The organism is Desulfovibrio sp. ZJ200 (assembly GCF_011039095.1).
GTDB lineage: Bacteria > Desulfobacterota > Desulfovibrionia > Desulfovibrionales > Desulfovibrionaceae > Desulfovibrio.
Map to the genome: position 1 here is coordinate 1 of NZ_JAAKEH010000011.1, position 56,193 is coordinate 56,193.

The 56,193-nt window shown below is 61.4% G+C and carries 54 protein-coding genes and 1 other RNA gene (1 of these 55 only partly in view); 25 read left to right on the top strand and 30 right to left on the bottom strand.

Annotation, left to right across the window (positions count from 1 at the left end; all coding sequences use genetic code 11):
* The coding region (locus tag G7Y52_RS04865; protein ID WP_165067010.1) for a hypothetical protein at window positions 1-200 on the top strand (200 nt) is incomplete at its 5' end.
* Here G7Y52_RS04865 and thiD read toward each other — a convergent pair.
* The 3 genes from thiD to G7Y52_RS04880 form a co-directional block, all read right to left on the bottom strand.
* Window positions 172-972 (bottom strand): bifunctional hydroxymethylpyrimidine kinase/phosphomethylpyrimidine kinase, encoded by an 801-nt coding sequence (thiD, locus tag G7Y52_RS04870; protein WP_165067013.1) that lies wholly within the window; start codon window positions 970-972, stop codon window positions 172-174. The two genes, G7Y52_RS04865 and thiD, sit on opposite strands and share 29 nt — an antisense overlap.
* Before the next feature lie 600 nt (window positions 973-1,572).
* Window positions 1,573-3,009: a carbon starvation protein A gene (locus G7Y52_RS04875; protein WP_165067016.1), complete on the bottom strand. Its 1,437-nt coding sequence runs from the start codon at window positions 3,007-3,009 to the stop codon at window positions 1,573-1,575.
* 107 nt (window positions 3,010-3,116) lie between these two features.
* Complete coding sequence (locus G7Y52_RS04880; RefSeq protein ID WP_165067018.1) at window positions 3,117-3,305, bottom strand: hypothetical protein; 189 nt, start codon at window positions 3,303-3,305, stop codon at window positions 3,117-3,119.
* A gap of 228 nt (window positions 3,306-3,533) precedes the next feature.
* Between G7Y52_RS04880 and G7Y52_RS04885 the strand changes: the two genes are divergently transcribed.
* The 3 genes from G7Y52_RS04885 to G7Y52_RS04895 are packed head-to-tail and all read left to right on the top strand — an operon-like array spanning window position 3,534 to window position 6,177.
* Entirely contained in the window at window positions 3,534-4,913 is a 1,380-nt protein-coding gene (locus G7Y52_RS04885) for a hypothetical protein (RefSeq protein ID WP_165067021.1), read from the top strand.
* Window positions 4,910-5,479, top strand: coding sequence for a bifunctional adenosylcobinamide kinase/adenosylcobinamide-phosphate guanylyltransferase (locus tag G7Y52_RS04890; RefSeq protein WP_165067023.1), 570 nt, complete (start codon window positions 4,910-4,912; stop codon window positions 5,477-5,479). The genes G7Y52_RS04885 and G7Y52_RS04890 overlap by 4 nt, the downstream gene beginning before the upstream one ends.
* Window positions 5,473-6,177, top strand: coding sequence for a hypothetical protein (locus G7Y52_RS04895; protein WP_241159595.1), 705 nt, complete (start codon window positions 5,473-5,475; stop codon window positions 6,175-6,177). The genes G7Y52_RS04890 and G7Y52_RS04895 overlap by 7 nt, the downstream gene beginning before the upstream one ends.
* Before the next feature lie 89 nt (window positions 6,178-6,266).
* Here G7Y52_RS04895 and G7Y52_RS04900 read toward each other — a convergent pair whose 3' ends face one another.
* The 3 genes from G7Y52_RS04900 to G7Y52_RS04910 form a co-directional block, all read right to left on the bottom strand.
* Window positions 6,267-7,520: an MFS transporter gene (locus tag G7Y52_RS04900; RefSeq protein ID WP_165067026.1), complete on the bottom strand. Its 1,254-nt coding sequence runs from the start codon at window positions 7,518-7,520 to the stop codon at window positions 6,267-6,269.
* Between the two features lie 365 nt (window positions 7,521-7,885).
* Complete coding sequence (locus G7Y52_RS04905) at window positions 7,886-10,450, bottom strand: PEP/pyruvate-binding domain-containing protein (RefSeq protein WP_165067029.1); 2,565 nt, start codon at window positions 10,448-10,450, stop codon at window positions 7,886-7,888.
* Window positions 10,450-13,029: a sigma 54-interacting transcriptional regulator gene (locus G7Y52_RS04910; RefSeq protein ID WP_165067032.1), complete on the bottom strand. Its 2,580-nt coding sequence runs from the start codon at window positions 13,027-13,029 to the stop codon at window positions 10,450-10,452. Before G7Y52_RS04910 ends, G7Y52_RS04905 begins: the two co-directional genes overlap by 1 nt.
* 432 nt (window positions 13,030-13,461) lie before the next feature.
* Between G7Y52_RS04910 and G7Y52_RS04915 the strand changes: the two genes are divergently transcribed.
* The 10 genes from G7Y52_RS04915 to G7Y52_RS04960 all read left to right on the top strand — a co-directional run bounded on the left by G7Y52_RS04915 (window position 13,462) and on the right by G7Y52_RS04960 (window position 22,681).
* Entirely contained in the window at window positions 13,462-13,764 is a 303-nt protein-coding gene (locus G7Y52_RS04915) for a DVU0150 family protein (RefSeq protein ID WP_165067035.1), read from the top strand.
* Between the two features lie 18 nt (window positions 13,765-13,782).
* Window positions 13,783-14,847 (top strand): sulfite exporter TauE/SafE family protein, encoded by a 1,065-nt coding sequence (locus G7Y52_RS04920; RefSeq protein ID WP_165067038.1) that lies wholly within the window; start codon window positions 13,783-13,785, stop codon window positions 14,845-14,847.
* A 12-nt stretch (window positions 14,848-14,859) separates the two neighbouring features.
* Window positions 14,860-15,453: a DUF4881 domain-containing protein gene (locus G7Y52_RS04925; protein WP_165067042.1), complete on the top strand. Its 594-nt coding sequence runs from the start codon at window positions 14,860-14,862 to the stop codon at window positions 15,451-15,453.
* Window positions 15,454-15,701: 248 nt separating this feature from the next.
* Complete coding sequence (locus tag G7Y52_RS04930; RefSeq protein WP_165067045.1) at window positions 15,702-16,010, top strand: hypothetical protein; 309 nt, start codon at window positions 15,702-15,704, stop codon at window positions 16,008-16,010.
* A gap of 156 nt (window positions 16,011-16,166) precedes the next feature.
* Window positions 16,167-17,030: a hypothetical protein gene (locus G7Y52_RS04935; RefSeq protein ID WP_165067048.1), complete on the top strand. Its 864-nt coding sequence runs from the start codon at window positions 16,167-16,169 to the stop codon at window positions 17,028-17,030.
* A 124-nt stretch (window positions 17,031-17,154) separates the two neighbouring features.
* A complete protein-coding gene (locus tag G7Y52_RS04940) occupies window positions 17,155-17,667 on the top strand; it encodes a YchJ family metal-binding protein (RefSeq protein WP_165067051.1) in 513 nt (170 codons plus the stop codon).
* Window positions 17,668-17,669: 2 nt separating this feature from the next.
* The gene (locus G7Y52_RS04945) at window positions 17,670-18,026 is read left to right on the top strand and encodes a hypothetical protein (protein WP_165067055.1); all 357 of its coding nucleotides are present in this window, start codon (window positions 17,670-17,672) and stop codon (window positions 18,024-18,026) included.
* A 104-nt stretch (window positions 18,027-18,130) separates the two neighbouring features.
* Window positions 18,131-19,471: a glucose-6-phosphate isomerase gene (locus G7Y52_RS04950; protein WP_165067058.1), complete on the top strand. Its 1,341-nt coding sequence runs from the start codon at window positions 18,131-18,133 to the stop codon at window positions 19,469-19,471.
* A 293-nt stretch (window positions 19,472-19,764) separates the two neighbouring features.
* On the top strand, window positions 19,765-21,291 hold the full coding sequence (locus G7Y52_RS04955; protein ID WP_241159596.1) for an ATP-binding protein: 1,527 nt from the start codon (window positions 19,765-19,767) through the stop codon (window positions 21,289-21,291).
* A gap of 10 nt (window positions 21,292-21,301) precedes the next feature.
* Window positions 21,302-22,681: a sigma-54 dependent transcriptional regulator gene (locus tag G7Y52_RS04960; RefSeq protein WP_165067061.1), complete on the top strand. Its 1,380-nt coding sequence runs from the start codon at window positions 21,302-21,304 to the stop codon at window positions 22,679-22,681.
* A gap of 355 nt (window positions 22,682-23,036) precedes the next feature.
* Here the strand turns inward: G7Y52_RS04960 and citF are convergent, their stop codons facing one another.
* The 8 genes from citF to G7Y52_RS05000 all read right to left on the bottom strand — a co-directional run bounded on the left by citF (window position 23,037) and on the right by G7Y52_RS05000 (window position 31,449).
* Window positions 23,037-24,596, bottom strand: coding sequence for a citrate lyase subunit alpha (citF, locus tag G7Y52_RS04965; RefSeq protein ID WP_165067064.1), 1,560 nt, complete (start codon window positions 24,594-24,596; stop codon window positions 23,037-23,039).
* Between the two features lie 19 nt (window positions 24,597-24,615).
* On the bottom strand, window positions 24,616-24,903 hold the full coding sequence (locus G7Y52_RS04970) for a hypothetical protein (protein ID WP_165067067.1): 288 nt from the start codon (window positions 24,901-24,903) through the stop codon (window positions 24,616-24,618).
* Window positions 24,904-24,980: 77 nt separating this feature from the next.
* Window positions 24,981-25,673, bottom strand: a complete 693-nt coding sequence (locus G7Y52_RS04975) for an aldolase/citrate lyase family protein (protein WP_165067070.1) — start codon at window positions 25,671-25,673, stop codon at window positions 24,981-24,983.
* Between the two features lie 12 nt (window positions 25,674-25,685).
* On the bottom strand, window positions 25,686-25,955 hold the full coding sequence (gene citD / locus G7Y52_RS04980; protein ID WP_165067073.1) for a citrate lyase acyl carrier protein: 270 nt from the start codon (window positions 25,953-25,955) through the stop codon (window positions 25,686-25,688).
* A 380-nt stretch (window positions 25,956-26,335) separates the two neighbouring features.
* Window positions 26,336-27,628, bottom strand: a complete 1,293-nt coding sequence (locus G7Y52_RS04985; RefSeq protein ID WP_165067204.1) for a (Fe-S)-binding protein — start codon at window positions 27,626-27,628, stop codon at window positions 26,336-26,338.
* A 99-nt stretch (window positions 27,629-27,727) separates the two neighbouring features.
* The gene (locus G7Y52_RS04990; protein WP_165067076.1) at window positions 27,728-29,119 is read right to left on the bottom strand and encodes an FAD-linked oxidase C-terminal domain-containing protein; all 1,392 of its coding nucleotides are present in this window, start codon (window positions 29,117-29,119) and stop codon (window positions 27,728-27,730) included.
* A 43-nt stretch (window positions 29,120-29,162) separates the two neighbouring features.
* A complete protein-coding gene (locus tag G7Y52_RS04995) occupies window positions 29,163-30,413 on the bottom strand; it encodes a malic enzyme-like NAD(P)-binding protein (RefSeq protein ID WP_346773710.1) in 1,251 nt (416 codons plus the stop codon).
* Window positions 30,414-30,555: 142 nt separating this feature from the next.
* A complete protein-coding gene (locus tag G7Y52_RS05000) occupies window positions 30,556-31,449 on the bottom strand; it encodes a CoA ester lyase (protein WP_165067083.1) in 894 nt (297 codons plus the stop codon).
* A gap of 462 nt (window positions 31,450-31,911) precedes the next feature.
* On the opposite strand from G7Y52_RS05000, the gene G7Y52_RS05005 reads away from it, so the two are divergent.
* Window positions 31,912-32,712: an FCD domain-containing protein gene (locus tag G7Y52_RS05005; RefSeq protein WP_277424289.1), complete on the top strand. Its 801-nt coding sequence runs from the start codon at window positions 31,912-31,914 to the stop codon at window positions 32,710-32,712.
* A 169-nt stretch (window positions 32,713-32,881) separates the two neighbouring features.
* Here G7Y52_RS05005 and ffs read toward each other — a convergent pair.
* The 11 genes from ffs to G7Y52_RS15465 all read right to left on the bottom strand — a co-directional run bounded on the left by ffs (window position 32,882) and on the right by G7Y52_RS15465 (window position 40,799).
* Window positions 32,882-32,967, bottom strand: an RNA gene (ffs, locus tag G7Y52_RS05010) — signal recognition particle sRNA small type.
* Between the two features lie 113 nt (window positions 32,968-33,080).
* Complete coding sequence (locus tag G7Y52_RS05015; protein WP_165067089.1) at window positions 33,081-33,896, bottom strand: amidohydrolase family protein; 816 nt, start codon at window positions 33,894-33,896, stop codon at window positions 33,081-33,083.
* Window positions 33,897-33,898: 2 nt separating this feature from the next.
* Window positions 33,899-34,870, bottom strand: a complete 972-nt coding sequence (locus tag G7Y52_RS05020) for a D-2-hydroxyacid dehydrogenase (protein ID WP_165067093.1) — start codon at window positions 34,868-34,870, stop codon at window positions 33,899-33,901.
* A gap of 129 nt (window positions 34,871-34,999) precedes the next feature.
* Window positions 35,000-35,467: a peptidoglycan-associated lipoprotein Pal gene (gene pal / locus G7Y52_RS05025; RefSeq protein ID WP_165067098.1), complete on the bottom strand. Its 468-nt coding sequence runs from the start codon at window positions 35,465-35,467 to the stop codon at window positions 35,000-35,002.
* Between the two features lie 345 nt (window positions 35,468-35,812).
* On the bottom strand, window positions 35,813-37,132 hold the full coding sequence (locus G7Y52_RS05030; RefSeq protein ID WP_165067207.1) for a PD40 domain-containing protein: 1,320 nt from the start codon (window positions 37,130-37,132) through the stop codon (window positions 35,813-35,815).
* A gap of 33 nt (window positions 37,133-37,165) precedes the next feature.
* A complete protein-coding gene (locus G7Y52_RS05035; protein WP_165067101.1) occupies window positions 37,166-38,083 on the bottom strand; it encodes a TonB family protein in 918 nt (305 codons plus the stop codon).
* Between the two features lie 50 nt (window positions 38,084-38,133).
* Window positions 38,134-38,316, bottom strand: a complete 183-nt coding sequence (locus tag G7Y52_RS05040) for a hypothetical protein (protein ID WP_165067104.1) — start codon at window positions 38,314-38,316, stop codon at window positions 38,134-38,136.
* A gap of 14 nt (window positions 38,317-38,330) precedes the next feature.
* On the bottom strand, window positions 38,331-39,290 hold the full coding sequence (locus tag G7Y52_RS05045) for a cell envelope integrity protein TolA (RefSeq protein WP_165067107.1): 960 nt from the start codon (window positions 39,288-39,290) through the stop codon (window positions 38,331-38,333).
* Window positions 39,291-39,296: 6 nt separating this feature from the next.
* Window positions 39,297-39,749, bottom strand: a complete 453-nt coding sequence (gene tolR / locus G7Y52_RS05050; protein ID WP_165067110.1) for a protein TolR — start codon at window positions 39,747-39,749, stop codon at window positions 39,297-39,299.
* Between the two features lies 1 nt (window position 39,750).
* A complete protein-coding gene (gene tolQ, locus G7Y52_RS05055; RefSeq protein ID WP_165067113.1) occupies window positions 39,751-40,446 on the bottom strand; it encodes a protein TolQ in 696 nt (231 codons plus the stop codon).
* Window positions 40,447-40,664: 218 nt separating this feature from the next.
* Window positions 40,665-40,799, bottom strand: coding sequence for a hypothetical protein (locus G7Y52_RS15465; RefSeq protein ID WP_277424287.1), 135 nt, complete (start codon window positions 40,797-40,799; stop codon window positions 40,665-40,667).
* A gap of 139 nt (window positions 40,800-40,938) precedes the next feature.
* Between G7Y52_RS15465 and G7Y52_RS05060 the strand changes: the two genes are divergently transcribed.
* The 7 genes from G7Y52_RS05060 (at window position 40,939) to G7Y52_RS05090 (ending at window position 49,411) form a co-directional block, all read left to right on the top strand.
* The gene (locus tag G7Y52_RS05060; protein WP_241159597.1) at window positions 40,939-42,264 is read left to right on the top strand and encodes a TolC family protein; all 1,326 of its coding nucleotides are present in this window, start codon (window positions 40,939-40,941) and stop codon (window positions 42,262-42,264) included.
* 434 nt (window positions 42,265-42,698) lie between these two features.
* Window positions 42,699-44,357 carry a ribonuclease J gene (locus tag G7Y52_RS05065; protein WP_165067119.1) on the top strand — a complete coding sequence of 553 codons (1,659 nt, stop codon included), beginning with the start codon at window positions 42,699-42,701 and terminating at the stop codon, window positions 44,355-44,357.
* 258 nt (window positions 44,358-44,615) lie between these two features.
* Window positions 44,616-44,891 (top strand): hypothetical protein, encoded by a 276-nt coding sequence (locus G7Y52_RS05070; protein ID WP_165067122.1) that lies wholly within the window; start codon window positions 44,616-44,618, stop codon window positions 44,889-44,891.
* Window positions 44,892-45,481: 590 nt separating this feature from the next.
* A complete protein-coding gene (gene hflK, locus G7Y52_RS05075; RefSeq protein WP_165067125.1) occupies window positions 45,482-46,636 on the top strand; it encodes an FtsH protease activity modulator HflK in 1,155 nt (384 codons plus the stop codon).
* Window positions 46,636-47,484, top strand: coding sequence for a protease modulator HflC (locus tag G7Y52_RS05080; RefSeq protein ID WP_165067128.1), 849 nt, complete (start codon window positions 46,636-46,638; stop codon window positions 47,482-47,484). Before hflK ends, G7Y52_RS05080 begins: the two co-directional genes overlap by 1 nt.
* Window positions 47,485-47,519: 35 nt before the next feature.
* Window positions 47,520-48,212, top strand: a complete 693-nt coding sequence (locus tag G7Y52_RS05085) for a helix-turn-helix domain-containing protein (RefSeq protein WP_165067131.1) — start codon at window positions 47,520-47,522, stop codon at window positions 48,210-48,212.
* Between the two features lie 290 nt (window positions 48,213-48,502).
* Window positions 48,503-49,411, top strand: a complete 909-nt coding sequence (locus G7Y52_RS05090; protein ID WP_241159598.1) for a lytic murein transglycosylase — start codon at window positions 48,503-48,505, stop codon at window positions 49,409-49,411.
* 343 nt (window positions 49,412-49,754) lie between these two features.
* Here G7Y52_RS05090 and hflX read toward each other — a convergent pair whose 3' ends face one another.
* Window positions 49,755-51,281 (bottom strand): GTPase HflX, encoded by a 1,527-nt coding sequence (gene hflX, locus G7Y52_RS05095; protein ID WP_241159599.1) that lies wholly within the window; start codon window positions 51,279-51,281, stop codon window positions 49,755-49,757.
* A gap of 213 nt (window positions 51,282-51,494) precedes the next feature.
* Window positions 51,495-52,085, bottom strand: coding sequence for an IMP cyclohydrolase (locus G7Y52_RS05100; RefSeq protein ID WP_165067136.1), 591 nt, complete (start codon window positions 52,083-52,085; stop codon window positions 51,495-51,497).
* Between the two features lie 215 nt (window positions 52,086-52,300).
* On the opposite strand from G7Y52_RS05100, the gene G7Y52_RS05105 reads away from it, so the two are divergent.
* The 3 genes from G7Y52_RS05105 to panD all read left to right on the top strand — a co-directional run bounded on the left by G7Y52_RS05105 (window position 52,301) and on the right by panD (window position 54,620).
* The gene (locus G7Y52_RS05105; protein WP_165067139.1) at window positions 52,301-53,107 is read left to right on the top strand and encodes an exodeoxyribonuclease III; all 807 of its coding nucleotides are present in this window, start codon (window positions 52,301-52,303) and stop codon (window positions 53,105-53,107) included.
* A 559-nt stretch (window positions 53,108-53,666) separates the two neighbouring features.
* Window positions 53,667-54,089, top strand: coding sequence for a hypothetical protein (locus G7Y52_RS05110; protein WP_165067142.1), 423 nt, complete (start codon window positions 53,667-53,669; stop codon window positions 54,087-54,089).
* Window positions 54,090-54,197: 108 nt separating this feature from the next.
* Entirely contained in the window at window positions 54,198-54,620 is a 423-nt protein-coding gene (panD, locus tag G7Y52_RS05115) for an aspartate 1-decarboxylase (RefSeq protein WP_165067145.1), read from the top strand.
* Window positions 54,621-54,691: 71 nt separating this feature from the next.
* Here the strand turns inward: panD and G7Y52_RS05120 are convergent, their stop codons facing one another.
* The 3 genes in view from G7Y52_RS05120 to G7Y52_RS05130 are tightly spaced (at most 20 nt apart) and all read right to left on the bottom strand, a layout consistent with a single transcriptional unit that may run on beyond the window.
* Window positions 54,692-55,669: a J domain-containing protein gene (locus G7Y52_RS05120; protein WP_165067148.1), complete on the bottom strand. Its 978-nt coding sequence runs from the start codon at window positions 55,667-55,669 to the stop codon at window positions 54,692-54,694.
* A 1-nt stretch (window position 55,670) separates the two neighbouring features.
* The gene (locus G7Y52_RS05125; protein ID WP_165067151.1) at window positions 55,671-56,123 is read right to left on the bottom strand and encodes a YkgJ family cysteine cluster protein; all 453 of its coding nucleotides are present in this window, start codon (window positions 56,121-56,123) and stop codon (window positions 55,671-55,673) included.
* A 20-nt stretch (window positions 56,124-56,143) separates the two neighbouring features.
* Window positions 56,144-56,193: the 3' end of a CoA-binding protein gene (locus G7Y52_RS05130; RefSeq protein ID WP_165067154.1), read on the bottom strand. It continues 376 nt past the right edge of the window; only the last 50 of its 426 coding nucleotides appear in the window; the start codon falls outside the window, past its right edge; its stop codon occupies window positions 56,144-56,146.

The window sequence follows — 56,193 nt, forward strand, 5'->3', positions numbered from 1 at the left end:
CGCCGGAGCGAGCGTTTCAAAAGCAATATGCTCTAGAGCATTTTCACTTTGAAAATGCTCTGCTGACGCGAAAGCGGCAGCCGCCGCAACGCGGCGTACATTCAGGCGAAAACCGCGTTTTTCGCCTGAATGCCACCTTTGACTTTCATAAAAAGTCAAAGGTAATCTGCTCTAGATGTTCAGCGCCGCCGCATGGTTGACAGGGCCGCACCCCTTGCCCGGGCTATAGCTTTTGCGCAAAGCCAGGTTGAGAAATTCCTGAGCTTTGGTCACGGCCGTAAGCAGCGGCAGGCCCTTGCCCAGACCTGTGGCGATGGCCGCCGAGAGCGTGCAGCCGGTGCCGTGGTTGTTGGCGGTTTCCACCTTTGCCTGCGGCAAGGCCCTGGGTTTCTCGCCGGGTACGCACAGGCAGTCAACGACCATCACAGCGTTGTCCATATGCCCGCCTTTGATCAAGACCGCCCTGGCCCCCATCCCGAGCAGTTTTTCACCGGCCGTAAAGGCGTCCTCCACATTCTTGATGTTCAAGCCGGTGAGCATTTCGGCTTCGGGCCGGTTGGGCGTAAGCAGTTCGCAGCCGGGCAGGATTTCTTCCCTGAGCGCGGTCACGGCATCCTCTTGCAGCAGCTGGCTGCCGCTCTGGCTTACGGATACCGGGTCCACCACCAGGGGGAAGCCGCGCCGGCGCAGGATAGGGCTCAGGGCCCGGATGATCGGTGCGGAAAAGAGCATGCCGGTTTTGGCCGCGGCCACGGGAAAGCCCTCCAGCACAGTGCGCAGCTCCAGAGCCACAAAGTCCGGTTCCGGGGCTTGTATGCCCGTGACGCCAAGACCGTTCTGGGCCGTGAGCGCGGTAATCACGCTCATGCCGTAGCCGCCCAGGGCCATGATGGTTTTCAGATCGGCCTGGATGCCCGCGCCGCCGCCGGAGTCGGACCCGGCGATAGTCAGAATGTTGGGGGGAGTCGGCATATATGCGTTCCTTATGGGTACATTTAGAGCATTTTTTGATTGGAAATATTCATTTTCAATCACGTAGAGCAGATTACCTTTGACTTTTTATGAAAGTCAAAGGTGGCATTCAGGCGAAAAACGCGGTTTTCGCCTGAATGTACGCCGCATTGCGACGGCTGCCGCTTTCGCGTCAGCAGAGCATTTTCAAAGAGAAAATGCTCTAACGCTGTCGCCAGAGCGTTTAGCTGATTTCATGAGCAAAACGCTCTAAGCGCATCTTCCGTGGAGAGCAAGAGCGAAGGGGCAGGACGTTTGTCGTCCTGCCCCGGAATGCTTTGCGGCTGGGCGTTCTGCCGCCAGCTAGAGCATTTTGCTTTTGAAATTATTCAATTTCAAAAGCGGCGCTGCCATCATTTCCCCGCAAGCGGGACAAGCCCCCGCAAGCGGGACAAGCCCCCGCAAGCGGGACAAGCCCCCGCAAGCGGGACAAGCGCCTGAAAAGCGTGGTTTTCAGGCTCATTCGGCGCGGGCGTCCGCTCCCGCGACCGCCAGAGCGGTTGCCGTTTTCAACAGCAAACCGCTCTGGCGCCGCGGCGTCGTTGCGCAGCTCGCGGCGGCTCAGGCGTTTTGCGGCGCGCCCGTCACGCTCTTGCGGCCGAGCAGCATAAAAGCCACAAAAGCCGCAATGGCCGCAATGACGCCGATGGTATTGGAAAGTTCGATGCCCATGCCGAAGCCCATGGTGCGCTCAAAGCAGATGTAGGAAACGCAGACAGCGGTCATGAACACGGCGGGCAAGGAGCAGATCCAATGGAAGCGCCCCTTGCGATACAAATAGGCCGCCGCGGCCCAGAGCATGATCGTGGCGAGAGACTGGTTGGCCCAGCCGAAGTAGCGCCAGATGATGTCAAAGTTCACCTGGGAAAGAATGATGCCGATCAGAAACATGGGCACGGCGATCAAAAGGCGCGGCGACACGGCCTTCTGGGAATAATTGAAGGTTTCGGCAATGGTCAGGCGCGCGGCGCGGAAGGCCGTGTCGCCGGAGGTGATCGGCAGCGCCACCACGCCCAGGATGGCCAGCACGCCGCCCACGGCGCCCATCAGGGCAAAGGAGGACTCGGTGACCACGTTGCCCGGGCCGCCGTTGGCCAGAGCGGCCTGCAGGGCCTCGGGGCCGTGATAGAAGCTCATGCCCACTGTGGCCCAGACCAGGCCGATGAAGCCCTCGGCCACCATGCTGCCGTAAAACACGGACTTGCCCAGCTTTTCATTGGCCATGCAGCGGGCCATGAGCGGGGACTGGGTGGCGTGGAAGCCGGAGAGCGCGCCACAGGCAATGGTAATGAAGACCATGGGGAAGATGGGCAGCCCCTTGGGATTCTGGTTGGCCCATTCGATGGAGTTGTAGAATTCCGTGCCGCTGGTGAACATCATCACTGTGATGCCCACGGCCATGAAAATCAGGATCGCGCCGAAAACAGGGTAGAAGCGGCCGATAATCTTGTCGATGGGCATGATCGTGGCCAGAAAGTAATAGGCAAAGATCACGCAGACCCAGAAGGTCAGGTTCATCCAGCCGGGCGTGAGCTTGGCCAGCAGCGAGGCCGGAGCGGCCACAAAGACCACGCCCACCAGCACCAGAAGCACCACGGCGAAGACCCGCATAATCTGCTTGGCGGCATTGCCCAGGTTATAGCCCACGATGGTCGGCACATTGGCCCCGTTGTACCGAATGGAAAGCATGCCGGACATGTAGTCATGCACGGCCCCGGCAAAAATGGTGCCGATCACAATCCAGAGCAGGGCCGAAGGGCCGTACAACGCGCCCAGGATCGGGCCGAACACCGGGCCCACACCCGCGATGTTCAGCAGTTGGACCAGCCAGACTTTCCAGACGGGCATTTCCACATAATCCACGCCGTCGGCATGGGTTTGGGCCGGAGTGGGTCTGCCCGGCTGCACGCCGAAAACTTTTTCCACAATGCTGCCGTAAATCCAGTAGCCGAGAAACAAGGCCGCCACAGCCAGGAGAAAGTAGACATAATTTGGCATAGCTTTTCTCTGCGCGTGATGGTTGAGATTGTCAAAACGAGTGCCCACGCCGGGCAATCCTTTTTCATGCAAGAGTGCTTCTCAATTACCCGGATGTCACTTCGTCGTCAATATCCGGCTCTCTGCAGCGCGCTCTGGCCATCGCCATGCAGCATCGTTGACAGCAATGTGCTTTCGCGCCGTTGCAATGCCGCCGCGTTGCGGCGGATTGCTTGAGAAAGTCTCTGGAAAAAGTCTTCACACGCAAAAAAAGGGATGGTATAAACAGAAAAGCAGAGTCGATGTGCTGTGGCCAAGAGCCGTTCGCCTTTTACCACGCTCTGTCGTCATGGCGCAGTCGTGCGCCGCGGCCCGGCCTTTGCCGGGCCCCTGCGGCGTGAGCGCTTTGACTGCCCCGACTTCGCACTGTCCGACCGAGAAGTTTGCCCGGTTGCCCTGTTCTATCGCTCAGGATGACGCTGTCTGCTGCAACTCCCCTGGTTGCGGTCTGCTTGCGGCTGCATCCCCTTCATGAGGAGATCCGGATGAAGTTGGAAAAAAAAGCGCCCCAGGTTCCCGACATCATGAACCTTCCCAAGCCCCGACCCGGCAGGGGCGGCGGTCGTAAACTCCTTGTGCTGGCCCTGCTGGCGGTTCTGGCGGTGGGCGGCGCCGCATTCTGGCTCACCCGCGACAAGGCAACCCGCGAGCAGTGGCGGGACCAGGCTGCCGCTGCCATTGACAACGCCACCAGCGGCACGCCTCTGGCCGGGGTCAGCGATCTGCTGCGCGACGCGCCGCCGCCTTTGCCGCCGTCTGTGACCAGTCCGGGCACCGCGCCCGGCACCTTTGCCGGTCAGAACGTGCAGGGCACAGTGGGCTCTCCGGTGGATACTTCCCTGCCGCCGGGGCAGGCAGGCCTTGCGGGCAACGCTTCCGGCGGTCTTCCGGGTCTGGATTCGGCGCAACCTGCGCTTCCCAGGGTCACGGAGGACAGCAGGGTCCGACCCGGCTTTGTGGAGGATCTGGCAGCGTATCTGGTCTCGCGCTACAGGCCGGGAGCGGGCGGCGGCTCGCTCGCGGCAAGCGTGCAAAGCGTCAACCAGCGTTACGGCACGAAAATGACCGGCCTGGCCGGGGGCGGCCGCGAGGCGATCCTGCGGTATGCCTTTCATCCCACCATGCTTCAGAACCTGTACGCGCTCTATGTCGAACGTTTCATGGCAGCCTTGGGCCGCGAGGCTTTTGCCAGAGGCTTGACGCCGGAACAGACCCGGCAGATGTTCATGCTCCTCGCGGGCCGTTTCGTGATGGTGGCCGGGGGCCTGGAAGGCGTGGCCGCGGTGCCGGATCTGAACAGGCGGCTCAAGGGGCTGGAACAGCTTGCGCAAGCCGCGGTGGATATCAGCTCGCAAATGACCGTGGCTGTTTTCGATCTGGATCAGTTGCGCGAGGACAAGGCCCCGGCGTCCCGGATCTCCGCGGCTCAACTGCGGGTAGACGGCTTGAGCGCTCGCTACCGCCGCGCCCTGGAAGAGAGAGCAACCGCGCAGCGGGCCCTGGTGGCAGCCATCCGCAAAGGTGGCGGCCACGCCCTGGATGAGGATTCGCTCCTCTTTCTGGCCCACTGGGTTGAGCGGCGTTTGCGCCATGACCCCCAGGCCCTGGCGTCCGTGCAAAGCGCCGCGGGCATTCTGCGGGATTTGGCCCGGCGTTGCGCCCAGGCCGGAGCAGGCGCTGCCGCGCGACCGGCATCTGCCGGCACGTTGCCTGCGGGCCGGCCCGCTGCCGCTCCTCCCGCGCCTGTGCCCGGTGGCGCTGCCGCGCCGCAGAGCGGGGCGCGGCTCCCGGCTGCGCAGCCAAACACGCCGGCGGCCCAGCCTGCCGTGCCCGCTCCTGTCCAGGTAGGCGGCCAGGGCCAGTGAGCCGGTCTGCTTTGCTCTTTGTGGGCGGCACGCGCAGCGGCAAAAGCGGGCTGGCCCAGCGCTGGGCTGAGGCCCGGGCGTGCCGTCGCCTTTTTCTGGCCACCTGTCGCGCGCAGGATGCCGAGATGGCCGAGCGCGTGGCCCGGCATCAGGCGCAACGGGGCGCAGGCTGGCAGTGCCTGGAGGAGCCCCTGGACCCGCTGGCCGCAGTGAGGGATTTTTTGGAGCAGCGCGCCGCTGCGTCCGAGCCGCTGCCCGGCGTGCTGCTGCTGGATTGCGTGAGCATCTGGCTTGCCAATCTGCTGGCCGCCGACTTCGCGCCGGATGCGGCGCTGGAAAGGGTGGCGGCCCTGGCCGCCTGGCTTGAAACGCCGGGGCTGCCCACGGCTGTGGTCAGTGCCGAAACGGGTTTGGGTATTGTGCCCGGCACTGCTTTGGGCCGTTTGTACCGGGATGTGTTGGGCAGTGCCAATCAGATGCTGGCCAGGGCCTGCCCCCGTGTGATTTTTGTGAGCTGCGGTCTGCCCCTGGCTCTCAAGGGGACGTTGCCGGAGGAGATATGCTGATACGCGCGCACGCATCTTTCTGCCGCCCTGTGAGGGCGGTTTTCCGCTTCATCTGCTGCCTGGCCTGGCTTATGCCCTGCCTTGCGGCCTCGCCCGCATCCGCTGCATCCGCAGCATCCGCCGACTTGGGCGCGGAGCAGGCGCGCTTCTGCATCGCGCAGGCAGGCAAGGCCGTGGACGCGGCTGACGTGGCGGCCTTTGAGCGCCTTGTGGATCTCGACGCCATTCTGGACGATGCCCTGGATCTTTTTTTACGGGAGGCGCAAAAACCGGAAGTGGCCGGGCAATTGCCGCCGCTGCTGGCAATGCTCTTTTCCCAGGCAGCGGGCCAGGACAGCGGGGGCGTCACTGTGCGCAGCCTGCTCTTCAGTGAGATCAGGGCCTTTGTGATCAACGGCGTGGCTTCCGGCGCTTTTGCCGGGCGCACGCCCACGGGGCAGGCTGCCCAGGGCCTTCTGGCCCCGCTTTTTGCCGATGCCTCCACCGGACGCAAGGAAATCCGCGAGATCGGCCAGGCCCGTCGCGACGGTCAGGGCTGGCTCGTGCCTTTTACGGTGCACGACGCAGGCAACGGCGAGACGTATGCCGTGCTGGGGCGCGTCAGCCCGGTGGATGACGGCTGCCGTCTGACGGCCGTGGAAAATCTGGAGGAACTTCTGGACCGTGTGGCTGCGGAAAGCCGGAATGTGGTTCCGTAAGCCTTTTCGAGCTGATGTGCTGCGGGAGTATAACGGCGAGCGGGTTCTGCCCATCTGGCCGAAGGCGGGCGGCAGTGATCTCCTCTGCGTCAGAGCGCGTCGCGCCGCGCTCGCCGGCTCATGCGCATCCTGTCGATCAGCATGCAACAGCCGCTGAGCGTAATAGTGACGGCCGCCGCGGTGAAAACCCCCCGGTAGCCGCAGCCGCTCTGGATCACCAGCCCGCCCAGCAGGGGGCCGAGCATGCCGCTGGCGTCAAAGGTGGACATCATCACATTGGAGTTGATCGAACGGGTGGGCGGCGTGGAGCGGTCATACACGGCGGCGGCCAGCAGAGGGTAGAGCAGGCCCAGGCCCAGGCCGTACACGCAGGTGATGGGAAGAAAGGCCCAGAGCGGCCCCCAGGCCAGAACGAGCATGCAGCAGGCCAGCACGCCGCTGCAAAGGGTGATCACCCGGTAGCGGGGCAAGGTGTCCAGCCGGTTGCTGCCGAACAGCCGGACCAGAATGATGGTGATCGTGTAGGTGGAGAAAAACCAGGCCGGATGCGCCCCGGTGACGGAGGTCAGACCTTTCATGAAGAAAATGGCCAGCACAGTCATGATGCTGAAGGTCAGACAGGCCGCATAGACGAAAAAGAGGCCGGAGTGACTCACGGCCTGCCAGAGAGCCCGCCCGGAAATGCTGTTTTCGCCTGCCGGAGGCATTTCCGGCCTTCTCAGGCGCGGGGCCAGAGGGATCAGCATGGCCAGAGTGGGCAGCCCCAGGATGGCCGTCAGGGCAAAGAGCTGCGGCTCGCCGCCGAGCAGCGGCAGAATGCGCTCGGACAGAGCCGGGATGATCGAATAGGGCAGCAGCATGGTCAGGGAAAAGAGGGCAAAGCCCCTGGCGCTCTGGCCTTTGGGGATGCAGCTCACCAGCACGGCCACCACGCAACTGGAAAACACGGCCAGGGCAATGCCCTGAATAATGCGCAGCAGCCAGATGATGCCCACAATGTGCTCGCCCCGGACATAGGGGTAAGCCAGCATGACGCAGCTTGAGACAAGGATCGAGAGCAGCAGGGCAAGCAATGTGCCGCGCCTGAGCAAAAAAAAGCTGGCCAGAGGGCGGAAGAGCAAAACCATGGCGAACAGGGAGGAGAGCAGTACCCCGCGCCAGTTGGGGCTGATGCCGAGGCCTTCCAGCCATTGCTCGAAAGAGTAGAACACGGCGATGTAACTGTTGGAGCACATGGCCATGCAGAAGAGCAGGATAAAGTCCCGGCTCAAAAGCTTCTGCGGCGGTTCAAGGGGCTTGTCCCAACGTTTGGCCCGGCTTTGCAAGTCGGCAAGGCACGGCATGAAGGCCTCAATTCTCCGGAAGAGGTGTATGTTGACGGCGTTCGGGCGAGCGCCGGGCGATACGCGGCGCGGTTGCGGCTCAGGAAGAGCGGCATCGTATCATTCCAGTCTACGGGTATCGGGAGCAGGGCGCAAGAGTAATTTCGCAGCCGCACAGGGCTGACGCGCGCGGCGGGCATGGCTTCGCCCTGCCAGAGCGTTTAGCTAATTTCATGAGCAAAACGCTCTAGAGCAGATTACCTTTGACTTTTTATGAAAGTCAAAGGTGGCATTCAGGCGAAAAACGCGGTTTTCGCCTGAATGTACGCCGCGTTGCGGCGGCTGCCGCTTTCGCGTCAGCAGAGCATTTTCAAAGAGAAAATGCTCTAATGGTATTCGCCGTTGAGAAATTTGGCGGCATAGGCCTGGACAGCCTCGTCGTCCACCATGAGCATATCCATCTGGCGGGTCATGATTAAAAGCCGCCCCAGTTGATCCAGGCGCGAGAGCAGTTCAAGCTTGGGGTATTTCTGGTAGCGCGCCCGTATTCTGTCGCCGTTGACCACGACGGTAAAGCCGAGTTCCGTGAGGATCAGGCCGATGCAGCGCACGCGCCGGGCTCGCCGCACCTCTCCAGCCGCGCCGCCCGCAAATTCAAAACGGATATAGTTTTTGCTGAGCGTGTCGCCGCACCAGGTGTCCAGAATGGCGTAATGATAGCCCACACGCGAGGAAAAGTTGAGGTAGCGATCGGAAACAATGGCGTAGCTGCGTTCGCCGAAGCGCGCGCCGTTCTGCTGATTGCCGCCGATCATGCTCTGGCCCATCACGGAGAGAAAGCCGCGCATGTTCACAGGGCGGGGGCCGTTGGCCCGCACCGCCGGGTGGAGCATGCCGTCCAGAAGCTGCCGGAAAGGCACGCTGGTCACATCCTCCGGCCTGACCAGCGCAGCTTCCGGCTTTTTCAGGCCGCCGCCCAGATCAATCACATACAGATCCAGCGGCACGGCGCATTGCAGGCGGCTGGCCACGCCCGCGCTGTTCTCCGAGACGCTGTCCGAGAGCAGAAACATCTCCGTATAGCTTAATTCGTGCGCGTAACGCATGACATCGTGGAGCGAGGTGCAGTTGCCTGGCGTGAAAAGTTCCGATTGCGGGTCCACCAGGTGCAAGGGCAGAATATGCGGCGCTATCCGCCGCAACAGAACCAGGGCGGGCGTATCGGCCCTGGGCAGCTTGCGGCTCAGGCTCAGAGTCAGCAATTCCGGCACTTCGCCCTTGAAAACGCGTCCTGAAAGGGCGTCCACCGTGACGACCTGCCCCGGCGTGAGCAGGCTGAGCGCGCCCGGCAGATTCATCAGCGTGGGCACGCCGAACTCGCGGCAGATGGAGGCCATATGCCCGGTCAGGCTGCCTGTTTCGGCAATGACCGCCGCGGCTCGCGGCATGGCCGGCATGGCGTTGGGCGAGGAGTGGGCCAAAAGCATGACCGCGCCCTCCGGAAAGTGGGTAAGATCCTCTTCGGGGCGGGCCAGGACCACGGGGCCGCAGCCCACGCCCTTGGCCGCCACATCCGCCCCGCGCAGCAAGGGCCGCATATGCCCCAGCGCAGGCGCGGCGATTTCGGCGCCGCAGTCCAGGCACATGGGCCGGGTTTGGAGCAGGATGATCCGATCTTCCTCATCCACTGCCCATTCCAGATCCTGCGGATACTGATAATGGCGCTCCAGGGTCAGGGCCAGGGCCGCCAACTGTTCCACCTGGGCATGGCTGAGGCAGGGCACGTCGCGCAGAGCCTCGGGCACGTCCACTACCTCGCTTTCAACCTTGCCCTCCTTGCGCACAAGGAGCAGCCGCGCCTCCTTATGGGCTACGGTTTCGCGGCTTATGCGCCGCGTGGCGCGCGAAACCAGCCATTGATCCGGCGTGCCTGTGCCGTCCACCACCATTTCTCCGAGGCCCCAGAGACCGTTGATCAGCACGCTGTTGGAACGCAGATCCACCGGATGCCTGGAAAACGCGACTCCGGCCGCCTTGGCCCGCACCATTTCAAGGCAGCACAGGCCCATGCCCGTGGCGTCCAGGGCGTAGCCGTGGACGGCCCGGTAGGCCAGGGCGCGAGGGGAAAAGAGGCTGGCCACCACCTTTTTGAAGCCCATGAGCAGATCCTGCCGCGTGACGCCCAGAATACTGCGGTACTGCCCGGCAAAGGACTGCACGCCGTCTTCGGCAATGGCGCTGGAGCGCAGGGCGGCCACAATATCGCTTTCCGCGCCGAAAACCTCGTCCCAGGCCGCCAGTATGGGGTCGCTCACTTCCTCGGGCACCGGGGCATTGAGGATCAGCCGCTCCACTTCCCGGGCCGCCGCGCTGATAGTGGACGGCTTTTCAGCGTCCACGGAGCGCAGATGGCTGTAGATGTTTTTGAACAGGCTGTTGCTGCGCAGCAAAAAGAGGCTTCCGGCCTTGATGGTAATGGCGAAACCGCGCGGCACGGGCATATCCAGCATATTGCGCAACTCGCCGAGATTGGCGTTTTTGCCGCCCACGCTGTATGCCATGCTGGCGTCCACTTCGCTGAGCGGCAGCGTCAGGGAGGTCACGTCCCCGCGCGCGTACTGCTCAAGCTCCCGCACAATGCGCTCGCTGATGGCGTCCACCACCGCGCCGAGCTCCGCATGGCGCTGCGAGGAAATGTCGTTGAGACAGCCCGCCATCCGTTCGCACTGAAAAATAGCCCGCCGGGCCTCTTTGCGCACCTGGCCGATTTCCAGGCTGCGCTCGCCGCGCTGGGCCGCGTCCAGGGAGGCCAGAATGCCCGCGAGATCCGCGTTGGCCTGCAAAAGTTCTTTGAAGGAGGCGTAACGCCGGGTAAAGACGGCCATGGCCTTTTCCCGGCTGATGCGTCGCGTCAGGCCCAACAGTTTCCGCACGGTATCCACGGCGTTCATCAGGAGGCTCCTTTTTCCGTCTGCCTGTCATCTGCGACGCCGGGGCGCGCCGTAAACATATAACGCTGGGCCGGGCCGCGGCCCACCTTATACATCAGGCCGAGCTGCACCAGCAATTGCAGATCATACTGGGCCGTGCGCATGGAGATGCCTTCTCCGGCCAGGGCCTGATATTCCTGGCGGCTGATGCTCCCGCGATCCTTGAGACAGGGCAGCAGCGCCCGCTGGCGGTAGTTGAGCAGCGTCGTATCCGTGGCCGGCCCGGCGGCCTGGGCCGTGGCGTCGGGCCGGGCGTCCGGCGCCCTTTCCGCAGGCCCGTTGTTTTCCGGAGCGGCGGCGTCAGCTTCGGGATGGGCGAGAGCGTCTTTTTTTGCGGGATGCGCCGGAGGCGGCGAACCGGGCCCGAACTGAATATTTTCCGCATAGAGTATGTGCCCCTCGCAGAATGTCAGCGCCCTGGTCAGGGTATTTTCCAGCTCGCGCACATTTCCGGGCCAATGGTGGCGCATGAGCTTGTCCAGAGCCCCGCGGCTGATTCTGGGGAGCGCGCGGGCATGGCCCGCACCGGAGGCTTCCACGGCTCGGGCCAGAAAATAGACCACAAGAGCCGGGATATCTTCCTTGCGCCGCCGCAGGGGCGGCGTGCGGATGGTCAGGACCGCGAGGCGGTAATACAAGTCCTCGCGAAAGGAGCCGTCCTGGGCCTCGCCGTGCAGCTCGGCGTTGGTGGCCGCAATGATCCTGGTGTCAAAAGGCAGATCGTGATCACTGCCCAAGGGCCGGATGCTCCGGGTGGAGAGGGCGCGCAGCAGGGCCTGCTGAACTTTGGGCGTGGCGTTGCCTATCTCGTCCAGCATCAGGGTTCCGCCTTCAGCGGCCAGAAAGGCGCCTTTGCGGGCCTGCCTGGCCTCGGTGAACGCGCCCTTCACATGGCCGAAGAGCGTATCCATCAGCAGGGTTTCATCCAGAGCGCCGCAGTTGATGGTGATAAAGGGACCGTCGGCGCGGCGGCTCAGGCTGTGGATGGCCTGGGAAACCAGCTCCTTGCCCGTGCCGGTTTCGCCCACGATCAAAACATCGGCAAGCACTTGCGCGGCCTTTTGAATCTGGCTGTGCAGGGCCTGCATGGGCGCGGAAGTTCCGACCAGGCCTTTTTCGGGCAGCGCGGCGGGACTGGGCAGGCCTTCAACCGGTTCCCGCTGCCATTGGGCGGTCTGCATGGCCTCCTGGGAGAGCTGGTCGGCTCTGGCCAGGCGCAGGCGTTCCAGAAGCACGTTGATATTCTGCTTGATCCTTTCCAGCTCCGGGGGAAGGCGCGGCAGGCAGAGGGCTGCGGCGTCGTCATGCTCGTTGCGGCGTTGCAGCTCGGCGCTGAGAATGCTCAAATGTCTGCCCATGCCCCGGGCGATCCACCAGAGACTCAGCCCCAGCAGCAGCAAGCCCCCCAGAAAACACAAGGCATAGGTGCCCACGAGTTGCAGGCCCGTGTGCGTGGCCGTGAAGCTGGTGTCCAGCACGGCAAGGCCGCCCAGAACGGTGCGCGGCCCTTCGGCATTGGGCATGAACGTCACGGGCGCATAGCTCACGCCTTCCACCCGCAATTGCCCGTCGCTCCAGGCTGCGGCCTCGTTGGCAAGGAAAAATTGCCCGGCATGGCCGTTCTGCACGTCGGCCACCATGTTCCAGTAATTGAGATGCTCCGGTCCGGGGCGAAAGGCGGCGCTGAAGCCGGGCCGGCCGAAATCCCCGCGAAAGCCTGCCCGCACCGCGTCCGAGCTCAGCGCGCTTTCTTTGTGGTTTTTGTCCGCCGTTTCGGATTGAAAAAGCATCCAGCCCTCCTTGTCGAAAAAGAAGCTGCGGATGCGGGTGCCTTCGCCGCCTGCGTTGATCGGCGCTTCGGGGGAGGAAAAGAGCGAAACCGCGTCGCGCAGGACCTCAAGATCCAGCGAGAGAACCAGAATGCCCTGGAAATTCCCTTCCCCGTCATAAATGGGAGTGGAAAAGCGGATGACATACAAGGGCAGGCTTTGCAGGGAGTCGTTGATCCGCACCATGGGGTAGACCACTCCCAGCGGCTGGCTCACGTTGACATGGCCGGGGCGCTGCCCGGCGCTGAGGGTCTGAAAGGGGCTGGCCTGCGTATCCAGAGCCGTCTGGGGGGGGATGACGATGATCTCGCCGCCGTAGTTCAGGAGCAGAAAGCGTTTTTCAGGGCTCAGCCCCATGAAGGCCACTTCGCGGTAGCGCAGGCCTTCGGCCTGGGCGCGAAATTTGAGCCTGCGCAGCATATCCTGCCGATCCATGGAGCCTGCGGCCAGGATCAGCAACTGGTTGCGCGTTTCCACCAGGATTTGCTCCAGGGCAAGGCTGATGGCCTGGGCCTGAAGTTGCGCGTTGCGCGCTATTGCGCGATTGACGATGCTTTCGATGCTCCGCCCGGTAAGGAAAAAAATCAGCAGCAGCACCAGGGCGAGCAGCGGCAGGCCCAGGAGCAGCATGCGCTTTGCAAGGCTGCGGTTCAGAAAAAAAGAGGCGTTTTGCAACGATCCGCTACGGGAGAGGGAGTTGAAGATGCGCATTCTCCTCCTCTTTGCGCAAAAAAGCGCAAGCATGGGCCGAGTATAGGCGAGAAAAAAAAAGTTGACAAGCAAATCCGCCGGAATGGGGCAGGGCTGCCGCATTTTATGCGGCAGCCCTGGCGGCGATGCGACAGCATCGCCCGAAGCCGCAGGCTTCGTGGGAGCGAAGTGCGGCTCCGCCGCCGAAGCGGTTCTTGCCAGTATTTATGATAACCTAGCAAAATTATTTAACTTAATAGTTAACTGAGTCAGCCCTGCCGCAATGAGGCAGCCCGGGCGCGGCTGCGCGAAATATCTGTCTGTGATCGTGCAATGGCACGGCCTTTGCTTTATTTTTCACAAATTAGTGGCAAGTGTTTTTTTGGACGGGCGGTCGCAGACTTTGACCAGGGCGCCGCCCCCTGGGGCAAACCCAACACAGTGGAGGATCTCATGAACAAAATGCGCAGGCTTTGGATCTGGCTTACGGGCTGCGCGCTGATGCTGCCCGTGCTTATGCCGTCATTGGCGCTGGCGGCCAAGAAAAAGGCCGACGTGGTCATTGTGGCCGATACGCGCAAACTGGACGGCCTTTTGTACTGGTGGGCGGAAATGTACAATGAAAGCCATTTCTTCTTCGCCATCCTGACCATGATCATCATTCCGGTCCTCGGCACAATCCTCGGTCTTTTGGCAGACGTCGTCATGCGTCATATCGGCATTGACCTTGAACATCGCGAACTGGCGGAAAAATAGCCCGGAAAGGAGGCAGACATGGATTGGCTGTATATTTTGATGCCCATTTCCGGCGTGAACATTTTCTGGCCCGGTTTGATCATTCTCGGGCTGGGCGTCGGGATCATTGGCGGTTTCTTCGGCCTGGGCGGGGCCTGGATGGTGACTCCGGGCCTGAATATCCTGGGCTTTCCCATGGCGTTCGCCATCGGCACGGACGTGGCCCAGATGGCCGGCAAATCCTTGATTTCCACCATGCGCCACGGCAAATTCGGCAACGTGGACTACGTCCTTGGTCTGACCATGCTGGTGGGCACGGTGATCGGCGTGGAAATCGGCGCGCAGATGGTCATGTGGCTGGAACGCATCGGCGAGGTGGACAAGGTCGTGCGCTGGCTCTATGTGGTGCTCCTGATTCTGCTGGCCTGGCTGGTCTTTCATGACGTAGCCCTGCGCCGCAAAAAGGAGCGCGAGGCCAAAGCCCACAAGCAGGAGCTTGACAAGACGGCCGTGGGCCTTGACTGGGCCTCCAAGCTGCAGTCCTTCAGGATTCCTCCCATGGTGCATTTCAAGCGCGCCGGCATCACCTGCTCGGCCTGGCTGCCGATCATCGTGAGTCTGTTCACGGGTTGGCTGGCGGGCATTCTGGGCATCGGCGGCGGCCTGATCCGCATGCCCGCCCTGGTCTATCTGGTGGGCTGCCCCACGCATCTGGCCGTGGGCACGGACCTTTTTGAAGTGGCCATTTCCGGTTTGTACGGCACAGCCTCGTATGCCTACAAGGGACGCGTGGAACTGCTCGCGGCCATCATCATGCTCTGCGGCGCGGCCATCGGCGCGCAGATCGGCGTTGTGGCCACCAAGTACGTCAAGGGCTACGGCATCCGCATCGTGTTCGGTCTGGCTGTGCTCGGCTGTCTGATGTCCGTGGTGCTCAAGCTTCTGCAGGCCGAATTCCCCTCCTGGGCCTGGCTGTTCGGCCCCCTGGCCACGGTGGAAGTGCTGGGTTTTGTAAGCGCCATCTCCATTTACATCGCGATTCGCATGGTGCAGGGCGCCAAGGCGGAACTGGCCGCCAAGAAGCAACAGGCCGTCGGCAACTAAAGGAGACAAGCCATGAAAATACGTATTCTGCTGTCGCTGGCGCTGGCCCTCTCCTTTGCGCTGCTCACAGCCTGCGATTTTGACGGAGGCGTGGAGCAGGGCCGGTGCGTGGCCTTTGACCCGACCGCCAGGACCCTGACCATTGTGGTGGACGTCAACCACGATCAGTTTAATCCCCATTACAGCGGCGGCGTGCATACCTTCAAACTGCCCCCGGAAGCCAGGGACATGGGCCCGGTTCCCGATGTGGGCGGCCGCCTGATGATTAACCTCGCCAAGTCCGAAGTGCTCATCTATGATCCTGCCGCCAAGAGCGTGGAGGCAGTGCCTGTGGAGTTCACGGACGTGGAAAAGAACATCAAGAAGAATCATCCCAAGGTTGCGGGCAAGACCTTCCCGATCATCGACAGGGAACAGAGCGCCGTAACCGTGTATTCCACGCGCCTGAACGCGCTGGTGACCTTCAAGGTGCCGGCCGACCTGCTTGATCTGCCTCCGTATAGCTGGACGGCGGGCAATGAGATGCGCATCGCGTACAGGAATGCGGACAAGAGCCAGGCTATGAGGATCATGAACGTCACCAAGACGGATATCTTCAAGAAGTAAAACGCGAGCTGCCGGAGCGGGGCTATCCCGCTCCGGCAAATTCTCCAAAAGCGTGCCTTTGAAACGGGTCGCTTTTGCAAAGGATCATGCAGCCGAAAAGCAGGTTTTTCGGCCGCATCCATGCCGTTCTTGAGCGGATGGCGGCCCGTCCAGCCGGAAAGGTTTACGGGCGTCGACAGCAGCGCTGCGGCGTGTGCGGCATGAGAGCATTTCAAGAGTACAATGCCCTCGCAGACCGGAGAAATCTCATGAACAGCTACAAACAATCTCTGTACAGCGCCCTGATCCGCGTCATGGCCAACCTGCTGATGGTGGGAGCGGTTTTTCTGGCCATGTATCAGGCCGCGCGCGGCGCTTCTTCGGAAATAACCTTTTGCCTCTGGTTTTTCGGCATAACCGTGCCGCTCTGGGCATCTGCCTTTTATTTGAATCGGGTGATCAAAAGGCGTTTTCCGGCCGAGCAGGAAAGCCTCATCGACCTGCCCCGTCAGGGGCGCTGTCTGGTGCGCTGGCGCGTGCTTGAAGCCTCGGGCCGCCCGGGCCTTCTCAGCCGTTGAAACCAATGTCTGAGACATGCGCCGTATTTTTCGCGTGCTTCAGGCGACATCCGCACCGGGCCGGGTACAGCCCGGGCAGGGGCCCGGCCGGGGATGCGCAGGCGTGGCGCGGGCTTTGGGCTTGTTCTTCTGCCGCGCCGGGTCTAAGGTGAACCCATGACCCCTCATCCCGACCAAAAGCTCTGGCAAGCCTTGCGCAAGACCCGTTCACAGCAGCGCAGCATTGGCTGGATCAGCGCGTTTCTGCTGGCAGTGGCCCTGGCGGGCCTGATCGACGGCTTGCTGGCGCACATGCGCAGGGGGTCGGATCTTCTGGAGCTGCTGCCCGGCGACGCTCTGGTGCTTTCCGGGCCGCTCCCGCTCAAAAATCCCGTGACAAATGACTTGCAGGCCCGCTTCCTGCCTGAGGATGCGCCGCTGCACTTCCGATTGGACGAATTTTTCGCAGGCTACTGGTTCGGCAACGGAATGTGGCGCGGCACGGTTACGGCGGAACCGCTTGCGGAGCAGGGCAGTTATGCCCTGCGGGTTTGGTTCCGGGGGACGGCCTCAAGCAGCGCGCAGACGTTCAAGGTGCGCGTGTGGGCGGATGCCTCGGCCCGGCGCGCGGGTTCGGCCTCTTTCATCCACCGCCTCACAGGCTGGAATCCTTTTGTGCTGGCCGCCGGTTGCGGCATAATCGCCTTGCTCTGCGGCGGTTGCGTGTACATGCTGGGGCGGCGTTCTGCCCGCCTGGCAGCGGCTTTGGGCTGCGGCGAAGTCTTCCGCCTGCGCCTGGAAGACGGCGTCTGCCGTCTCTGGTGCCTGTTGCACGGCCTGAAAGCGCCTGCTGCGGGGCAGACCTGCACAGTGCTTGACGCCCGGGGGAACGCACTGGGCGAGGCCACGGTTGATGTGCAGCGCAAGGGCGTGCTGGAATTGCTGATGCGCGACCCTGAAGCTGTTCTGCCCGGCAATCTGGTCCGCTTGCGCCCGCCTTCTTTTCCCGGAGCGGAAAAAGCCCCGGGCGCCAACGTCTGAAGCCTCCCGGCAGCCAGGGTCAGCCCCGCGCCGTGCCTGCCTCGGCCTTGCCGCCCGGCAGGGCATGGGCTATAGTGGTTGTAGTGCGGGAGTTCACCCGGCGCATATAACCAAGGCGGCTTTCATGTCCCCTACCTGTCCCTGCGGCAGCAACCGCCCTCTGGCGGAATGTTGCGGACCGTATCTTGACGGCACGGCCTGGCCCGCCGAGGCCGGGATTCTGATGCGTTCCCGCTATGCGGCGTATGCGCTCGGCCGTTATGACTGGCTGGTCCAAAGCACGCATCCTGATTTTCGTGAAGGCATCACGGCTGAAAAAATTGCGGAGCAAAGCAAGGGCGTGCGCTGGCTGCGTCTGGACGTGGGCAAGTGCCTCAAGGACGCGCCCGTGGGCGTCAATGGCGAGCTTTATGATATTGTGGAATTTCATGCTTTTTACGAATTGGACGGCATCCCCCGCCAATTGGGCGAAAGAAGTTTTTTCAGCCGCAAAGATGACAAACTGTATTATGTGGACGGGGTGGCGTTGCGCCCCGAGGGCTACCGGCGCCCCGCCCCCAAGGTGGGCCGCAATGATCCTTGCCCTTGCGGCAGCGGTAAAAAATACAAAAAATGTTGCGCCGCGGCGGCTGGGTAAGCATGGCCAGGAGCGGCGCCGTGGCGGCTATCCGGCAATTTTGCCTGGAGTGCCAGGGGGCATCGCCCAAGGCGGTGCGCTCCTGTTCCGACGCGGACTGTCCCCTGAATGCGTGGCGCATGGCGGCTGTTCCCGGCGGGGATTGCCCGGCCCCGCCCGAGGCGGCCGAACGCGCGGCCTTGCGCGCCGTCCGCAGGCAGTGCATGGGCTGCGCGGGCAGCCGGAGCGAAGTGCGCGCCTGCGCGGCGCGCGAGGAATGCCCGCTCTGGCATTGCCGTTTCGGCGTGCGGCCGCAAACCTATAAAGCCGTGCGCCGGCGTTTTTTCGCTCCCCGGCCTTTGCGGCTTTGGCAGCAATGATTGGCAACAGGGTGCAATCCGCATCCACGCGGTATTGCGCCGCCGCCCCTACGGGCATTGGGAGCATTTCATTTTTTGAAATGTTCAAAACGCGGGAGGTACGCATGTCTCACCTGCTTGAATGGTCCAGGGCCTATGGTCATCGTCTGCCCAAAGAAGCCGCCGCGGCCTGCGCCGCCCGGCACGAGGAACTGGGGCGCCGCCTGGCGCAGGAAACCGCCGCCGGAGAACTGCCTTTTCTGACCATGCCGTACCGCGCCAAGCTGGAAGTGGAAATGGCGCCGCTGATTCCGCGCATCAAGGCCTATAAACATATGCTGGTGCTCGGCATCGGCGGTTCGGCCCTGGGCGCGCGCGCCATGCAGCGGGCTTTTGCGCCGGGTCAGGACGGGCCCGGGCATACAGGACCTTGGCTCTGGATCGCGGACAATGTCTGCGCCGAAACCTTTGAAGCCTGGCTCTCCAGGCTCAGGCCCGCCGACACCGTGGTGGTCTGCATCAGTAAATCCGGCGGCACCATTGAGACCATTGCCCAGTATTTTCTGGTGCGTGATTGGCTCAAGGCCGCGCTGGGCGCGCGCTGGCAGGAACAGATGATTGTGGTCACCGACGAAAGCAAGGGCTATTTGCGCCAAGAGGCGCAGCGTTACGGCCTTACGGCTCTGGAAGTCCCCGATTATCTGGGCGGCCGTTACTCCGCGCTTTCGGCAGTGGGTTTGTTGCCCGCGGCCTTTCTGGGCATTGACTGGCAGGCTCTGCTGGACGGCGCGGCAGACGTGGCGCGGCCTTTGGCAAAAAATCCGGCAGCCCTGGGCCAACACCCTTCCTTTTCCCTGGCTTGCTGGGCCAAGGCCCTGGAAGATCACGACTACAGCCAGTTGATCTTTTTCTGCTACATCCCGCAGTGGGCCACCTTTGGCCCCTGGTTCGCCCAGCTCTGGGCCGAAAGTCTGGGCAAGGAGGGCAAAGGCAGCATGCCCGTGCCCGCCACGGGGGTGACGGATCAGCACTCCATTAACCAGATGTTCCTGGACGGCCCGCGCAACAAGGGCTGCATTTTCCTGACCAGCGGCAATCAGCCCCAGGGTCGCAATTTCGGCATGGACGTGCCCGAGCAATGGGCCTGGCTGCGCGCCAAGCCTTTTGGAAGCCTGCTGGAAGCCGAGGCCCTGGGCACGCGCATGGCGCTGGGCAAAAGCGGCGTGCCCCTTGTGCATATTGAAATGAGCGATACCGGCCCCAGGGCGGCGGGTTCCCTGATGATGCTTCTGGAAGCGGCCACGCTTTTCACCGGGTGGCTGATGGGGATCAACCCCCTGGATCAGCCCGCCGTGGAATTGGGCAAGCGTCTGGCCAACGCCCGCCTCGGCGCGGGCGGTTATCCGCAGGAAGAGGCGGATTTGGCGGCCTATTTGTCGGCTCCGCAACAGACGCAGGTTTTTTAACGTCGTTGTAACGAGCAAGGCCGCGGCTCCCCGCAGATTTGTTCGGGCCCTTGGCGCTGTGCCCGAGGGCCCTTACCGTTCGCCTTTTGGCCGCCTGCTGCGTGCGACAGCCTTTGCCCGAGCAAGGGCGGAAGCCGGATTTCATCTGTTTTTCGGTCGAGTGCCGGAGCTCTGCCGTCTTCAGCCGTAAAGCGACCGCGCCGCCGCGAAACCCTCTGGGGTTCGCGTGTCTCATGTGGTAAATCAGACATCAACCGGGCATTTCAAAACGGAATGCCCTGAGGATCGTTTGCATGAATGAGTCGCATTCCGCTTCCGGGCCGGTTTCGGGCTCCTCTGCCGGTTCCGGGCTGCCGGGGGCTGAGGAAACCTCCAGACAGGCTCCCGCGGCTGACACGGATTTGCCCCTGAGCTATGCGCGCACCTTGTCCTGGCTGTCCCTGGCGCTCATTTTGCTGACCAACCTTGCTCTGTCCTTTTTCATTTCCAACTCGGCGCGCCAAACCCTGTTGACCCGGCAGGAGGATTTTGCGCGCCTGCTGGTGGAGAATCTCAACAGTCAGATCTTCCGCCGTTTCGCGCTGCCCACTATTCTGGCCAGCGGGCGCATCGCCCTGCGTCAGCCCACACAGTACGAACACCTGGATCGGGTCGTGCAATCCGTGATTCAGGGGCTGCCGGTGGAACGGCTGCGGATCTATGATTTTTCGCGTCTGGTGGCCTATTCCACCAGGAAGGAAGACGTGGGCCGGGCCGGTCTCTCCCCGCCCAATCTGGACGAGGTGCTGCACGGCGCGGCTCCCAAATCCGAAATTATTTCCAGCATTCCGGCCTGGCAAGCCCCTTTCCGGGTGCCCTTGCGCGAGGGCACCTTTGTGCTGCGCGTGCTCTATCCTCTGCGCGGCGAGCCCCTGCGGCCCGGGCAGGAAGCGCCGGTCATGGGCGCGCTGGAGCTGACCCAGGATATCACCGGCGACTACGAGCAGGTGCTGGCTTTTCAGGGCGTTATCGTGGTCATGTGCCTCTTGTCCTCGGTGATTCTCTTCGGGCTGCTGCTGATGCTCATTCACCGCGCCGAGCGCGTGCTGGCCGAGCGCATGCACAAAAACCGCCTCCTGGAAAACGAGCTGCACAGCAATGAAAAACTGGCCGGCATGGGCCGGGTGATCGCCAGCATTGCGCATGAAATCCGCAATCCTCTGGGCATTATCCGCTCCAGCGCCGAGTTGCTGCAACGGCGCACGGACAAGGCCGACGCGGGCACGGCGCGTATTTTGGGCGCCATTTATGATGAATCCGTGCGCCTTTCCCAGACGGTCAATGATTTTCTGGATTATGCCCGGCCGCGCCGCCCCAGGCAGGATCTGGCGGACGTGAATCTGGTGCTTGATCAGGTGCTGGCTTTTCTGGAAGGGGAAATGGGCCGCCACGGCATTGCCGTGGAGCGGGAGACTGAAGCCGGGCTTTTTGTGCGCGGGGACAAGGATTTGCTGTATCGGGCTTTTTACAATATTTTCATTAATGGCCAGCAGGCCATGGACGGGCCGGGCATTGTGCGGATTCGCGGCGAGCTTGAGCGCGAGAACGGGCAAGGCCGCGTGCGTCTTGAATTTCTGGATTCCGGGCCGGGCTTTGAGCCGGGCACGCTGCCCAATCTGCTGGACCCCTTTTTTACCACCAAGGACGGAGGCACAGGCCTGGGCCTGCCCATTGTCCAGTCGATTATCGCCAGCCACGGCGGCGTGATCGAACTTGAGAACGGCCCTGAGGGCGGGGCGCTGGTGCGCGTGCTGCTGCCCGCGGCCGATCCCCCCGCATAAGGAAGGCACGATGAGTGAAAAATCCCATATTCTGGTGATCGACGACGAAAAAAATTACCTGCTGGTCCTGCAAACCCTGCTGGAAGACGAGGGCTATACGGTCACGGCCATCAGCGATCCTGAAACCGCGCTGGCTTTTCTGAACGAAAGCGAAGTGGACGTGGTGGTGACGGACATGAAAATGCCCAAGGTCACGGGCCGTGAGGTTCTGGAGCGGGTCAAGAAAAACTGGCCGCATACCCCCGTGCTGATCATGACGGCTTTCGGTTCCATCGAAAGCGCGGTGGAAGTGATGAAGTACGGGGCCTTTGATTATATTACCAAGCCCTTTTCCAATGACGAGCTCCTGCTTTCCATTCATAATGCGGCCGAGCTCTCGCGCACCCATCGCCAGTATCGGCTTTTGCAGGAAGCCATGGCCGATCGCTATGGCGTGCACAAGATTGTGGGCCGCAGCCGGGGCATCCGCGATGTGCTGGTGATGGTCGATCGTGCCGCGCCGAGCCGCTCCACCGTGTTGATCACCGGCGAGTCAGGCACCGGCAAGGAGCTGGTGGCCCGGGCCATTCATTACACCAGCCCGCGCAAGGACAAGCCCTTTATTTCCGTGAATTGCATGGCCCTGAATCCCGGCGTGCTGGAAAGCGAGCTTTTCGGGCATGAAAAAGGCTCCTTCACCGGCGCGGTGGCCATGCGCAGGGGGCGTTTCGAGCAGGCGGACGGGGGCACGCTCTTTTTGGATGAGATCGCGGAACTGACGCCTGATCTTCAGGTCAAACTGCTGCGCGTTTTACAGGAGCGCAGGTTCGAGCGCGTGGGCGGCGGCGAGGAAATTGAGGTGGATATTCGCGTAGTGGCCGCCACCAACAAGGATCTGACCGCCCTGGTGGAAAAGGGGACCTTTCGCGATGATTTGTATTACCGGCTGAACGTGGTGCAGATTCCTCTGCCGCCTCTGCGCGAGCGGCGCGAGGACATCCCCCTGCTGGTGGCGCATTTCGTGGAAAAGGTCACGGCGGACAACAATATGCCGCCCAAGACCTTCAGCACCGAGGCCCTCAATTATCTCACAGGCTACGAGTGGCCCGGCAATATCCGGCAGTTGGAAAACGTGGTGGAAAGCTGCCTGGTGCTGGTTCCGGGACCCGTCATAGAGGTGGACAATCTGCCCCCGGAAATCCGCGATGAGGAATCTCAGTTCAAAAGCGCCGTGGATCTGCTGCCCGTGCAACTGGATCTGGCGGACACGCTGGAAAAGATCGAGGCCGCACTGATCCGCCGGGCCCTGGTGCGCGCCGACCTGATACAAGTCAAGGCAGCGGAATATCTGGGAATTTCCAAGAGCTTGCTGCAGTATAAGCTGAAGAAATACGCCATCACGGGCCATTAGAGCGTTTTCTCTTTGAAAATGCGCTGCTGACGCGAAAGCGGCAGCCGCCGCAACGCGGCGTACATTCAGGCGAAAACCGCGTTTTTCGCCTGAATGCCACCTGTGACTTTCATAAAAAGTCAAAGGTAATCTGCTCTAAAAAAACAGGGCGCGCGAAGCGTTTCGCGCGCCCTGTCGCAGCAAGCCGCTGCAAGGGCTCCACGTCCCCGGGCGGCTTGAATCCCGGCTTAGAGCGTTTTGCTAATGAAATTAGCTAAACGCTCTGGCAGGGCGAAGCCATGCCCGCCGCGAAGGCGCAGGCGCAATTTACTTGCGCCGTGAAGCGCCGGAGCGAGCGTTTCAAAAGAAATATGCTCTATTTGGGCTGCCGGACCACATCAATGACGGTGCCGTCGCGGTATTCCACCACGGCCACCACCTTATCCGTAAATACAATGGGGTCCGGCTTTCCGGCCAGTCTTTCGCCGATCTCCTTGAGTTTATGGATGTCCATGATCGGCAGCGTGGAGTCTTTCAATTTTTCCAGCAGATCGGTGCGCCGCGGGTTGACGGCAATGCCCCTGTCCGTCACCAGCACATCAATGGTCTCGCCCGGCGAAGTTACGGTGGTGACCGTGTCGCGCAGCACGCAGAGGCGGCCCTTGAGCAGATTGGTGACCACAATGGAGATTTTGCTCCCGGCGGCCGTGTCGTTATGCCCGCCGGAAGCGCCCATGATCGTGCCGTCCGAGCCGGTGACCACATTGACGTTAAAGTCCGTATCTATTTCCGTGGCGCCCAGGATCATGATGTCCAGGTTGTTGACCACCGGTCCGCAACTGTGCGGGTTGCCGTACAAGGAGCCGCTCATGGCCATGTGTTTGGGATTGCTCCCGGCCGAAGTCACGGATACCAGATCAAAATCCTGCACGTCGAAAAGCGCGCGGAAAAGGCCTTCATTGAGCATTTCCACAAAATAGGCGGTAATGCCGCCCGCGCCGAAAGAGCCGACAACATTTTTGGCGAGCATGCGCTTTTTGATCTCGGCGGCCACAGCCAGGGAGGTGCCGCCCGCGCCGGTCTGGCAGGACATGCCTTCCTTGATGTAGCCGGTCTCGTCGAGCAGCTCGGCAGCCGCGGCCGCGATTTTCAGGCCGATGGGATCCGAAGTGACCCTGGTGGTGCCGGACACAATGCCGTTGGGATCGCCGATGGAATCCACAACCACGACATAATCCACGAAATCCTGGCTGATTTCAATGGGGCAGGCCGGATAATCCACAAGATTGTCCGTGACGGCCACCACCTGATCCGCATACTGAGCGTCAGGATAGATATAGGAGAGCACGCCGCAGGCCGACTTGCCCTGCGTGCCGTTGAGGTTGCCGTAAACATCGCAGCAGGGCGCGGCAATGAAAGCCACGTCCACATGCAGATCCCCGGCCTCCACGGCTCTGGGGCGGCCGCCGTGGCTGCGGAGCACCGCCGGTTTGGCCAGAAGGCCCTGGGTGATGGCCTTGGCCACCGGGCCGGGCGAGATGTAGTTGACGGAAATGCCGGTGATCACGCCGGATTTGATGTATTCCACCAGGGGCTCATGGCAGGCGAAAATGCCGGTGGCAGCCACGTGAATGTCTTTAATCCCCCTGTCGGCAATGGCTTTCATGACCATATTGGTTACATAGTCGCCGTTGCGCAGATGATGGTGAAAAGACACGGTCATGCCGTCGCGCAGGCCCACCTTGTCCAGAACTTCCTCAATGGAGCCGAGCAGCTTTTGATCGCCGGCCTCAAGCTTGTTGCCGGGTTTAACGGTGCGGCGTTTGACAATGGTTCTCGATCTGTCGTCAAGGCTGGCGTATGCGCCGATAAACGGCTTCACCTGCCCGTAACCTTCAATATAGTCGGGGATATCACGGCCCAGAATATTTTTCATGCTGCTTTTCCTTCTTCCGTTAGAGCGTTTTGCTTTTGAAATTATTCAATTTCAAAAGCGGCGCTGCCATCATTTCCCCGCAAGCGGGACAAGTCCCCGCAAGCGGGACAAGTCCCCGCAAGCGGGACAAGCGCCTGAAAAGCGTGGTTTTCAGGCTCATTCGGCGCGGGCGTCCGCTCCCGCGACCGCCAGAGCGGTTGCCGTTTTCAACAGCAAACCGCTCTATCTGGAGCAGAGCAACTTTGAGATGCTGTACTTTCAAAGTATTGAAGGCGCCTGCTCTCACATGCAGATTTGCGGCGGGCATGGCTTCGCCCTGCCAGAGCGTTGAGCTGATTTCATGAGCAAAACGCTCTCCTGTCTGAGAGGATTGTGCGGCTGCGGTCAGGCGAAAATTTCGTTGATGACCGGAACCTGATTGCCGCTCACAGCGACTTTGCCGCTGAAGCCGAGAGATCTGGCTCTGGCCGCGTCCGCTGTAAGGCCGTCCGCATCCTTGGCCTGGAGGAAGGCCCCGTCAATGGCCGGAATGCCGGCCACGCGGCAGGCAACGGCCAGCCTGCTGCGGGCATAAAGCACTTGTTCGCTCGCGCCGGCGTCGGGCGCTCCCATATCTTTCAGAAAACCCCTGGCATTGAAAACAGCGGCTATGATTCTGGGGCAGCTTGCCAGCAACTCGGCGGTGTTTGCAATGGCCAGGGCGCTTTCCGCCACGGGAATCAGCTTGATCGAGCCCGCGGCAAAGCCGTTCTCCGCTTCCAGTGCGGCAATGGCCGTATCGGCCTCGCGCACGCAGGCCGCATCGGCCTGGGGAAGAATAAAAGCCTGCGGCCTGCCTTTGCCCGCCACCGCGATATCCTCGGCGCCGCACTCGCTCATGGGATTTATCCGCACGAAAACCCTGGCCTGCCCGAAGTCGAAAAAGGCCAGTGCCTCCTGCAGCAGCAGGCGAGCCGCGTCTTTATTGGCCGCGTCCACCGCGTCATGCAGATCATAGGCCAGCGCGTCCGCGCCGTAGAGCGTGGAATTGAGCAGGGCTTTGGGGTCGTTGCCGTTAATGAACAGTACGCTTCTCATGGTGACGCTCCCTTACACGGCCCGCTGGATGGCCGCGCGGACTCTGGCTTTGATGGTGCAATCAAGCGCGCCGCCGTCTTTGGCGCTGATCAGGGCATGCTGCACGCCGCTTTTGGCGGCAGTTTCGGCGATCAACTCTTTAATCTGGCGGCCAAACTGTTTGAGGATGACCGGCTTTCCGGTCAGTTCCACCTGAATGCCCGCTTCCTGGGCGGGAGTCACAGTCACAAGAATATCGCCGCGTTCAGCCGATCCGGCTTCGCCGATTTTGCTGAGGTGCATGGTGCTGGTCTCCTTGTGGTTTTGGCATTTTCAATCTGGGAAAAGGCAATAAACAGGCCCTGGGCAGGCCGCCGCCGGTCTGATTGCGCGCCGTCCCTGGCGCTTTTTCCGGCAAAGGGACGTTGGTCGCGCTTTTCAGCCCCCTGGAGCATTTCAATTTTGAAATGCTCCCATGCCGCACAGTGTGCGGTATGAGAGCATTTTCGAGGGCAAAATGCTCTACTTTGCGGCCACAGGTTTTGCAAAAAATAAGCGCCTGTTCCGCAATGGGCAGGGCCTCAACGGTCCTGCCCATTTGCTTCGCATTGATTCACATCCCGCCGGCCGGCGGCGTTTTTTGCCGCGGGTCGCATGCCGGATGCCGTGCGGCCCGCGTTTGCTCAGTGCAGGGAATCCGCGTAGATCTCAATGGTGTGCTTGACTTTGATCGGGTCATGATTGCGGGCCAGCATGTCGGATATCTGCATCATGCAGGCCGGGCAGCCCATGGCCACGACCTCGGCGCCGCTGGCCACGATATTGTCGCGCTTGCGCTGGCCGATCTTGGCGGAAAGCTCCGGCTGCGTGAGGGTGAAGGTGCCGCCGCAGCCGCAGCAGTGATCCGCTTCCTTCAGGGGCACGTATTCATAGTCTTTGTTCATCTTGATGAGATCCTTGGGTTGTTTGCTGACCCGCAGAGATTTCATCAGATGGCAGGATTCATGATACGTGACCTTGGTCCGGCCTTTGCCCGCGCCCTCGGGCGGAGCCACTTTGAGCACATCCACCACAAAGGCGTTGATGTCCATGGCTTTTTCGCCCAGTTGACGGGCAAATTCCTTGTCCTGGGCCGAAAGGTCTTCGGCGTTCTGCCAGTGTTCCTTGATGGTGGCCGTGCAGGACGAGCAGGGCGTGACAATATAGTCGAAATTGCCCTTTTTGAACACGTCCAGATTGTATTTCGCCATCTTGGAAAAACTCTTCTTGTCGCCGGAAACCAGCGCGGGAATGCCGCAACAGGCAAGGTTGTCGGGCAAAAAGACGCCTACGCCGTGATGCTCGAAGACCTTCAGACAGGCCATGCTCATGTCCACATAGATCTTGTCGCCCATGCAGCCCGGGAAGAAGGCCACCCTGAGCCCGCTTTTGCCGGCCGGGGTGTCGCGCCTGCCCACTTTGGCGGCCAGGGTCTGCTTAGCCAGCATGGGGATATGCCGCTCGCCGATAAAAGCCTTGAACATTGGCACGCAGGCCGTGTTCTGGGGCGAGTTGTCCTTTCTGATGAACAGGCCCTGGAAGGGCGAGCTCAATTTCAAGAGGGTGCTGAAAAGTTTCGGATTGGGAAGCAACGTGCGGAAGATGGCCTTCTTGATGGGCGAAAGCCCCAGATAGCCGACCACAATGGCGCGCGCTTCAAGGAAAATATCCATAGTGGGCGCGCCTGCCGGGCAGCTGAAATTGCAGCCGCCGCAGAGGAGACAGCGGGAAAGCCGCTCGTGAACCGCTTCAGGATCCTGGAGGACAAGGTGGGCCAGGTTTTCCACAAGGGCGATTTTGCCTCGGGTCACGTCGCCTTCCTGGCCGGTTTCGTCAAAAACCGGGCAGAAGGCCTGGCAAAAGCCGCATTTCATGCAGGAGACCAGCTTGTCGTCCAGAGCCATCAACGAATTGGCAAGCCTGGTAAGATCGTTCATGCTCCAGCCCCTGTGCCGGACGGAAAGCTGTTTGCCGTCGTCCATCCGGCTGCTTGAGATTTATAGTTCCGGGGCGGCGATGCCGCCCCGGCGGATTTTCTACCCACGGGCGCCGACGATTTTTTCCGGATTGAACAGGCCCTTGGGGTCAAATGCGTTGCGCAGGCGGCGCGAGAACATGATGGAGCCTCTCGACGTCTCTTTCTCAAGCCACTGCTTCTTGGCAAGGCCGATGCCGTGCTCGCCGGAAAGCGTGCCCTTGAGCTCAAGGCCGAGGTTGAAGAGGTCGTCCACGGCCAGCTCCACCCGCGCCCATTCCTGCTTGTCGCGCTTGTCGCAGAGGATGCCGGGGTGAAGGTTGCCGTCGCCGGCGTGGCCAAAGGTGGCAATGGTCACGTTGCGATCCTTGGCGATCTTTTCCAGACCCGCGATCATGGCCGGAATCTGGGAGCGCGGCACGGTGACGTCTTCCATCATGAACGTGGGACGGGCGCGGGCGAGAGCCGGAATGGCCACGCGGCGGGCTTCCCAGATATTCTTTTTCTGCTCGGCGTCCTTGGCCACCACCACTTCCGTGGAGCCGCAGTCCTTGAGCACCTTTTCCACGATGGCGGCTTCGTCCTGGACCTGGGCGGGATGGCCGTCCACTTCCACAAGCAGCATGGCGCCGGCGTCGCGGGGCAGGCCGATCTTCACATAATCTTCCACATAGTTGATGGTGGCGTGATCCAGAAATTCCAGGGTGCAGGGCACCACATGGGCGGAGATGATCGCGGCCACGGCTTTGGAGGCGGACTGCATGTCCGAGAACAGGGCCATCATGGCTTTGGAGGCCTTGGGCGGGGGCACAAGTTTCAGGGTTACCTGGCTGGTGACGGCCAGGGTGCCTTCGCTGCCCACCAGAAGGGGAGCAATGGCGTACCCCGTGGCGCATTTCACGCAACGCGAGCCGCAACGCACCAGATCGCCGGTGTTGGCGTAGACTTCCATGCCCATGACATAGTCTTTGGTGGTGCCGTATTTCAGACCGCGCAGGCCGCCGGAGTTCTCGGCCACGTTGCCGCCGATGGTGGATACGGACATGGAGCCCGGATCCGGGGGATAGAAGACGCCCAGGGAAGCGATTTTGGCCGCCATGGGGGCGGTGATCACGCCGGGTTCCACAATGGCGTAGAGGTCTTCGGTATTGATTTCAAGGATGCGGTTCAGAGCGGTGGTGAGAATGACGATGGTGTCGGTGCTGTCCGGAATGGTGCCGCCGGAAAGGTTGGTGCCCGCGCCGCGCACGGTCATGGGCAGGCCTTCCTTGTAGCAGAGCTCGATGATCGGGCCCAGCTGCTCGGTGCTGGTGGGTCGCACGACGCCGCCGGGAATGCAGGGAGCCCACACGCACGAGTCATAGGCGTAGTTCTGGCGGTCAGCTTCGCTGGTAAAGACGTTTTCCTTACCGACAATAGCCTCAAATTCCTTGGCAAGGGAATCACTCAACATGTCTTTTCCCCAACAGGGTTAGAGGATTTTGCGAGCGACATGCTCAGGCGCGCACTTGCTTGGCCAGGCGCTGCCGTAGATTTTCCGCCACCACGGCGGGATCGATCCTCACGCGGGCAATGCCGCTGTCCATAGCCGCTTTAGCCGTTGCCGCCGCAACCATAGGCGCCACGTCGGGGTTCAGGGTGGAAGGAATAATCAGGGTCGGGCTCAGCTCTGCGGCCGGAACCAGTTCCGCGATGGCCCGGGCCGCGGCAATCTTCATGGCGTCGTTGATGTCCGTGGCGCGCACGTCGATGGCGCCCCGGAAAATGCCCGGAAAGGCGAGAACATTGTTGATCTGGTTGGGGCAGTCCGAGCGGCCCGTGGCCACAACCCTGGCCCCGGCGTCATGGGCGCGCTGCAAGGGCCAGATTTCCGGAATGGGATTGGCCTGGGCAAAGACAATGGGATCTTTGGCCATGCTTTTGATCATGGCTTCGTCCAGAGAATTGGGGGCCGACACGCCGATGAAGACATCCGCGCCCCTGATGGCCTCGGCCAGGCCGCCCTTGACCTTGTCCGGATTGGTGTGCTTTGCGATCTCGATCTTATAGGGATTCATGCCCTCGGGGCGTCCGTCCCAGATGGCGCCCCTGGAGTCGCACATGATCACGTTCTTGAGGCCCACGGCCATCAGCAGCTTGATGATCGCAATGCCGGCCGCGCCCGCGCCGCTGGTGACCACCTTGATGTCTTCCAGCTTTTTGCCCACCACTTTCAGGGCATTGATCAGACCGGCCAGGGTGACCACCGCCGTGCCGTGCTGATCGTCATGGAAGATGGGGCCCTTGAAGACGCCGTTTTTTTTCAGGCTGTCTTCAATCACAAAACATTCGGGCGCCTTGATGTCCTCAAGGTTCACCCCGCCGAAGGTGGGGGCGAGAAGCTCGACGAGCTCCACGATTTTGGCGGTGTCCCTGGTGTTCACGCACAGGGGGAAGGCATCCACGTCGCCGAAGGTCTTGAACAGCAGGGATTTGCCTTCCATAACCGGCATGGCCGCGGCCGGGCCGATATTTCCGAGGCCCAGCACGGCCGTGCCGTCGGAGACCACGCAGACAAAGTTGGAGTGGTTGGTGTACACGTCCACATCGGACGGATTTTTGTTGATTTCCATGCAGGGCTCGGCCACGCCCGGGGAATAGGCGAGGGTCAGATCATCGGCATCCCGCACAGGCACCTTAACCCGGATTTCAATTTTCCCCTGGTTGTCCTTGTGCATGGCCAGGGCTTCTTCGCGCAGATTTTTGATACGTGACATGGAGTCTCTCCTTCATCTGTAGAATCCAGGTGGCGGAGCCGGAAAAGCCGCACTGAGCCCTATGCCGTCGGCGGCCTCGGCTGAATACGCGGTTTCCGGGCGGTCGCGCCCGGAAACCGTGGAGACGGCGCGCTTATCTGTTGTTCTTGGCGTCGATTTCAGCCTGAGCGGCCAGAATGTCGCGGGCGTTGTCGTATACCGGGGTGTCGACCATCTTGCCCAGGTAGGACACGGCGGCTTTGCCCTTGGCCAGGCCCTCTTCCTCGAACACTTTCACCACGCCACGGGCCCATTCCACGTCGGCCGGGTCCGGCGCATACAGACGGTTGGAAGGCTCCACCTGGCTGGGATGGATGATCATGCGACCGCCGTAGCCCATCTGCAGGCCGTCGCGCACGTTCCGTTCAAAAGCTTCGGTGTCCTGGAAGGAGACAAAGGGGGCGTCAATGGCCACGAGGCCGGAGGCGCGGCAGGCGATGGCGACCTTGGCGCGGCCCCAGAGCTGCTCCACGGCTTCGTTGGTGATTTTGACGTGCATGTCGCGGCAGTAGTCCACGGCGCCGAAGATGGCGTTGACGTTGCGCGGGCTGGCCATGCAGCACTCATAGGCGTTCATGATGCCCTTGGCGGTTTCCAGCAGCATGGAGATTTTCACCGTGCCGACTTCCATGCCGCGGCGGCGTTCCAGCTCTTCCAGCTTCCAGGCCAGGCGTTTCACGTCGTCGGGATGACCGGTTTTGGCCAGGGTGACGCCGTTGAGGCCGGGCTGCACCACGGCTTCCAGGTCGTCGTTGGTCATCTCGGTTTCCCAGTTGTTGATGCGCACATACATTTCAGCGCCGCTCACGCTGGCCTTGGCGATCTTGTTCATGTTCTCGACGATCATCTTGCGCGCGTTTTCCTTCTCGGACGGGGGAACGGCATCTTCCAGATCCAGCGTGATGATGTCGGCCGGGATGGAGGGGGCTTTTTCGATGAATTTGGGGTTGTTGCCGGGGACATAGAAGATGGAGCGCATGACAGCCATTTGAAAAACTCCTCTGTGTAAAAGTCGTGCAAAATTGCCTTGACCATTTCACCAGGCGAAAATAATTCCGGCGCGTCCCTCCTCCTCGGGAGTGTCCGCGGGAGCAAGGCCGGCGCGATCCGGACCCGCGCGCGACGTTCATGCTGCTCGCGCTGTGCGCGAGCGATCTTCCGGTCGGCGGGACTTTGTGAGCTTTCAATAATAAATAGAAGATTGCTATTGACAAGTCAACATGTCATACCAAAAAAGTGCAAGGAATTTCGGCAGCCGCCGAAATTCGCCCGGGGCAATGTGCGCATTGAGTTTACAATTGCCGGACAGTGCGGCAGAGTAATTCAAGACATGCAGCGCCACTTTCAGCGGACTTTTTTACCTGTGCCAGCGATTATTATGAGAAGCAAACTTACAGACATACTGGGAACAAGAAGGCGCAACATCCAGCGGCCGCGCGTGCATACCGAGGTGTTGACCTGTCTTTTGGAGGACATTCAGTCCGGTATTTACCAGGAAGGGCAGAAATTGCCTTCCGAGCGGGAACTCATGGAAGAGTTCGGCGTGGGCAGGCCGGCAGTGCGGGAGGCCTTGTCCGCCCTGGGGCGGATGGGGCTTGTCGAATTGTCGCCGGGCATGCGCGCCCGGGTCTGCAAGCTGACCCTCAGGCCGCTGCTGGAGGAAATGCGCGCCACGCTGCAAATTTATTCCAGTTCGCCGGACGGCTGGCGGCAGTTGCATGATCTGCGCCTTTTTTTTGAAACCTCGGTAGCCAGGCAGCTTGCGCACAGCATCACGGACGAGCAACTGGGCCAGTTGGAAGAAGTTCTGGAAAGTCAGCGGCATTTTCTGGAGCATTCCGAAATCCGCTCCTTTGCCGAGGCGGATATCGCATTTCACCGGCTGTTGGTGGAATTTCTGGGCAACCCCTTTCTCGGCCTGCTGGCCGAAGGCTTTGCGGGCTGGCTGATCACGCCCCTCTATGCTTCCATGCAGGTACGCCGCCAGAGCGAGCGATCCTGCACGGCGCATCAGGCTGTTTTTGAGGCCTTGACCCGGCGCGATCCCGATGGCGCCGAGCAAGCCATGCGCCTGCACCTGGAAGAAATGCGCGCCATCTATCAGGTGGATACGATGGTCGAAACGCAGTGGGACAACGCGCTTTTCGCCCATGCCCCGAAACACGGCGCTGACCTCGCTTTTCCTGCGATAAAAAGCAGCCGCGGCGCGGCAGCAGCAACAGCCGTTACGCCGGAGAAAATTTCCGGCTGAGGCCGGACGTGGCCGCACTAGAGCGTTTTGCTAATAAAATTAGCTAAACGCTCTGGCGTCCGCTCCCGCGGCCGCCAGAGCAATTTCAAAGTGAAATTGCTCTAAAGCCGTCTCTCGTGGCGCGGCCCTGAACGGCAAAAGCCGCAACGGTATTTCTCCGTTGCGGCTTTTGTGGGCCGGACACCCGGCAACCTCTGTTGCCGCTGCTTCCTTTCGGACCTGACGGGGTTGGCAGTGCTGCCGCCGTCCGGCCTGGCAAAAGCTTTACCCGCAAAACGGGCTGTCTGTCAATGCGCGCGTGAGGGAAGCGAGACGCGCGCCAGAGCAGTTAGAGCATTTTCAAAGAGAAAATGCTCTAACTGCTGCCGTTATCCCAATCCCTTCTCCTGCAAGGCGAACAACTCCGTGGCATTGCTCATCACGGCTTCCAGCTCGTCCTCGCTCAGGCCCGCCATGCGTTGCAGCCGCTCCAGCTCTTCCTCCGGGTCATAGAGCGGCCAGTCCGTGCCGAACAGCAGGCGCTCTCTCGGAAAGACGGCGAACAGGGTTTTGAGCAGTTCGGGCGTGACAAAAGGAGTGCTGCTTGAGGTATCGAACCAGAGATTGTCGCGCTGCCTGCCGCCCAGGGCTTTGAGCGCGTGCTCCCACATGCGGTAGCCGCCCAGATGCGCGGCAATGATCCTGAGCCGGGGAAAGGTATCCAGAATGTGGGCCAGCTTATAGGGGCAGGAGGGATTATTCTCCGGGCGCGTGGCGTCCCCGATGTGGATTTCAAAAATAAAATCCTCCTGCGCGGCCTCAAAGATGGGCAACAGCCGCTCGTCGTTGAGCCAGAAGCCCTGAAAATCCGGATGCAGCTTGATCCCCCGCAGGCCCGCGGCCTTGATCCGCGCCAGTTCGGCCTGCCAGCTTTCATAGCCGGGATGCAGCGTCCCGAAGCCGATGACTTCAGGGTGGCTGTTCTGCAGGCTCACGGCGTAATTGTTGGCCGGGATCACCTGGGCCGGCGCCGTGGCCGCGCAGAGCACCACGCATTTATCCAGCCCCGCGTGTTTTTCCCGAGCCAGCAGGTGATCGATGGTGCCGTCGCCGGCGCAGGCCACATTATAAAAGCTGTTGAGATGATCCACGGCCTTATGGGCGATTTTGGGGTGAAAGGCGTGGGTATGGATGTCGATGAACATGGTTATGCCTTGCAGACTCCATTGACCACGTTGATCGGAGCGCCTTGCTGCCAGCGGCGGATGTTTTCGGCCATAAGATCAATGATGTTCTGCCGGGCTTTGGCGGTGGCCCAGGCCATGTGCGGCGTTATCAGGGTGTTGGGCGCGCTGAGCAAGGGGTTGCCCGGCGCGGGCGGCTCCCTGGAGAGCACATCTGTGCCCAGGCCGCGGAGGCGGCCGCTTTTCAGGGCTTCAGCCGCGGCGGCTTCATCCACCAGCGGGCCGCGCGCCGTGTTCAGCAAAATGGCGCCGTGGCGCATTTTCGCCAGGGTTTGCGCGTTGATCAGCCCGCGCGTCTCGGGCGTGAGCGGACAGTGCAGGGAAATGACGTCCGAGCAGGCCAGCACCTGCTCCAGCCCGGCAAAGGCAAAGGGCGTGTAGGTCGGCGGATTTTTGGGCACGCGGCACTGCGCCAGCACGCTCATGCCGAAAGCGTGCGCCAGCTCGCCCACCCGGCGGCCGATGGAACCGAAACCGATCACGCCCATGGTCAGACCCCGCAGGCACAGCGGGGTGCGTTTCCAGTAGCACCATTGCCCGGACTTTTCCCAATCGCCGTTCTTGACGCTGCGGGTGTGCAGGCTGGTGTGCCGGCAAAGCTCCAGCAAGAGGGCCAGGGCATGCTGGGCCACATCGTCCACGCCGTAGGCGACCACGTTGCAGACCGGGATCTTCCGCTCGGCCAGGCCCTCTATGTCCACGGTATTGTAGCCTGTGGCCAGCACGCCCACCAGACGCACGCCGTCAAGCTTGTCCAGATCCTGGCGGCGCAGCGCGGTTTTGTTGACCAGCAGCACGTCCACGCCGCGCGCCCGTTCGGCCAGTTCTTCCCCGGAGGTTTCGTCGTACACGGTCAGTGCTCCGAGAGCCTTGAGGGGAGCCCAGTCTACATCACCGGGGTTCAGCACGGCGCCGTCCAGAACGGCTATCTTCATGACAACATCCTTGGTTATGAAAGAAGTGTAGCGTGAAGCCGGGCCGGCCCGCAAGCGTGCAGAGCGGCTACAGGCACAAGAAAAGGCCGCCCCGAGCGGGACGGCCTCATAATGCCTGCGGGGGAAAGCCTAGTGGGCGATCACGCGGAAGTCGTCGCGGCGGTTCTTGGCCCAGGCAGCCTCGTTATTGCCCTGCACGGCCGGATTTTCCTTGCCGTAGCTGAGCATTTCAAGCTGGTTGGGGTTCACGCCCAGCATGACCATGTATTCGTAGGCGGCGCGGGCGCGGCGTTCGCCGAGGGCCAGGTTGTATTCCTGGGTGCCGCGTTCGTCGCAGTTGCCTTCAATGCGCACGCGGATGCTGGGATACTGCTTCATCAAGTCGGCTTTGGCCTTCAGCATTTCCTTGTACTGGGGATCAATGTTGAACTTGTCAAAAGCGAAATAGACGCGGGCGTCGGTAATCTGCTGGATGGCGGCGCGCATTTCGGGCGTAAGGCCATCGTCATAGCCGGGTTCGGCGGTGGTCTTCTTGGCGCAGCCGAAACCGGCGGCCAGGGCCAGAACTAAGGCGAGAAGAAGAGCATAACGTTTCATGGTGTCCTCCTGACAGCTCGTACTCCAAAAAAATACCTTTCCTTTCTGCACAACGCGGGACCTCATTGACCTCGCAGAAGAGATGGTATCTGCCCCTCTATTTTTGTCAAGGCATGGAAGGCGTATTCCGCACACTTTCGTAAAATTTTTTTTACCCGGCTCTGCGGGAGGGAGGAAAAAGAGCGTCAGGCGGCTTTCTCAGGCAAAATCCCTCGCAAAGCCGGATGGCGCGGGCATGGCAACAGCCTCTTCCCGGGCCGGGCCACGGCAGCGCCTTGCGCAGAAAAAAGCCTCCCGGATGCGAAAACCGCACTCCGGGAGGACAATGCGTTGCTTGCCTGCCTGTTATTTGGAGGCGCTCACCGGCATGCCCCAGCGCGGGAAGGATGCCGGGCCGCTTCCGGTGGGCACTTTTTTGGCGTCGCCGCCGTGCCGGGTGGTCAGGTAAATGCCGCGACCGCCCCCGCGGGTGGAGGAAAAGGCGATGAAGTAGCTGTCCGCGCAGAAGGAAGGCTGCTCGTCGCTGCCCGGGCCGAAGGTTATCTGGCGCTCAATGCCGGTCAGCATATCCTGCACGAAGATGCGGTGCCCGAAATCGGTCATCCGGCTGTAGACCACCAGCGTGCCGTCCGGGGAGAGGTTGGCCTCGGTGTTGTATGTGCCGTTCTTGCTCACTCTGGTCACCGCGCCGCTGTTCAGATCCTTGAGGAAGATCTGCGGGCCGCCCATGCGGGAGGAGGTGAAAGCCATCCTGGTGCCGGTGCTGTCAAAGGTGGGCGAGACGTTGATCGCGTTGCTCTGTTCCAGAATGCGCTCCTTCTGAAAAACGTGGTTGAGCAGGAAGATCACCGGGTATTTGCCGTTGGAAAGCGCCACGGCAACCTTGTTGTCCGGCATGAAGGCCGGGCCGATGACCACATTGCCCGGGAAGCGGATGCGCTGCACCTTGCCCGAGGAGCGATCCCAGACGCCCAGGGCATGGGATTTGGGATCGATGTGGGTAAAGACCACAAAGCGTCCGTCCGGCGACCAGGCCGGGGACATGGCTTCGCCCGGCATATTGGTGATCTGGCGCAGATCCCGTCCGGTGGGCTTGACCAGCCAGACATTGGCGCTCAGCTTGCCGGCCTTTTTTACAAAGGCCAGGGTGGAGCGGAAAAAGGCCCCGTTGCCGGTCAGGGCTTCCAGCAGATCCGCGCAAAAGCGATCCGCCACTTCGGGCAGGTCGCGGGTGGCGACCTTGGGATATTCCTTGCCGAACAGACGGCTGCCGGTGTTGGTCTCAAAAGCGCGGATCTGGACGGGCCTTGTGCCCTTGTCGCCGTCAGGCCAGAAGGTGGTGACCACAATGTCCGAGCCGGCCAGCTGGAAACGCTTGAAATCCAGGGCAGGCGGCTCGTAGCCCGCCAGCACGATGCCGCCCAGCACGGCTTTGGGGTCCGTAAGGCGCATGAAAGGCAAAAAGCTCAAATTCTGCTCGATCAGTTTTTGCAAAGCCGCGCCCATGCCCGTGGCCTGAGCCTGGGGAGCCGTAAGCGGGGCGGCCAGGGCCAGATTGACGATATTCTGGCCCGGACCGATGATGTCCACGCGCATGGCTGCCTGGGCCGCTCCGCCCAGAGCCAGCCAGAGCCCGAGGGCCAGGAGAAGGAAGTATTTTTTCATGGCGTCCGTATCCTCGTTCAAGGGGCGCGCCGCCTAGTGGCGCACCAGTGTAAAGGTGAGTTCCAGGGTGGTGCCGAGGCCCGCCGGGGGCGGCTGCACGCTGTTTGCCCGGCGTATGCCCTGCAGCACGAACCTGTCAAGCCGCTTATCCCCGCTGCTTTCCAGCAGCGTGGCGTTTTTGATCGCCCCTGTGGGCTCCAGAAGCAGCCGCACAGTGGCGTAATAGGTGCCGGGCGCGGTTTCCGCCGGGATAAACATGGCGTTGCGCAAATCCCAGACCACACGGGAAAGATATTTGCGGTAGCGCGGATCGTACTTGTCCTGCGCCTTGGGCTGCACGGGCCGCCCCTGGGCCGCGGGTTCCGGCGCGCTCAGGGTCAGCCGCATTTCTTCATCAGTCAGGCCCGTGGGGGAGGGCTTCTGCGATTCCGCGGGCTTTTTCGTTCCGGCGGCAACGGCTTGGGCCGCGTTTTTCTTTTGAGAAGCCTTGATCGGCGCTGTGGCCGCGCTCTCGTCGCTCACTCCGTTTTTCGCTGTGCCGGGGCGCGGGGCGCTGGCGGCAGTCCTGGCAGCGGAATCCTTGCCCCGGGGCGTGCCGGTCCAGAAAGCCAGATGCACATCCAGGGGCATGCCGTACGGCGGCGTGCCGAAACCGGCGATCTGGCGCACCGCGCCGCAGGCGGATCTGTCCAGGGCATCCATGCCCGATGTCCTGGTCGGCGTGCAGGCCAGGACCTTGCCCTGGCCGTCCAGGGAAATGCGCACTCTGACTTCAAATTCGCCTTTGAGCGCGGGCGGCGGGGCCCAGACCGCGAGCACCTTGTCAAGCACTTTGCCGGAATAGCCGTCGTTCTGGTCCGCCGCGGCCAAAGCCGCGCCAGACGCAGAGTCCGGGGTGAAGACCAAAGCCCCCAGCAGGATCAGCGCGCCCGCGCGCAACGGAAATGACATAGCATTATTCTCCTTATGGGCGACGAGGCGCGTGAAAGTGTGACCTTGCTTCAGTCTTTCACGGTTTCGTCCGACGTGAACACCAGCTCCAGTTCCGTATACCCGGATGACGGCGGAGGCGGGAACCGCCCCGCGTCGCAGGCGCGCCTCACGGCCTGGGCCGGAAGCCGGACGGCCATGCACAGCAGGGCGGCCAGCGGGAGCAAAAAACATGCGCGCAGCGGAAACGGCATGGCCTCCTTGCGGGCTAGCGCGCCATAAGTTCTTCATATCTGAAGATCAGATCCAGATCCGTGTATTCGGGCGAGGGCGGCGGCGGGAACTCCCCTGCGCGGCTGGTGCTCAGCACGGAGTTCACTGCCGAAGCGTCAAACAAGGCGTTGCCCGAGCTCTGGCTGACTTCCGCTTGCAGTACGTTGCCCTGCATGTCCACCCGGACCTTGACCACGCAGCTCAGATTGACCCGTTGCGCGGAATTGAAGCTCCAGTTGGGGCGCACGGCCAGCATAACCTCGCCCATATACAGGTTGTTCAGCCCGCCCCCGCCCGGCCCGTCGCCTTCGCCGCCGCCTCCGCCGCGGTTGCCGCCGGCCTGGCGCTGGGCCTGGGCCAGGGCCTGCTCAATGGCATTGCCCCGGTCGCCGGAATCCGCGCGCGAAGAAGCCTTGCGCCGGGCCTGCTTCAGGGCGGCGGCTACAGGATCATCTTTGGGAGCCTGCTTTTTCGGGCTTTCTTTTTTCGGCTCTGCTTTCTTTTCCTGTTTTTTCGGTTTTTCGGCAGGCTTTTTTTCTTCCTTTTTCGGCTTTTCCGCCTGGGGCTTTTCCGCTTTTTTCTGCGCAATGGGGGTGGCTTGTTCTTTGACGGGCGCCGGTTTTTTGGGTTCCTTCAAAGGTTCGGGCCGCTTGATCGGCGTGGCTTCCCTGGGGGGAGCGGGCAGGGGCGCCGGTTCCTTGACTTCTTCCCGCGCGCGCGCGGCGATTTCGTTTTTGGGCGCAGGCGGCGTGGGGGCCAGAGGCCCGTCGCCGGGTTCGCCCATGTGCCCCAGAATCGGGGAGGGCGTCCGGTTGCCGCCGGGCGCGCCCTCTACCAGGCTGATCATCACCGGCATGCTGTCAAGCCTGATCGGCGGGCTGGCGGGCCAGAACCAGATCAGCAAAAAAGCCGCCAGATGCAGGCAGAGGGAAAGAACATAGGAAGCCAGGCGCATGTAAACCTACTTCGAGGACGCGCCGGGAGCGCGCCTGCCGCCGGGGACGTCTTCGGGCTGTTCGGCCACCACGCCCAGCTTTTCAATGCCCACGGCCTTGATATGGCCCATGACCTCAACCACAATGCCGTAAGGAACTTCCTTGTCGGCCCGCAGGAAAAGGCTTTTGTTTTTTTCCTTGACCAGGCGTTGCAGGTGGCCTTCCAGCTCGTTCATGTCGTCCACGGCATATTCATCCAGAAAAATCCTGCCGTCGCGGCGCACGGTCAGGATCATATGGTCATTCTCGGTGGGCAGCACTTCCACCTGCTTGGTCTGGGGCAGATCCACATCCAGCCCCTGGCTCATCATGGGCGTGGCCACCATAAAAATGATCAAAAGCACCAGCATCACGTCCACAAAGGGCGTGACGTTGATTTCCGAGACGAATTTATTGCCGTTGCCCAGGTTGGCGCTCATCTCAGAGCTCCGTATTGCCCGTGCGCTGCACCGGGCGATGGGCATTGAGCTCGCGCTGGACGCGGTTCAGAAAGACGCCCGCGAAGTTGACCAGCAGGGTGTCTACCTGCGAGAGCTTGCCCATGAAGACATTGAAGCCCACCGTGGCGGGCACGGCCACTGCCAGGCCGACGGCCGTGGCTATCAGGGCTTCGGAAATGCCCGGAGCCACCGTGGCCAGGGAGGCGGATTTGAGCATGCCGATGGAGTGGAAGGAACTCATGATGCCCCAGACCGTGCCGAACAGGCCGATAAAGGGCGCGGTGTTCGCCGTGGTGGCCAGAAGCGAAAGGGAACGCTGCAAGCGGGACAGCTCGCTGGCCACGCCCTGGCGCAGGGAGCGGCGCACATTGTCCACCACGACTTCGCTGCTGTTGCCCAGCTCCTTGGAGCGGTTAAATTCCAGCACGCCCTGATGGGCAATATAATACAGCGGCGATGCCGGATCGGAACCCAGAGACTGCACGGCCTCGCGCAGATTGGAGGCTTTCTCGAAGCGCTCTGTGCCGCTCAGGGCTTTGCGGTTGGCGGCGTTGAGCGCAATGTACTTCTGGATCATCATACCCCAGCTGGCCACGGACATGACCAGCAGAAGCGTCAATACGGCTTTGGCCACCAGACTGGCCTGGGCAATTATCGAAAAAAAACTGAATTCCATGTGGTTCTCCGTAACAATGCGCAATACACCCGGCTGACGTTGCGCCCGTGGCGGGATGAGCGCCACCGGCTTTTGCTGCGGAGGATGCAACGAGCGGGGCATTTTTTCAAGATTTTTTTTAAAGTTATTTCGGGGCTGATTTCCAACGCAGAGCAGGAGTCCGGCGCGGCGCGCATCTTCACAAGTACCGGAAGTCATTTCAGACATGATTTCTCCCGTCAGGCGAGAGCCTGACGCGGCGGCAGAGCCGCCGGAAACGAGCCGGAAACCGCGTTTTTGGGCCAGGGGCAGCCCTGGCGTGCCCGAAAAGTCGTATTGCCAATGCCGCTGCTCTGAGTGTATGTTGCGGGCATGCCAATGCGAATAGTGTTTTGCCGTGGCCTTGCGCCGTGGCTTTTTGCCTTTTTGTGGGCTGTGGGCGTCTGTTCCGCTTGCAATGCCGTTTGGGCGGCGGCCCAGAATTCTTCCGCGGCGGCTTCCCGCGCAGGTTCCATGAAATCCGCGCCCGCGCCGCTCTACAAGGGGCAACGCCCGCAATCTCTGGAAAATGCGCATCAGGGCCTGCCGGATGCCATAACCATGCCCCAGGCCGTTGAACGCGCCCTGAAGTTCAATCCCAGCCTGGGCGCGCAGGAATCGCAGAGCCGCTCCTCGGAAGAGGGCCGCAAATCCGCGCGCGGCGCCTTTGGCCCCAAGCTGGGCATGAGCTATACGGCCGTCAAGCAGGAGAGAACGTCCTCCCCTTCCACCACGCGCCCGCCGGAACTGGGAACCTACAGTTGGGGGGTGGAAGTCTCCCAGCCGGTATTTCAGGGTTTCAGGCTGCTGGCCAGGTATCAGAAAGCCGCCTTGCAGGCGGACAGCGACAAGGCCGCCCTGCGCAATGCCGAGCTGGCCATGACCGAACAGGTGCAGACCTATTTTCTGAATTATCTGCGCGCCGAGGAAAACGTGCGCAGCGAGCGGGACTCGCTGGCCCGGCTGCGCGATCAACTGCGCATCACCACGGCCTTTTTCGATGTGGGCCTGCGGCCGCGTCTGGACGTGCTGCAGGCGGAGGTCAATGTGAGCCAGGCGGAAAACCTGCTGATCCAGGCGGAAAACAACCGCGACACCAGTCTGGCCATGCTCAATACCCTGCTGGGGCTGCCTGCCACGGCCAGGGCGGAATATGCGGGCAGGCTCGCCCATGTGCCGTTCAACCGGACTCTGGAGCAATGTCTGGAAACCGCGTACCGGCAGCGGCCCGATCTCTATATGGCCGCCAGATCCGTGGAGATCGCGGGCAAGGATCAGCGCGTGGTCCAGAGCGACTATTACCCGGAGGTGGAGGCCTATTACAACATCACGCAGACCGGCAACACCCCGGATCTGCAACGGGCGGGCAGCAGCGATCGCAGCTCGCGCGGAACCACCTGGGAGGTGGGAGCCCGCGCCACCTGGAATATCTTTCAATGGGGCACCACCTATTACGCGGATAAGCAGGCGGGCTGGCTGGTCAGCAAAATGCGCTACGAAGAGGACAACCTGAAGCTCACGGTAGGCTATGAGATCAAATCCAAATTGCTGGCCGTGCATGAGGCGCAGAAGCGCATTTCCGTGGCCGAAAAGGGCGTGGAGCAGGCAAGGGAAGCGTATAATGTGGCCCTGGCCCGGTATCAGGAGCAGGTGGGCACCAACTTCGACGTGCTTGACGCTTCCGCCAGGCTGACCACGGCCCAGGCCTCGCTGACCGGCGCCAAGGCGGATTATCTTACGGCCCTGGCCCAGATTTATGTAGCTATGGGCGAATTTCATCCCGACCTCATGCAACGGTAGGCGCTGCCCGGCTTTCGCGAAAGGCAGCGCATCTCAAGGCTCAAGGAATTCACCTTTGAGATGATTTTCTCAAAAAATTCATTTTAATTTTACATGGTTGAAAAAGGAATTTCACTCTGCAAGTGAATCCTTCCAAAGTCCAAACGCAGTGACGCCGCGCATCGTGCGCCGCAAGGCGGCGGGATTGGCTCGCGAACAGTTTTTTTCCACTCAATGAGCCTTTGCAAAGGCAAAGCGTTTCAAGAGCAAATTTCTCCAGCGCATCCGGAAGCGGACGGCAGCAGGCCGTGCCGGAATGCGGAACCGTGGGGAAGGGGCGGGATCATGCTCCCGCCGTGGCCGCAACCCCGATGCCGCGTCATGCGGCTTCGGCCTGAACTCGCAATCACGGAGCGCGCCCGTTTTGCAGCGCGTCAACAACAGGCACGGCAGACATGAACGAAGCATATCTCAGCATTACGCCTCTTGGGGGGCTCGGGGAAATCGGCCTCAACTGTCAACTGTGGGAAAGCGCGGGCGGCGTGGTCATGGTGGACTGCGGGCTGATGTTCCCGGACGACGCGCATCTGGGCGTGGACGTGGTCATTCCGCATTTCGGCGCTGTGAGGAACATTAAAGACAAGCTGCTGGGCATTGTGCTCACCCACGGCCATGAGGATCACATCGGCGCGCTGCCCTGGCTTGTGCCGGAACTCAAGGGCACGCGCATCTACGGTTCGCGCTTCACCCTGGCTCTGGTGGAGCACAAGCTGCGCGAGCACGAAATCCTGGACTGGGTGGAACTTTGCCCGGTGGACGCCAACACCGTGCTGCCGCTGGGCGATTTGAAGTTTCACTTTTTCCCGGTCTGCCATTCCATTCCCGAAGGCTTCGGCCTGGGCGTGGAAACGCCAGTGGGCCGGGTGGTGCACAGCGGGGACTTCAAAATCGACCCGCATCCCCTGGGCGGCTCGGGCACGGATTTGCAGTTGTTTCGCAACTTCGCCGGGCCAAAAGGCGCGCGCCTCTTGCTTTCGGATTCCACCAATGTGATGCGCGAGGGGCGTTCGCTCACGGAGCGGGAAGTCAAGGAGTCTCTGGGCAAGGTCTTTGATTCGGCGGAAGGCCGGATTGTGATCACGCTTTTTTCCAGCCATATCCAGCGCATCCAGGAAGTCTTCGATCTGGCCCGGGAGCACGGGCGCACGGTGGTGATCAGCGGCAAATCCCTGGCCAATAATATTGAAATGGCGCGGGATCTGGGCTTTGCCAGGCTGCCGCCCGCCTTTTTCAACGCGCACAACGGGGTGCCGGATCTGCCGGACAACCGGCTCGTGCTGGTGGTCACCGGCGCGCAGGGCGAGCCGCTCTCGGCGCTCTCGCGTATGGTTCTGGGGGGCCACCGCCAGCTCTGCATCCGCAAGGGCGATACCGTGGTCATGAGCTCGCGGATGATCCCGGGCAACGCCAAGGCCATTTCCCGCCTGATCAATGAGATGTACCGCCTGGGCGCGGAAGTGCTCTATGAGAGCGTGCACGCCATCCACGCTTCCGGCCATGCCCACAGCGAGGAATTGCGCGAAATGCTCCTGGCGGTGCGGCCCGAGCTTTTCGTGCCGGTGCATGGCGAGTATCAGCATCTGGTCAAGCACGGCCGGCTGGCCGCCGAGTGCGGCGTGGCGCAGGAGAATATCATCCTTCTGGAAGACGGCCAGCCTCTGACGCTTTTGCCCGACGCCTTCCGCCTGGAAGATCGCGTGCCCGTGGAATGCACTCTGGTGGACGGCAAGGGCGTGGGCGACGTGGGTTTTGCCGTGCTCAAGGAGCGGCGCATACTGGGCGACGAAGGCATGGTCATTGTGGTTCTGGTGGTGGATTCGGAGACAGGCAGCGTGCTGCACGGCCCGGAAATGATTTCCAAGGGCTTTGTTTTCGAGCAGCACTACAGCCACTTGCTGGAAGACGCCAAATGCCTTGTGCTGGATGAGATCGAGGCGGCCCGGCCCGGGCAGCTTACGCGCATGCAGGAGGGCATCCGCTCTTCCCTGCGGCGTTTTTTCCGCCGCGTGCTGGAACGCGACCCGGTGGTGGTGCCGATCATCAGCGAAGTGTAGAGCAGGCTCAAAAGGATCTGCCCAGGTACCCCGGCAGCACGGGCGCGGCCGTCCGCAAAACAGCCACTCGGCCCAGGCGCGAATTTCTTTTCAGACGCCCGGCAAAGGGCAGCGGTTCTGCTCTCTGCCGGGCGGTATGCTTTTTGCTCCCTTCCCCATGTAAGGAGAGACAGGCGGAAAAAAGTGCCGCGGCCCCCTGCGCGGCACGCCGGTAGCGGCACGGGCGCTTTGCCCCAAAAGGACTCTCCCGGAGGAAGCATGGCACAGCGGATCATTACCTTGAGCAAAGCGCATACGGCTCCTTATGCCCTGTTAAGCACGGTGCTGTTGGGCAGCGCATTCTTTTTCGCTTTTCTGCTCTGGCAAGGCGGCACGGCCCAAGACCCGCGCCGCGGCCTGAGCGAGTATGCGCCCGGTTTCGCGGTGGAGGCCGACGTGGTGCGCCTGGTGCGCGTGGTGCCGCTGGCAGGCGCGAGCCTGCGCAGCCCCATTGTGCGCGCCGGAAAGGATTATATGGCTGGCATGGCGCAGTAGGGCAATTTCATTTTGAAATTCTCTGGCGGCTGCCGGAGCATCTGCCGCCGCGCGCGTCAGCCGTTGGCACTGAGCGCGTTACGGAGAAAGACGACATTGATACGCCGCGCGTCCCTTTCACGCCCCCGCGACTGCGGGCAGTGCTTTCGCCTCGCCGTGAGTCCTTGCCGAAAAAATAAAAAGTCCTATTATAGAAAAATAATTTGTACAAGCCAGGGCGAAAGCCAGCTTTCCGGCATCGCAGTTTGCAAAGGCGAGGCCATGGCGTTTTTTATGTGTTCTGCGGGAAGCAAATGCGGCAGTGTAGGGGCCGATGGCTTTTTATGCCCTTTCAGAATACGTTCTCAACGCCGCTCTTTCTAAAAAAGCATCAGTCGAAAAGTCTTTCCCCTCTCAAACTTGCGGAGATTCTTCCTCGCGTTTTGCCAACCGGCGCGCCGCGCCCCGGGTTGCTATTGCGCTGTCGCCCGTCTTGACCAGGATGAAATCGTGTTCTATTTATAAACACTACCCCTCACCCTCAGGGCGTAACATCTGTATACATTGTATATGGCCGCCCGCACATCTGAAGCAAAGGTATTGCCTCCACCATGAATTGGGATTGGGACAAATTACAGGAAAAACGGCAGAGACAGCAGGGGCAGAATCCGCCCCCCCGGCCCCCCCGCGATCAGGATGATGAGGCGTCGGAGCGCGGCGAGCCCCGCGCCAGGCGCACTCCCTTTGGCAAGGGCAGGCAGTCGGACGGCAATCCGTTCAATCGTCTTTCCCAAATGCGCGTGCCCAACGGGCGAGCGGTGATTCTGGTCGTGCTTGCCGTTGTGGTTCTATGGCTGTTGTCGGGCATTTACATCGTCAACCCCGATGAGCAGGGCGTGGTGCTGCGCTTCGGCAAGTATGACCGCACGGAAGGCCCCGGGCCGCATTATGCCTGGCCTGTGCCCGTTGAATCGGTCTACAAGCCGCATGTCACCCAGGTGTTGCGCAGCGAGGTGGGGTTCCGCTCCGTGGGGCAGAGCGCCACCTTCCAGCAGGGCCAGTTGCGGACAATACCCGAAGAAGCCTCCATGCTGACGGGCGACGAAAATATCGTCAATGTCCAGTTCAGCGTGCAGTACAAGATCAGCGATCCCGTGCAATATCTTTTCAATGTGAGCGCGCCTACCGCACTTGTGCGCAACGCGGCCGAGGCCGCCATGCGCGAAGTCATCGGCAACAGCCAGATCGACTCCGCGATCACTGACGGCAAGCTCAAGATCCAGAGCGAGGCCACGCAGCTTCTGCAGCAGATTCTCAATCGCTATGGAGCGGGCATCCAGGTCATAGCCGTGCAGTTGCAGGACGTGCATCCCCCGCAGGACGTCATCGACGCCTTCAAGGATGTGGCCAGCGCCCGCGAGGACAAGAGCCGGATCATCAATGAAGCCGAAGCCTACCGCAACGAGCTTTTGCCCAAGGCGCGCGGGCAGGCGGCGGCCCTGCGCAACCAGGCCGAAGCCTACAATGCCACCCGGGTGCGCACTGCCGAGGGCGATGCCTCCCGTTTCGATGCCCTGCGCCAGGAGCATGCCAAAGCCCCCAAGGTCACGGAGCAGCGGCTGTATTATGAAGCAATGGAAGGAATTCTGTCCGGCGCGAAAGACAAGGTGCTGATGGACGGCGCAGCCGCCGGCCGCGTGTTGCCCTATCTGCCGCTGCCCGGCCTGGACCAGCCTCAGGCCCCCAGGGGCCCGGAGAAAAAGTAATGCGTAAAAATCCGCTGCTTCTGACTGTCCTGGCACTCGTCGTCGTGATTTTTGCCAGCCAGTGTTTCTTCACCGTACACCAGACCCAGAAAGCCCTGGTGCTGCAACTGGGCGAGCCGCTTTCGCGGGTGTACGGGCCGGGCCTGCATTTCAAGCTGCCCTTTATTCAGAACGTGGTCTATTTTGATTCCCGCGTGCTGGATTACGAGGCACGCTCGCGAGAAGCCTTCACCGTGGACAAGAAGGCCATCGTGCTTGATAACTACGCCCGCTGGAAGATCATCAATCCGCTCCAGTTTTACCGCACCATGCGCACCATACCCGGGGCGCAGGCGCGTCTGGACGATGTGGTCTATTCACAGTTGCGGGCTTTGATCGGCGCGTACACCCTCACCGAGGTGGTGTCTTCCCAGCGCGCGGCGATCATGAAGGAAGTGACCAACAAGGTCTCGGAGCTGATGAAGCCTTTCGGCGTGGAAGTGCTGGATGTGCGCATCAAGCGCACGGATTTGCCGGCGGAAAACCAACGGGCCATTTTCGGACGCATGCGCGCCGAGCGCGAGCGCCAGGCCAAGCAGTACCGTTCGGAGGGCGAGGAGGAATCCACGCGCATCCGCTCGGACGCGGATCGCCAGAGCGCCGTGATCCTCGCCGAAGCCGCCCGTGAGGCGCAGATCGTGCGTGGCGCGGGCGACGCCAGGGCTGCGTCCATCTATGCGGAGGCCTACAACAAGTCGCCGGAATTTTATGCCTACCAGCGTTGGCTGGAGGCCATGCGCAAATCCTTCAAAGACAACAGCAAAATGGTGCTTACCAATCAAGCGCCGCTTCTTAATCTGCAACAATGACAACGCGGCCCTGAGCCGCGTTATGGAGTCGCCTCATGCCTGCCTTTGCAGAGATATACGAACGCATCAAGCTGGCCACCAGCAGCCGCACCCAAGTGGAACTGGCCGAAGTGCTGGATATTCGCCAGTCGAGCATTTCAGACGCCAAACGGCGCAATTCCGTGCCGGGCGACTGGTATATGAAGTTGTTTGAAAAGTTCGGCCTTAATCCTGACTGGCTCAAGCAGGGAGTAGGGCCCATGTATCTGCGCACCGAGCACGGCTACATGCCGCAGGACGCGCCGGCCGCTCTGGCCGAAAGCGCGGCCCATTACGGTGATGCCCTGGCCAAGCATTCCGTTTCCACGATTTTCGACATGCAGTGCGCGTATAACGACAAGGCCTCCCGGCCGGAGCTGACGCCGGTGGGCAAAATCGCCTTGCCGCTTTCTCTGGGACGGGAAGGCCTTCTGGTGCTGCGCATGCGCGGGGCCAACATGAGCCCCCTGATCCTTCCCGGAGCGCATTTGGGCGTGGATACTCTGGACAATACCGTGGTTTCCGGCCAGATGTACGCCATTTTTGCGCCCAATGAAGGGCTTATGCTGCGCCGCGTGTTTTTGAACAGCGCGCAGGACGGCTATCTGCTGCGCTCGGAGAGTCCGGATTTTCCCGAAACCGCATTGACGCCCGAACTGCTGGCCAAGCGCCTGTTGGGCCGGGTCGTCTGGATTCTGCAGGAGCTGTAAGCATGCGCCCTTGGCGGCCGCGGCACAAAGCCGTATGCTTTTGCCGGGCTTTTTTGCCGGGCTGCTTTTTGACCATTTGTTTGTTGCTCGCCGCCTGCGGCGGGGCCCAAACGGCTTCACCGCCGCCCGCCGCAGGCGCGACGGGCGACACAATTTCAGATCCTGTTCCGCCGCAGGCCGCGGAGTTTGGCAGTCCATCCGAGTTATCCCCAGCCACCCCCGCGGCTGCCAGGCCCACGCCGACGCTTTCCCCAAACCGGGGCGCGCCAGCCTCAAGCGACTCTGCAAGCGTGTCGGCGCCGGGCGGCCATACGCAGGCCGCGCCGCCCGGCCCGGCTGCGGGCATTGCGCCTGTGTGGCAGCCCCTGGCCCGCCGCCTGGCCGCAGACGGTCTGGCCGGCCCCGAGGTGGACAGGCTGCTGGCCACGCTGGGGAATACGCCCAGCCAGTCGCCCATGGGCCGCAAGATGCGCGAGCTCTATCTGCGGCGTTTTTTCCCCAGGCCGCCTTCGGGCAAGCCCGCGCCCTTGTATTACAAGGGCGTGGTCACAGAGCGCAACGCCCGGTTGTGCCGGGAGTTTATCGCGGCCAACGCGCAGGCTTTTGCCCGCGCCGGGGCGCGCTACGGCGTGCCCCCGGCCATTGCCGCATCCCTGCTTTTTGTGGAGACGCGCCTCGGCAAGGTGCTGGCCGACGTGCCTGAAAATGCCTTTTACACCCTGGCCAGCATGGCGGTGAGCCGCGAGCCGCAAAGCATCAGCCAATGGCTGCCGCGCATGCCCGGCTATGAGCAGCATCTGGACTGGTTTGCAGCAACCATGCCCAGGCGCGCAGACTGGGCGTACAAGGAAGTGCGCGCCTTGCTGCAGCATCTGCTGCGTGAGAAGGCCGATCCGCGCACGCTCCCCGGTTCCATTTATGGGGCCGTGGGTCTGTGCCAGTTTATGCCCTCCAATATTGCCGTCTACGGCGCTGACGGCGACGGCGACGGAAAAGTGGATCTTTTCAGCGTGCCCGACGCGGTGGCCAGCCTGGCCAACTATCTGGCCAGACACGGCTGGAAGCCGGGGCTCGCGCGCGACCGGCAGCACAAGATCCTGATGGCCTACAACCATTCACAAACCTATGCCAACACCATCCTGGCCCTGAGCGATCTGGTGACCCGAGCGCCTGAGAGCCCATCGGCGAAATCACGCTGAAATCCACGGACAGAGAAAAGTGCCTTGCGGAGATAGAGCATTTTCCTTTTGAAAATGCTCTGCTGACGCGAAAGCGGCAGCCGCCGCAACGCGCGTACATTCAGGCGAAAACCGCGTTTTTCGCCTGAATGCCACCTTTGACTTTCAGAAAAAGTCAAAGGTAATCTGCTCTAGGACTGCCCCCTGCGGCAGAGATGGGCTTGATACGTAAAACCGTTGTGCCTCCGGCTCTTCGGACGGGGAGGAGCTTCGCAAGCCCTGAGGCCGGACATGCAGCGGCGCTTCAGGGCAGATTCACACATTATCCGGTTCGCCTTCAGGCGCGCGGCAAACCGGGGCGCGCTCAATTGAGCGAGAAGGGAACGTCCGCCAGCGGCGGCCTGTGCAGGGTCAGCAGCGCGCTTTCCAACTGCGCCAGAAGACTTTTCAGCCCTTCGCCGCTTTTGGCCGAAACCGGCAGGGCAGTTGGAAAAGCGTCGGCCAGCTCGGCTCTGGCCGGGGCTTCCAACTGATCCCATTTGTTGAGCACCAGCAGGCGCGGCACGCGATTCAGTTCCATTTCGGCAAGGATTGCTTCCACGGCCGCAATCTGCTGCAACAGGTCGGGATGCGAGGCGTCCGCCACATGCACCAGCAAATCCGCCGCGTCCAGCTCTTCCAGCGTGGCGCGGAAGGCGTCGGTCAGCTCTTTGGGCAGATTGCGGATAAAGCCCACGGTATCGGCCAGAATGATTTCTTTTTCAGCAGGAAAGCGCAGCCGCCGGGTGGTCGGGTCCAATGTGGCGAAGAGCTTGTTTTCAGCCCGCACTTCCGAGCGGGTCAGCGTGTTCAGAAGGGTAGACTTGCCGGCATTGGTATAGCCCACCAGCGCGGCCAGGGGAATGCCCTGGCGCGAGCGGCGGCTTCGGGTGAAGGCGCGTTGCCGCCGCAGCTGATCCAGCTCTTTGCGCAGCCGCGTCATGCGCTCGCGGCTTTTGCGGCGATCCGTTTCCAGCTTGGTTTCACCGGGCCCGCGGCCGCCGATGCCGCCCATCAGCCGATCCATGGCCCGGTTTTTGCCCACCAGACGCGGCAGGGTATACCGCAACTGGGCCAGCTCTACCTGGAGCTTGCCTGCTCTGCTTACGGCGTGCTGCGCAAAAATGTCCAGAATAAGCTGGGTGCGGTCAATGACCTTGCGCTCGGTGATGTCAGCCAGATTGTGCAGCTGCGTGGGCGAGAGCTCGCCGTCGAAAACCAGCATTCCCGCGCGGCCCTGCAGGGCCAGCACTTCCAGTTCCGCCACTTTGCCTTTGCCCAGGATCAGGCGGGGGTTGACCTGCGCCACGCGCTGCACCATGCGCCCGGCTACAATCAGCCCGGCTGTGCGGGCCAGTTCGGCCAGCTCGTCCAGGTTGCGCTCCTGCAAAACCCGCGGCAGGGTCGCCACGGAGACCAGCAGAGCGCGCGGCGCGTCGCCGGCCTGGCGGGCATCCTCGGCGCTGCGGCCCAGTTCCGCTTCCAGCGCCTCGGCTGTGGCTGAAAACTGCGCGACCGTATGATCCCAGGGGCGCGGCGGTTCCAGATGGTAAGGCTTGTCTGCCGCGCCCGAGGGCAGCAGATGCGCGGCCTGCCATTGCACAGGCTCGCCTGCCGGGTTCACGCTGAGCGTGATGATCGCGTCCAGCCGCAGGAAGAGCATATCCATGAGGTCTTCCTGGCTCACGCCGTCAGGCGAAAGGTGGGTATGCAGGAATCGCAGGCCGCGCAGACGATCCGCGCCGGAACGGCCGCGCGGCAGTTCGGGAATCAGAATGCTTGCAGGCTCGCCTACCAGAACCATGTTCACCCGGCCCTTGCGATCGATAAGCAAACCCACCTGCCGCCCCACGGCGCGCGAAAGCAGCGCGAGCTCGCGGGCCTGCTCAATGGTATAAACGTCTTCGGTCGGAAAACGGCGGTTGAAAAGCCGGTTCAGCGCGTTGATCTGACTTGGCTTGAGGCCTTGCAGGTTGCCTTCGGGTTTAGAGATGGGGAACTCCTGGGGTTAGTCGGCGGAGAATACATGCGCAGAGCGTTTTGCTAATTTCATGAGCAAAACGCCCTAGGGCCGCAGATAGGACGTGATCAGCGCGTCATAGCGCGAGGTGGCCTCAAAGGCCCGCGAGGCCATAATCTGCCGGAACTCCAGGCCCACGGTCATTTCATTCTTGCGCATTTCATCCATTGCCGTGCCGTACCATTGCGGCGAGGGCAGCACCAGGACGCTGTGAAAGTTTTTGGCCGCAGCGCGCAGCATGCAGGGGCCGCCGATATCAATTTCCTCCACGGCTTCTTCCAGAGAAAGGCGACGCTCCACAGCGCCGGCAAAGTCGTAGAGGTTGACGCAGACCAGGTCAAAAGGCCGGATGCCCTTTTCCGCCAGGGTCTGCAAATGGAAGGGATCGTCCTTATTGGCCAGGATGCCCGCGTGGATTTTGGGATGCAGCGTTTTGACGCGACCGTCCAGAATTTCCGGAAAACCCGTCACCGTGCTTACGGCGGTGACGGGCAGCCCGGCCGCGCAGAGCACTTTCTGGGTGCCTCCCGTGGAGATCAGCTCCACGCCGCGCGCAACAAGAAATGTGGCGAAATCCACAAGCCCGCTCTTGTCTGTGACGCTCAAAACAGCGCGACGGATGGGCAATCTTTCCATGAGGCACTCCTTGCAGACGAAACGTATACCTGCCGGCGAGCGGATTCAGTGTCAGATCCGACGATCAAAAACACTTTTCATGTACCGGAAAAAAAAACTCTTCGCAACGGCCTGTGCGCAGGCAGGCTTTTCGGATGCCGCGCCTTGTGGGAGACCTTTTCACATTGCTTGCTCTCCTGCGCGGGCCGGGGTATTTTGCCGCCAGTGGAGGGAGTATGCTGATCAAACTTGTTTCCTGGAATGTAAACGGCCTGCGGGCCCTGGCCGCCAAAAGCGATTGGCGCTGGTTCGCGGAAACGGACGCGCAGATTGTGGCCTTGCAGGAAACCAAGGCCCATCCCGATCAGCTCACGCCGGAAGTGGCCGAGCCCGCCGGTTGGCAGGCGCACTGGGACTCAAGCCATGTCAGGAAAGGTTATTCGGGCGTAGCCGTATTCAGCAAGATCGCCCCTCTGGCCGCGCGGGCGGAACTGCCCGAGCCCGCCTACCAGGGCGAGGGGCGTTTGCTGCATCTCGAATTCGCGGATTTTCATTTTTTCAACGGGTATTTCCCCAATGGCGGGGCCGAGGAGTTGGATGAAAACGGCAAGCCCACAGGGCGATTCAGGCGTGTACCCTATAAAATGGGTTTTTTCGAGGCATTTCTGAGCTATGCCGAAGAGTGCCGCCAAAGCAAACCGATTGTGGTCTGCGGGGATTTCAACATTGCCCACAAAGCCATTGATCTGGCACGCCCCAGGCAAAATGTGAAAAATACCGGTTTTCTGCCCGAAGAACGCGCCTTTTTGGATCGTTTCACAGCAATGGGCTATGTGGATACCTTCCGCCAGGTGCATGGCGACAAAACCGGCTGCTATTCCTGGTGGTCGTATAAAACACGCGCGCGGGCAAAGAATATCGGCTGGCGCATTGATTATTTTTTTGTTTCCGAAGAACTGGCGCCGGCCATCCGCGACGCCTGGATTGAAGACCAGGTCTACGGCTCGGATCATTGCCCGGTGGGCCTTGCCCTGGATCTGTAGCGCCTGCCCGCATTTCTGCCGCCACAGCAGCACTGACGGCGGCACGATGCGGCGCGGGTTCTGCTTTCCATTTTGCGCCTTGCCGCCCGAAAAAGTCGGATTTTTGCGGACGGCATTGCAATGAGGGCTGCCCACTGGGAACGGCCCGCAGAGCGTTTTGCTCATGGAAATCAGCTAAACGCTCTGGCGGCAGCGGGAGCGGACGCCCGCGCCGAATGAGCCTGAAAACCACGCTTTTCAGGCGCTTGTCCCGCTTGCGGGGGCTTGTCCCGCTTGCGGGGAAATGATGGCAGCGCCGCTTTTGAAATTGAATAATTTCAAAACAAAATGCTCTAAAGGGAGACGGGCTGGGCGGAAAGGGCGCTCCGGCCGCGCGTATGCAGCGCCTTTTGGTCTGCGCGGCCTGGGGTCTCATTTTGGGAACTGTTGCAAACGCTTCCCGAGTCCGCGTCTGGATCAACTCTTGAGTTTTTCTGCAACGTAGTGTAGCCATTTAGGAAACAACGGGCGTGAAATGCCCGGCCTTTCAGTCGGGCACACGCAAGCATCGGGGGCATCCATGCCGCAGGTTGCAGCACGCATTAACGACGATCAAGAACGCTGGCTCAAAGATTACTTCCGCACCAAAAGCGCCGGAGCGGAATTTATTCTGCCGTGGGCAGTGGATACCTTTTTCCGGGCCGTGACTGCTATCAAGCAGATGTTCAGCGCAGCCGAATTGAAGACCATTGTCGAGGCTCACAAGGATATAAAGCTGATGCCTGATCACACGCGCCTGTCCTACCTTTTGCTGCAGGTCACGGACGCTTGCGAGCTCAACAACGTGCATTTGCGCCACGGGGCCAGCAAAACCAGCCTGGAATCAAAACTCAAAGGCCTGGACGATACGCAGGCAACGGCTCTGATGGTCTGGGCTTCGGCTTTTTGGGTCAGCCGCAATTGCTCTGCGGAGAACCTTGACGAGTATATCAGAAGCTACTGATCACCCCGCGTTTTTTGAGCGTTCCAAGGCCGCATGCGCGGCCTTTTTCAACGTCCGGCCCTGTTGCGGGCGAATCCCTGCTTCACAGTCAAACAAAGGCGAGAACCGATGATTAAAATCATGCGGGCCAAATTGCACGGCATCCATGTGACCGGCTGCGCCCTGAACTATCACGGCTCGATCACGCTGGACCCGCAGCAATGTGCGCTGGCAGGGATTTATCCGCTGGAATTTGTCTATATCTGGAACAAGAACAACGGGCGGCGTCTCTCAACCTATGTCATTTACGGCGAGCCCGGTTCAAAGTGCTGCATTTTGAACGGCGCAGCCGCGCGGCATTGCTGCCTGGGAGACGAGGTGATCATCTGCGCTTTTGAATACGTCAACGATCCCGCGGAAATTGCTTCACGAAAGCCTGTGGTGTTGACGTTTGCCGACGACAACACGGTGCAGGAGCGTTTGCTCTATGCGGTGGGCGGCAAGCCGGACACAGGCTTTGAATTCAGCATTCTTTCCTCGCCGCTGCATTAGAGCGTTTTTTGATTGAAAATATCCGCTTGAAATGAGCTACGTTCCCCGGAAAAGTTTACAAAATCCGTGCGCTATTCATTGTACAGCGTGAGGTAAAGATCGCCCTGCCAGGGGCCGACCCGCCTGCCCAGGCCACGCAGGCGCACGGGCTTGCCAACGCTGAAATCAGGCGGCAGGGTTATCTCAACGGTGTGCAGCTCGCCGGAAATCCCGCGGCGGATTTGCAGGCGCACATGCCTGCCCGGGGCCAGTTTGGCGGCCGGGAGTGTCAGGCTCTGCTCCTCATCGATCTGACGGCGCAGCCAGTCTTTGACGATGCCTGTAACGCCCTTGTTGAAATCCGTGTTCCATTTGGACGTGCCCCAGGCCAGATTGCCCTGATGGAGCCTGGTGTTTTTCTTTTCCCGGGCCTCGGCGGGGCGGGGCCGGGAGGTATTTTTTTTCGCCTCGTCCTGACCATCCGCCTGTTGACGATTCAATTCACTGTAAATATCCTCAAAAACACGCCGGGCAAAAGGATCATTGAGCAGATCCCGGAGCACATCCTGTTCCGCATAGCCGTTCCGGCTTTCTTCAGCCTGTTCGCGCCGGGATGGGCCCTCCGCCGGACCGGTTTGCCCATTGGCCTCTTTTGCTTCGTGGGCAGCGGACTGAGCGTGCTCTGCCGCGCGGCTTTCTTCTGCCTTTCCTGCCCCGGTTTGTGGTCCGGAAGCCTCTTGCCCCCTCTCGGGCTCCTGCTTTTTCTGATTCTGAGGCTGCGCGCCGGCCCGCTCTGCTGTATTCTGTCGCGTCTGGGCCTCGGGCCGCCGGGCCTGCTTCTTTTCCCTGTTCTCGGCAGCGGGTTTGAGCACCCCCGAAAGGGCCACATAGGCCTCATTGAGCAATTGAAACTGTCGGCTGGCCTCGGGATTGTCAGGGTTCAAATCCGGATGGAGCTCAAAAGCGCGCCGTCGGTAAGCCCGTTTCAGGGCTTCCAGATCAGCTCCTTTCTCGAGCATGAGAATGGCATAGCATTCCTTGACGGAGAGCTGGCGTGGCTTGCGTCGCATCTTACTTGAGAATCAGCGCGTTGGCTTCGCAGGAAGGGTCGTTTGCAATGAGCCCATGCGCACGCAAATAGCCGCGCCCCAGCCGGGAGAAAACCGCATGTTCCACCTCTGGCGCGATGCCCGGGCAAAATTTTTTGGCCAAAGCAAGGCTTGCCGGATCTTCCAGATTGCCGCGAAAAAAAGGCCAAGCCCGGCAAATGGCCGGTTTCGCCTCATGCACGCCGCAACCCTGACCCTGCCTGAAAAAAATGCAACGATCGTCCTCGCCGGAGCGTATTTTCAACTTGCCGTTGGAGCGCTCGCCGTACCGCGCAATGACTTCATCGGCCGCAAGATTCAAAAACGCGCAAAGACGCGCGAGATCCGCCGGGCCGACCACAATGCCGCCACGGCCTTCACAGCAGCGGCCGCACATGCGGCAGGCAAAAACGGTTTCCGTATTCCAAACGACCATCAGAAGGAAGCCCTGCGATTTCAGTGTTGCTGCGCGTTGCCCAGAAGGCGGGCATGTTCCACCATCAGGC

Coding starts and splice junctions, on each gene's coding strand:
- thiD (WP_165067013.1), bottom strand. CDS start 972: ATGCCGACTCCCCCCAACATTCTGACTATCGCCGGGTCCGACTCCGGC.
- G7Y52_RS04875 (WP_165067016.1), bottom strand. CDS start 3,009: ATGCCAAATTATGTCTACTTTCTCCTGGCTGTGGCGGCCTTGTTTCTC.
- G7Y52_RS04885 (WP_165067021.1), top strand. CDS start 3,534: ATGAAGTTGGAAAAAAAAGCGCCCCAGGTTCCCGACATCATGAACCTT.
- G7Y52_RS04895 (WP_241159595.1), top strand. CDS start 5,473: ATGCTGATACGCGCGCACGCATCTTTCTGCCGCCCTGTGAGGGCGGTT.
- G7Y52_RS04900 (WP_165067026.1), bottom strand. CDS start 7,520: ATGCCGTGCCTTGCCGACTTGCAAAGCCGGGCCAAACGTTGGGACAAG.
- G7Y52_RS04905 (WP_165067029.1), bottom strand. CDS start 10,450: ATGAACGCCGTGGATACCGTGCGGAAACTGTTGGGCCTGACGCGACGC.
- G7Y52_RS04910 (WP_165067032.1), bottom strand. CDS start 13,029: ATGCGCATCTTCAACTCCCTCTCCCGTAGCGGATCGTTGCAAAACGCC.
- G7Y52_RS04915 (WP_165067035.1), top strand. CDS start 13,462: ATGAACAAAATGCGCAGGCTTTGGATCTGGCTTACGGGCTGCGCGCTG.
- G7Y52_RS04920 (WP_165067038.1), top strand. CDS start 13,783: ATGGATTGGCTGTATATTTTGATGCCCATTTCCGGCGTGAACATTTTC.
- G7Y52_RS04925 (WP_165067042.1), top strand. CDS start 14,860: ATGAAAATACGTATTCTGCTGTCGCTGGCGCTGGCCCTCTCCTTTGCG.
- G7Y52_RS04930 (WP_165067045.1), top strand. CDS start 15,702: ATGAACAGCTACAAACAATCTCTGTACAGCGCCCTGATCCGCGTCATG.
- G7Y52_RS04935 (WP_165067048.1), top strand. CDS start 16,167: ATGACCCCTCATCCCGACCAAAAGCTCTGGCAAGCCTTGCGCAAGACC.
- G7Y52_RS04940 (WP_165067051.1), top strand. CDS start 17,155: ATGTCCCCTACCTGTCCCTGCGGCAGCAACCGCCCTCTGGCGGAATGT.
- G7Y52_RS04945 (WP_165067055.1), top strand. CDS start 17,670: ATGGCCAGGAGCGGCGCCGTGGCGGCTATCCGGCAATTTTGCCTGGAG.
- G7Y52_RS04950 (WP_165067058.1), top strand. CDS start 18,131: ATGTCTCACCTGCTTGAATGGTCCAGGGCCTATGGTCATCGTCTGCCC.
- G7Y52_RS04955 (WP_241159596.1), top strand. CDS start 19,765: ATGAATGAGTCGCATTCCGCTTCCGGGCCGGTTTCGGGCTCCTCTGCC.
- G7Y52_RS04960 (WP_165067061.1), top strand. CDS start 21,302: ATGAGTGAAAAATCCCATATTCTGGTGATCGACGACGAAAAAAATTAC.
- citF (WP_165067064.1), bottom strand. CDS start 24,596: ATGAAAAATATTCTGGGCCGTGATATCCCCGACTATATTGAAGGTTAC.
- G7Y52_RS04970 (WP_165067067.1), bottom strand. CDS start 24,903: ATGCCCGCCGCAAATCTGCATGTGAGAGCAGGCGCCTTCAATACTTTG.
- G7Y52_RS04975 (WP_165067070.1), bottom strand. CDS start 25,673: ATGAGAAGCGTACTGTTCATTAACGGCAACGACCCCAAAGCCCTGCTC.
- citD (WP_165067073.1), bottom strand. CDS start 25,955: ATGCACCTCAGCAAAATCGGCGAAGCCGGATCGGCTGAACGCGGCGAT.
- G7Y52_RS04985 (WP_165067204.1), bottom strand. CDS start 27,628: ATGAACGATCTTACCAGGCTTGCCAATTCGTTGATGGCTCTGGACGAC.
- G7Y52_RS04990 (WP_165067076.1), bottom strand. CDS start 29,119: ATGTTGAGTGATTCCCTTGCCAAGGAATTTGAGGCTATTGTCGGTAAG.
- G7Y52_RS05000 (WP_165067083.1), bottom strand. CDS start 31,449: ATGGCTGTCATGCGCTCCATCTTCTATGTCCCCGGCAACAACCCCAAA.
- G7Y52_RS05015 (WP_165067089.1), bottom strand. CDS start 33,896: ATGTTCATCGACATCCATACCCACGCCTTTCACCCCAAAATCGCCCAT.
- G7Y52_RS05020 (WP_165067093.1), bottom strand. CDS start 34,870: ATGAAGATAGCCGTTCTGGACGGCGCCGTGCTGAACCCCGGTGATGTA.
- pal (WP_165067098.1), bottom strand. CDS start 35,467: ATGAAACGTTATGCTCTTCTTCTCGCCTTAGTTCTGGCCCTGGCCGCC.
- G7Y52_RS05030 (WP_165067207.1), bottom strand. CDS start 37,132: ATGAAAAAATACTTCCTTCTCCTGGCCCTCGGGCTCTGGCTGGCTCTG.
- G7Y52_RS05035 (WP_165067101.1), bottom strand. CDS start 38,083: ATGTCATTTCCGTTGCGCGCGGGCGCGCTGATCCTGCTGGGGGCTTTG.
- G7Y52_RS05040 (WP_165067104.1), bottom strand. CDS start 38,316: ATGCCGTTTCCGCTGCGCGCATGTTTTTTGCTCCCGCTGGCCGCCCTG.
- G7Y52_RS05045 (WP_165067107.1), bottom strand. CDS start 39,290: ATGCGCCTGGCTTCCTATGTTCTTTCCCTCTGCCTGCATCTGGCGGCT.
- tolR (WP_165067110.1), bottom strand. CDS start 39,749: ATGAGCGCCAACCTGGGCAACGGCAATAAATTCGTCTCGGAAATCAAC.
- tolQ (WP_165067113.1), bottom strand. CDS start 40,446: ATGGAATTCAGTTTTTTTTCGATAATTGCCCAGGCCAGTCTGGTGGCC.
- G7Y52_RS15465 (WP_277424287.1), bottom strand. CDS start 40,799: ATGCCCGCAACATACACTCAGAGCAGCGGCATTGGCAATACGACTTTT.
- G7Y52_RS05060 (WP_241159597.1), top strand. CDS start 40,939: ATGAAATCCGCGCCCGCGCCGCTCTACAAGGGGCAACGCCCGCAATCT.
- G7Y52_RS05065 (WP_165067119.1), top strand. CDS start 42,699: ATGAACGAAGCATATCTCAGCATTACGCCTCTTGGGGGGCTCGGGGAA.
- G7Y52_RS05070 (WP_165067122.1), top strand. CDS start 44,616: ATGGCACAGCGGATCATTACCTTGAGCAAAGCGCATACGGCTCCTTAT.
- hflK (WP_165067125.1), top strand. CDS start 45,482: ATGAATTGGGATTGGGACAAATTACAGGAAAAACGGCAGAGACAGCAG.
- G7Y52_RS05080 (WP_165067128.1), top strand. CDS start 46,636: ATGCGTAAAAATCCGCTGCTTCTGACTGTCCTGGCACTCGTCGTCGTG.
- G7Y52_RS05085 (WP_165067131.1), top strand. CDS start 47,520: ATGCCTGCCTTTGCAGAGATATACGAACGCATCAAGCTGGCCACCAGC.
- G7Y52_RS05100 (WP_165067136.1), bottom strand. CDS start 52,085: ATGGAAAGATTGCCCATCCGTCGCGCTGTTTTGAGCGTCACAGACAAG.
- G7Y52_RS05105 (WP_165067139.1), top strand. CDS start 52,301: ATGCTGATCAAACTTGTTTCCTGGAATGTAAACGGCCTGCGGGCCCTG.
- G7Y52_RS05110 (WP_165067142.1), top strand. CDS start 53,667: ATGCCGCAGGTTGCAGCACGCATTAACGACGATCAAGAACGCTGGCTC.
- panD (WP_165067145.1), top strand. CDS start 54,198: ATGATTAAAATCATGCGGGCCAAATTGCACGGCATCCATGTGACCGGC.
- G7Y52_RS05120 (WP_165067148.1), bottom strand. CDS start 55,669: ATGCGACGCAAGCCACGCCAGCTCTCCGTCAAGGAATGCTATGCCATT.
- G7Y52_RS05125 (WP_165067151.1), bottom strand. CDS start 56,123: ATGGTCGTTTGGAATACGGAAACCGTTTTTGCCTGCCGCATGTGCGGC.